The sequence below is a fragment of the Enterobacter sp. fkY84-1 genome, from assembly GCF_052974705.1.
Window position 1 is genome coordinate 3,195,806 of record NZ_CP169393.1, and the last position, 57,671, is coordinate 3,253,476.

Genomic DNA, 57,671 nt, shown 5'->3' on the forward strand with positions numbered 1-57,671 from the left:
TCCTGATGGGCATTGTGCAGGGAGTCGATATGCAAAACTCCCATCTCCTCGCAGCTCCGCGATTTTACGAGCCAGGTAGTCGTACGCAATTGCCTGTGAATTCATACTTACAGTGATAGCCTTAATTCCTGCCCCCCATCCCCAAACACCTCGGTGCAATTTATCAGCACTCATAAGTTCTTCGCCTCCCTGCACAGGAAGCGTACCGAGCATAAATAACTGAATCGGACGCTCAATCTCTCCTCTTTTTTGAAGGATTTCATGAGCTTCTATCATTCCCACCGCTCCCGGATTATTTGCCCAAAGCCCCCCATCAACATAATCAACAGTTGCTCCGCCACCTGGTTCAGATAAACGAGCGATTGATCTCAGGATAGGGGCGGCACTAGTTGCCATACAGGCATCGACCAATAGTCGGTCGTTGTCGCGTCCATTAAGACGATTCATATGAGGGGTTTTGAAAACTGTGGCAGCATGGCGATTAAGATCCACTGCTGTGATGGCTAACCCAATTCCACGACGAATATAGACCTGCCCCATGGTTTCGGTGCCAAAGGAGTCTGAAAGGATTGCTCGCAAGGCTTGATCCCCAGATGCAAGGCCAGAAAAAAGGGCACGAACACACTTCCCCAGTACAGGTAAAGCACGTAATCGTTGCCGAGGGAAAATTTTTCCACCATGCACTTGATAAAGATCAACAACCTTATCAAGTGAGACCCCCGCAGCAAGAGCGCAGGCAACTATCCCGCCCGTACTGGTTCCTACAATTAAATCGAACGCTCTGCCTGGATCTATGGCTCCTTTGCCAGATTTATGCAAACGCTGCGCGAATGTATTGAGATACGTCGCTTGATAAACCCCACGCATACCACCGCCATCTAAACAAAGGACACGAAATGGTTTGACTTCCATTGTATATACCAAAAATTGACTCGACCTTTACAAGATATAGTATCTTATTTCCCGAATTCAAGTAGTTATCCAACTGTAAGCAAAATCAATATGATGTTCTTTGGAGCCTCAGGTCTGTTGTTACTTTTCTCCAGTTGTACAAGTTATCTTTAGAAGAGTGGAATATATATTCATCAGCAGTTCAGAAGGCAGATTAATAATGTAAATGTTTTCGGCCTTCTCTGAGCTCGAGAAGTCATGATTACCGAACGAACAAAAGAAGATGAGGAACGAGCAAAACACAACGCGAAGAAATTAGTTCGCCCCTTCGCAACTTGTATCCGTGAACTAGAACAGAAAGCCAATGCGAAAGTGTTGAGCCAGCCGAAGACTGTATCCTCTTTGAAACTAGGGATCGCAACAGCGGAACGATAAAGGAAAACAAGTATGTAAGACCTATAAAGGTCTTAATCCATGAATGAAGAACAATAAAGTTTCGAAAAAATACAATGAACGTTTGATCAGTTCATCTTCTTTTACTGTAACAAATCAACTGTTCTTAAGTATGATCAACGAGTCGCGTAGCGACGAAGTTTCACGAGGCGAAGCCGAAGTGACAGACAACATTTTTTGAATTTAAAATGTAAGACCATCACTTGTTCGCTTCGCTCACTCCGTGATACTTCGTCGCTACGCGACTCGTAGTATTGATATTGTGTTGTGTTGTGTTGTGTTGTGTTGTTAAAAGATCTGATCATATTGATCCCTGTCATCCGTTCGCTACGCTCACGTCTGAACTCGCTTCGCTCGAACTCTTCCAGAATTATTGCTTGGGTATGATTTCAACGAGGCGCAGCCGAAGTTGCTATATATTATAGACCAAAATTAAAACATTACAAATCAATAAGTTATATAATTATATGTCTTTTCCATGTCTCTTTTAAGGAGATTTGATGTAAAAAATAATCTATATATATCAATATGTTAAAAATTCATGTCTTTACATGTCGTGTTTTTTGGGACATACAAAATTTGATTGTCTGCGGAAGATGATAAATAATGGCATCAACAACGATTCCAAGTAGACGAAACCATGAATTTACACTTTACAATCTTTCCTAAAAGAACACAAAAAGAACCCTATTTCCTTCGCGAATCCACAGTAAAACTTAACCGGGTGGGCAATAACCGAGTAAAATCGCAATTCATTTTTAAGCCTTCTTTCAACCATATAGCCCTCATTCTGGGCCTTGATAAAAGTGAAGTAGACCGGGTCAGAAAAATAAAACAACGGCTTCCTGATCATAAATTGATAGGTATTGCTCGCTGGAGCATTGCACCTATTGAAAGCAGCCAATCTGCTTTATGTTATCTTTTCGTCTGTGAAGACAATGTAGCGTACCTATCTGCACCTGAGATGGTTTTTACTAATGACACCATGTCCATAGACTCAACGACCAGACGTTCCGTCTATAAAACAACTTACAATTTGACAAGCCCCAATACGAAATATGCGTATATAAATCTTCGATTTCATTCTGAATACAAATTGGTTACAAAAAGACGTGGTCCGTCAAAAATTAAAATATTATCCGAAGGTGAACCATCTTCTGACTATGCATCTTTATTGGCTGAGAATGAAGCCTTACGCAAGGAAATAGAGCGGTTAAAAAAACAAAATAATGCCGAATAAAATTCTTAATGGTAACTATTCTCAAACGAAAGGTGCTGTTTCTTCCTCTAATTGAATAAGATAAATAATTGCCTCTTCACGGTTCGTAGCACACATATCTATCGACGGTTGTAGACTGCCGCATACTTTAGGGCGCAGGGGTGAGCCAAAGATGCCACATAAGTTATCTTCTGATAACTGAACGCATCTTACATTGGCCGGTTTACCCTGTGGCATCCCTGGGATTGGAGATGAGATGGAAGGAGCAATACAACAAGCCCCACAATCGCTACGACAGTCCATTTAGCCTTCTGAATCAAACTTTAGCTCAATCGTCAACAATAACAGAAAGACACTTCAACAGACAGATCACTGTTTAGAGGCAACTCAATCAAAATGGAAAATACTTACTAACCAATTGAAAAATATAAAAATACACAGTGCTGTCTTTAAGACATCTAGCCTCATCATTTTTCTGATGTAGAATTTGTGAGGATTTTCGCTGACCCACATTCTCATGCTACCTATTACATGGAGTTACTATGGGCATTTACGTTAGGAAAAGCATTCGCGTTGGACCAATGAGATTTAACCTATCCAAATCAGGAGTCGGTGCATCCATTGGAATGAAAGGACTGAGGTTTGGTACTGGCCCAAGAGGAAATTACATCCACATCGGTGCTGGCGGAGTCTATTATCGTGCTTCGCTTTCACCAAGCCTGGCCCCACAGAACAGAAATAAGGTTCAACATGTATCAGACGAATTCCAAATAGTACATGACACTACACATGCACCTTTGGAGGAAATCGAGTCATCACATATCTCACAAATCGTTGATTCAAGTTCCCGAGAACTGCTTGAAGAGTTGAACAACAAACGTAAAAAGTTACAAATATGGCCCTTGGTCATGTGCCTTTCGATTGCGCTGTTACTTTACGGTTTTTCACAGGCATGGCCTGAGTGGTGCCTCGCTATAGGATTTATCGTAGGGGTAGCAATCTCTGTTTTTGCTTACATGTACGATCAGTTAAGAAAGACTACCGTTCTTTTTTATGACTTTGATGATCAAATGATGACATGTTACCAGCAACTTCATGACAGTGGAGCCAAGCTCGCAAGCTGCTCAAAAGTATGGCATATAGAAGCTTCTGGAGCCGTTTATGACCCCAAGTATCATGCCGGGGCTGGTAACTTACTACGCAGAAAAGTAACCTCTATCAGCAAATCAAAGCCTCCCTTTGTTAAGACAAATATTGAGACAATTGCTATCAATGTCGGTCGCCAAACATTACATTTTTTTCCAGATAGAGTACTCGTTTATGACCGTGAAGGTGTAGGCGCTGTTGGTTATAACCAGCTATTCGTTAATGTTGGTGATAGTCGATTCATTGAAACCGAAGGTGTACCTGGAGATGCCATAGTCGTTGGCAGGACATGGAAGTATGTGAACAAGTCTGGAGGCCCAGACAGAAGATTTAAAGACAATTCAGAACTGCCTATATGTCTGTATGAAAACCTTTCGTTTACAAGTCATTCCGGACTCAATGAGTTATTACAACTGTCTAAAACTGGCTATGGAGAAAGCTTTTCACATGCAATTGAAACACTTAGCAAAAAAGTCATTTCTGCTTAGCGATGTCATTTTTATACTGCGAATAATTGACTATTAGGCTTGCCCTCGGGCATTCCTGGAATGGGGCTTGAAATGGACGGTGCAGTACAGCACGCGCCACAATCGGGACGGCAATCCATAAATGCTCTCTTTCGCTGGCGGATGCCCGTACGGTCGGGTATCGCGCGCACAGTAACACCTTTTGCGTATTGATAGCAAAAGCCACGAATTCCTCTTGCCTGAAAGGCCGCGCGCGAGTAATTTGGCGCGATATTTTTTACCTCCCGTAAACAGGATTACTGCAATGCCAAGAGCGAACGAAATTAAGAAAGGTATGGTACTGAATTACAACGGCAAACTGCTGATTGTGAAAGATATCGATATTCAGGCACCAAGCGCCCGTGGTGCAGCTACGCTGTACAAAATGCGTTTCGCCGATGTGCGTACCGGCCTGAAGGTGGAAGAGCGCTTTAAAGGTGACGATATCGTCGATACCGTGACCCTGACCCGTCGCTATGTTGATTTCTCCTACATCGACGGCAACGAATATGTGTTCATGGACAAAGAAGATTACACCCCGTATATCTTCACCAAAGACCAGATTGAAGAAGAGCTGCTGTTCATCCCGGAAGGCGGTATGCCTGATATGCAGGTTCTGACCTGGGACGGCGTGCTGTTGGCGCTGGAACTGCCTCAGACCGTCGATCTGGAAATCGTTGAAACCGCACCAGGCATCAAAGGCGCATCCGCCAGTGCCCGCAACAAACCGGCTACCCTGACCACCGGCCTGGTTGTGCAGGTGCCGGAATACCTTTCTGCTGGCGAGAAAATCCGCATCCATATCGAAGAAAAACGCTATATGGGTCGCGCTGACTGATTGCGGCGTTTGTCGGGTGGCGCTACGCTTACCCGACCTACGAAAAAACCGGCCCAGAAGCCGGTTTTTGTGTTTTTGTAGGCCGGGTAAGGCGAAGCCGCCACCCGGCAATTCCGGTTACAGCAGCTCCGGATACTTCGTCATCTTCAGCGCCAGCTCAACGCCGCGCACTTCCGCCATCCCTTTAAGACGGCCAATCGCCGAATAGCCCGGGTTAGTTTTCTTACGCAGATCGTCCAGCATCTGGTGGCCGTGGTCAGGACGGAACGGAATAGGACGCACATCGCCTGCCTGCTTACGACGCGCCTCTTCCGCCAGAATAGCGTCCACCACCGCGACCATATTCACATCGCCGCCCAGGTGCGCCGCCTCGTGGAAGGTTTTTGGGTTCTCTTCACGGCAGGTCGCACGCAGATGCGTAAAGTGAATGCGATCGCCGAAGGTTTTAATCATCCGCACCAGATCGTTATCGGCCCGCACGCCGTAGGAGCCGGTACACATGGTAAAGCCGTTGTGGATGCTGTCGACCGTCTTTTTCAGCCACTGCATATCTTCAATTGTAGACACGATACGCGGCAGGCCGAGGATAGGACGCGGTGGATCGTCCGGATGTACCGCCAGGCGAACCCCCACCTCTTCCGCGACCGGCACAATTGCGCGCAGGAAATACGCCATGTTTTCACGCAGCTGCTGCTTATCAATATTGCCGTACTCCGCCAGGCGGGCGCGGAACTGATCCAGCGTATACCCCTCTTCGGCACCCGGCAGGCCCGCAATAATATTACGGGTCAGCTTTTCGATGTCCGCGTCGCTGGCGGCATTGAACCATTGGAGCGCCTGCTGCTGCTCTTCAGCGGTGTAATCCGCTTCTGCGCCAGGGCGTTTCAGAATGTGCAGTTCGAATGCCGCAAAGGCAATCTGATCGAAACGCAGCGCTTTTGAGCCGTCCGGCATTTGATATTCGAGGTCTGTACGCGTCCAGTCCAGAATGGGCATGAAGTTGTAGCAAACGGTATCAATACCGCAGGCCGCGAGGTTACGGATGCTCTGCTGATAGTTGGCAATCCAGGTCTGATACTCGCCGGAATGGGTTTTGATGTCTTCGTGAACCGGAATGCTTTCCACTACAGACCAGGTTAATCCCTTTTCCGCCAGCAGCGCCTGACGCGTCTGGATTTCCTCTACCGGCCAGACCTGACCGTTAGGAATATGATGCAGCGCCGTGACGACACCCGTTGCGCCAGCCTGACGCACATCATCAAGAGAAACCGGATCGTTCGGCCCGTACCAACGCCAGGTTTGTTCCATTGCCTCACCCTCTTAAGTTGTTATACCAATATGCGTTACTACAATGACGACTACCATACATGTTTACCGCAAAGGGTCAATACACCGCCACACATTGATTGATCAAACTCACATAACGGGGATATTTACGGCTCACCAATTTTATTTGCTGTCATATAACTTTACACTGGCATTGTTAATTAATGGTTAATCAGGTGTGTATCTCATGAAGACAATTGCCTCCACCACCCTTCCTGCCCGGGTTCAGCAACCTCGCTACGATCGCCAGTCATTACGCTCCCGCATCGTCCACTTTGGCTTTGGCGCGTTTCACCGTGCGCACCAGGCCTTGTTAACAAATCGGGTGCTTAATGAAAAAGGCGGCGACTGGGGGATTTGTGAGATTAGCCTCTTCAGCGGCGATGTGCTGATGAGCCAGCTGCGCGCGCAGGATCATCTGTTCACCGTGCTGGAAAAAGGGGCTGAAGGAAATGAGGCCATTATCGTCGGTGCCGTCCATGAATGCCTGAACGCAAAGCAGGACTCCCTGCCCGCCATTATTGAGAAATTTTGCGAGCCTCAGGTTGCGATTGTCTCGCTCACCATCACAGAGAAAGGCTATTGCATCGATCCCGCGACCGGAAAACTCGATCTGAATAACCCCCGGATCGTCCACGACCTTGAAAACCCCTCCGAGCCACATTCGGCCCCTGGGATCCTGGTCGAAGCCCTCCACCGCCGCCGCGAGCGCGGCCTGCCCGCCTTTACCGTGCTCTCCTGCGACAATATCCCGGACAACGGGCACGTGGTGAAAAACGCCGTGCTGGGCATGGCGCAAAAACGTTCCGCAGGGTTATCTGAATGGATCGATACCCACGTAAGCTTCCCCGGAACGATGGTCGACAGGATTGTTCCCGCCGCGACGGAGGCCTCGCTGGCGGAAATCACCGACGCGCTCGGCGTGGAAGATCCGTGCGCCATCAGCTGCGAGCCGTTCATTCAGTGGGTAATAGAAGATAATTTTGTCGCCGGCCGTCCCGAGTGGGAAGTGGCGGGTGTCCAGATGGTGCAGGATGTTCTGCCGTGGGAGCAGATGAAATTACGCATGCTCAACGGCAGCCACTCTTTCCTGGCGTATCTCGGGTATCTTGCTGGCTACGCGCATATTAATGAATGCATGGAGGATGCAGCGTTCCGGGAAGCCGCCCGTCGGCTGATGCTGAACGAGCAGGCCCCCACGTTACGGATTAAGGATGTCGACCTCACCGCGTATGCCGATAGCCTGCTCGAACGCTTTGCCAACCCGGCCCTCCAGCATCGGACCTGGCAAATCGCGATGGACGGTAGCCAGAAGCTTCCGCAAAGAATGCTGGACGGGATCCGCGTTCATCTTGAGCGAAACACGCCGTGGTCGCTGCTGGCCCTGGGCGTGGCCGGCTGGATACGCTACGTCAGCGGCACCGACGAGCGCGGCAACGCGATTGACGTTCGCGATCCCCTCAGCGATAAAATCCGCACGATCGTCAACGCCAGCAGCGACATCGACCGCGTCCCCGCGCTGCTGGGGCTGAGCGAAGTGTTTGGTCACGATCTCGCGCACAATCGTGTTTTTGTTGAGGCCGTTAGCCAGGCCTATCAGCGCATCACCCGTCACGGCGCACGTCAGGCTGTTATCGAAACGTTAAATATTTAACGATTGTTGCGCTTAACGCGAACGGATAAAGCCTCCGTTCGCCCTTCCCCTTCTCACAGGTCACGTTTTTCGCCAGGATAGAGAACAGTGTTATCGCATCATCATTCTCATCCGGAGCGCACGTGACCAAAACCAACCTCATCACCGGTTTTCTCGGCAGCGGTAAAACCACCTCAATTCTCCACCTGCTGGCGAATAAAGATCCGGCCGAGAAGTGGGCCGTGCTGGTCAATGAATTTGGCGAGGTGGGCATTGACGGCGCGTTACTGTCATCCAGCGGCGCGATGATTAAAGAGATCCCCGGCGGATGCATGTGCTGCGTCAATGGCCTGCCGATGCAGGTGGGGCTCAATACCCTGCTGCGTCAGGGCAAACCCGACCGCCTGCTGATTGAGCCGACCGGGCTGGGCCACCCGAAGCAGATCCTCGATTTACTGACCGCCCCGGTTTACGAGCCGTGGATCGATCTGCGCGCCACACTGTGCCTGCTCGATCCGCGTCAGCTTCTGGATGACAAGGCGGTGGCCAACGAGAACTTCCGCGATCAGCTCGCCTCGGCGGACGTTATCGTCGCCAACAAGGAAGATCGCGCCACGCCTGAAAGCCAGGCCGCGCTGGAGGCGTGGTGGCAACATTTTGGCGGCAATCGCACGCGGGTGCAGACCACCCAGGGGAATATTGATAGCACCCTGCTTGACCTGCCTCGTCTGAACCTCACCGAGCTGCCTGCCAGCGCGGATCATGCGCACAGCCATCCGGTTAAGCAGGGTCTGGCAGCCCTGAGCCTGCCGGAGCACCAGCGCTGGCGTCGTAACCTGAACAGCGGCCAGGGATACCAGGCCTGCGGATGGATTTTCGATGCTGAGACCGTTTTCGATACTATCGGGATTCTGGAGTGGGCCCGCCTTGCGCCCGTCGATCGCGTGAAAGGGATCATGCGCACGCCGGACGGACTGGTGCGGATCAACCGCCAGGGCGACGATTTCTTCATTGAAACGCAGAACGTGGCGCCGCCTGACAGCCGAATAGAGTTAATTAGTGCGGTTAACGCCGACTGGAATGCCCTCCAGTCCAGCCTGTTGAGGATTCGTTTAAGTTCGGGCGGCTAACGTTGCCCCAGTTTTCACTCTATGCAGAACGTTATGACAACTCGATTTCCCTTGATATTACTGCTTAATGTCGCCGGTCTGGCGCTTTTCTTCTCCTGGTATATCCCGGCGAATCATGGTTTCTGGTTCCCCCTGGATTCTGGCATCTTTCACTTCTTCAACCAGGCGCTGGTGAAGAGCGACGCATTCCTGTGGCTGGTGGCCATCACCAACAACCGCGCCTTCGACGGCTTCTCGCTGCTGGCCATGGGCTGCCTGATGCTCTCTTTCTGGCTTAAAGAGGATAAAGCGGGACGTCGGCGTATTCTGATTATCGGTCTGGTAATGCTGCTGTTTGCTGTCGTCATTAATCAGCTGGCTACCGCGATTATTCCGGTTAAGCGTTCCAGCCCTACGCTCTTTTTCACCGATATTTATCGCGTCAGTGAGCTGCTGCATATTCCAACAAAAGATGCGTCGAAGGACAGTTTCCCCGGCGATCACGGCATGATGCTGCTCATTTTTTCCGCAGTCATGCTTCGCTATTTCGGCCGAAAAGCGTTTGCCATAGCCCTGATTATTTTTGTGGTTTTTGCCTTCCCGCGCGTAATGATTGGCGCTCACTGGTTCACCGATATTGCTGTCGGTTCGCTCTCCGTTGCGCTGATTGCGCTGCCGTGGTGTTTAATGACCCCGCTGAGCGACAGGATAATAGCGTTGTTCGATCGCTATCTTCCCGGTAGAGCGCAACAACAATTAAACAAATAACTAACCTAAATTAACGTGAGCTATCAGGGATCGACATGATCCCCGATAGCCTTCCCGCCACGATCTTTTCCCTCTGTCATATTCTTGTCATCACATTCATGATAAAAATTAAGCAATTGCGCGATCACGCGTCGGATCTGACCGCATTTTAAGCAATTACGGATTTTTACTTTCTGTATCACATTTTCTTATAAAAAAAAGGCTTTTTTTACTCGCAATACCCCTGGCAATCGGTTAATCTCGAACTCGTTTTGCCCCATAGGGATAATTATTTCGATGGTGAATAATTTTGTGCGCTATGCCACAAATGTGACCAGAAAGAATTGTCTCGATGTGAACAGATAATTAGTCTCGTCACGTTTGGCATTTTTATAACGATATTTGTCGTTAAGGACTTCAAGGGAAAATAAACAAAATGGTCAAATCTCAACCGTTTCTGAGATATATCTTGCGGGGGATCCCGGCGATAGCAGTCGCGGTACTGTTATCTGCATGTAGTACATCGAACACCGCGAAGAATATGCATCCTGAGACGCGTGTTGTGGGAATGGAAGATTCCTCTTCACTGCAAGCCTCTCAGGATGAATTTGAAAATATGGTACGTAATCTGGACGTGAAGTCCCGCATTATGGACCAGTATGCTGACTGGAAAGGTGTGCGTTATCGTCTTGGCGGCAGCACGAAAACAGGTATTGATTGTTCCGGTTTTGTACAGCGTACGTTCCGCGAGCAATTTGGGTTAGATCTTCCGCGTTCAACCTATGAACAGCAGGAGATGGGCAAGTCGATTTCACGTACCAAACTGCGCACCGGCGATTTAGTTCTGTTCCGCGCGGGGTCTACAGGTCGACATGTTGGCATCTACATTGGTAATGACCAGTTCGTACATGCCTCCACCAGCAGCGGTGTGACCATTTCCAGCATGAACGAACCGTACTGGAAGAAGCGTTATAACGAAGCGCGCCGCGTACTGACCCGCAGTTAATATAACTATTGTATCGTTGGTTATCCCTTGGCTGGCGATATGATGAAAAAAAGCACTGCTTCGGCAGTGTTTTTTTTTGCCCGTTACACTGAATACATCAAGCGGCTTTTCAGGAATCACGACGTCTATGCTCACCCGCTACTTCTCCAGTAATCGTAAAATACTGATCCTCAGTATTATCACGGGTCTCATCACCGCCTTGCTCCTGGGTTCCCTGCAATTTTCGTGGAGTTACCACAAGCGGGAAGTCAAATTCGACACCCTGGTGAATGATGTGAGCGCCTACATGGGGAGCTATTTCGAAGACCTAAAAAAAGCGGTCAATGTCCTCCAGCCTCTCACGCTGAACACGTGCCAGGACGTCAACCAGGAACTCACCTCACGCGCGGCCTTCAGCATTAACGTTCGCGCCTTCCTGCTGGTCCGGGACCAGATGGCATTCTGCTCCTCGGCAACAGGCCCGATGAATGCCCCGATGGAGACGCTCATACCTGAGCTGAACATCAATAAACAGATCGATATGGCGTTGCTTCCGGGTACCCCCATGCTGCCTGATGAACCTGCGATTGCGATCTGGTACCGCAACCCATTAGTGAAGGACGGCGGGGTGTTCACTTCTGTGAATATTAATCTGACGCCTTATCTGCTCTATACTGAGCGCCAGGACGAGTTCGCGGGTATCGCTATCATTATCGGCGATAACGCCTTGTCGACGCGGTCCAGCACGCTGGTTCATACCCGCGACTTGCATGACATCCCGGTCCGCACGGCGACGCTGAAAGACCTCCCCCTGACCATCAACCTGTATGCGGACGCATGGACCAGCGATGAAATTCTCTACGCGCTGTTCTTCGGGCTGGTATGCGGGATTTGTGCCGGATCGCTTAACTACTACATCCTCAGCATTCGGCTCAACCCGGGTAAAGAAATTTTAAGCGCTATAAAGCGCGGTCAGTTTTATGTGGTTTATCAGCCCGTCGTCGATGCCAAATCGCTCAGGATGACCGGGCTTGAAGTCCTGATGCGCTGGAAACACCCGACAATGGGGGAAATTCCGCCGGACGCGTTTATCAATTTTGCCGAAGCACAGAAGCTGATTGTCCCGCTGACGCTGCATCTGTTTGACCTTATCATTCATGATGCTCCCGTGTTACAAACGCTGTTACCTCCGGGCGCAAAGGTGGGTATTAACATTGCACCGGGGCATCTGCATGCGGAAAGCTTCAAGGACGATATGCGCACCTTCAAAGCCCTGCTGCCGCCGGATTACTTCCAGATCGTGCTGGAAATTACCGAGCGCGATATGCTCAACCATCGGGAAGCCAACACCCTTTTCGAATGGCTGCATAACGAAGGGTTTGAAATCGCCATTGATGATTTTGGTACCGGCCACAGCGCGCTGATTTACCTTGAGCATTTCACCATGGACTACCTCAAAATCGACCGTGGTTTTGTTAATGCGATCGGTACCGAGACCGTGACGTCGCCGGTGCTGGATGCCGTTCTGACGCTGGCAAGACGACTGAATATGTCGACCGTCGCCGAAGGGGTAGAGACGCCGGAACAGGCGGCCTGGCTGCGCGAACACGGCGTTAACTTCCTGCAGGGATACTGGATTAGCCGCCCGATGCCGCTGGCGCAGTTCCGCGAATGGCGGCCTGATATTTCGCCCGAAGGCGATTAATTTCACATTGCCCGTGACGTCACTTATTATTCAGCTTAACCGAACCGGTCTGTAGAGAGGGAGCTGCCGCGAGATGCTTATGCGCTTTATGTTGCTGATGTTGGCATTCACGAGCCTGTCCAGCCAGGCGCAAACCATCAAAGAGAATATCGCCTTCGCGGTGATTGGCGAGCCGAAATACGCGGTCAATTTTACGCACTTCGATTACGTCAACCCAGCCGCGCCAAAAGGCGGTAAGGTCACGCTTTCCGCCACGGGAACCTTCGACAACTTCAACCGCTACGCCCTGCGCGGCGTGGCGGCCGCGCGAACGGAATCGCTTTACGATACGCTCTTTGTCACCTCCGATGACGAGCCCGGCAGCTACTATCCGCTGATTGCCGAGAACGTGCGTTACGCCGATAACTTCGCCTGGGCGGAAATCTCGCTGAACCCGCGGGCACGTTTTCACGATGGCACGCCGGTGAAGGCCAGCGACGTTGCGTTCACCTTCCATAAATTCATGACCGAAGGCGTCCCCCAGTTCCGCATCGTATATAAAGGCGCGTCGGTCAGAGCCATCGCGCCGCTCACCGTGCGCATTGAGCTGAGCGAACCGAACAAAGAGAATATGCTCAGCCTGTTCTCGCTGCCGGTGATGCCGGAATCGTTCTGGAAAAATCATAAGCTGAGCGACCCGCTTTCAACGCCTCCTCTGGCTGGCGGCCCCTACCGCATTACCGACTGGCGCATGGGGCAATATGTCGTCTATTCCCGTGTCAAAGACTATTGGGCGGCCAATCTGCCGGTCAACCGCGGACGCTGGAACTTCGACACCCTTCGCTATGATTACTACCTCGACGATAACGTGGCGTTTGAAGCGTTCAAAGCCGGGGCATTCGATTTGCGCGTCGAGAGCAGCGCCAAAAACTGGGCGACCCGCTATATCGGCAAAAATTTCGCCAAAGGCTATATCGTCAAAGACGAACACAAAAATGAATCTGCCCAGGACACCCGCTGGCTGGCGTTTAATATTCAGCGTCCGGTATTTAATGACCGCCGGGTGCGGGAAGCCATCTCCCTGGCCTTTGATTTTGAGTGGATGAACAAAGCGCTGTTTTACGGGGCTTATAGCCGCGCCAACAGCTATTTTCAGAATACCGAATACGCCGCGCGCGATTATCCGAAAGCCGACGAACTGGTTCTGCTGGCCCCCCTTAAAGCAGAGGTACCGCCAGAGGTGTTTACAACGGTGTTTCAGCCGCCCGCATCGAAGGGTGACGGTTACGACCGCGACAACCTGCTCAAAGCCAGCAAGCTGCTGGATGACGCAGGCTGGCACCTGAAGAACCAAAAACGTGTGGATGCCAAAACGGGCAAGCCACTCAGCTTTGAGCTGCTGCTCTCGTCCGGGGGCAACGACCAGTGGGTGCTGCCGTTTAAGCACAACCTTGAGCGGCTGGGCGTGACCATGAACATTCGCCAGGTCGATAACGCGCAGATCACCAGCCGCATGCGCAGCCGTGATTACGACATGATGCAGCGCCTGTGGCCCGCGCAGCCGTGGCCTAGCTCGGACCTGCAAATCTCCTGGGCCTCCAGCTACATCGACTCCTCGTACAATGCGCCGGGGGTAAAAAGCCCGGCGATTGATGCGCTGATTGCGAAAATCGTGGCGGCGCAGGGGGATAAAGACAAGCTCGTGCCGCTCGGGCGCGCCCTCGACAGGGTCTTAACCTGGAACTACTACATGCTGCCGATGTGGTATATGGGCGAAGATCGCCTTGCGCGCTGGGATAAGTTCTCCGTGCCTGCCGTGCGCCCGGTCTATTCTCTGGGCTTTGACACCTGGTGGTATGACGTTAACAAAGCCGCCAGACTTCCCGCTGAGCGGCGATAAGGAATTATCATGGGTGCCTATCTTCTCCGCCGTCTGCTGCTGGTCATCCCCACCCTGTGGGCCATCATCACGATTAACTTTTTTATTGTGCAAATCGCTCCTGGCGGGCCGGTCGATCAGGCCATTGCCGCTATTGAATTTGGCAACAGCGGCGGCATGCCGGGCGGCGGCGGCGAAGGGATGGGCGCCAGCCATGCGCGAACTGGCGTAGGGAATATCAGCGAAAGCCATTACCGCGGGGGACGCGGGCTGGATCCGGAGGTGATCGCCGAGATCACCCACCGCTACGGCTTTGATAAACCGATTCACGAGCGCTATTTCAAAATGCTCTGGGATTACATCCGCTTTGATTTTGGCGATAGCCTGTTCCGCAGTGCGTCAGTGCTGACGCTGATCAAGCAAAGCCTGCCGGTTTCGATCACGCTCGGGCTGTGGGGTACGCTGATCATCTATCTGGTCTCTATACCGCTTGGGATCCGCAAAGCGGTGTACAACGGCAGCCGGTTCGATATCTGGAGCAGCACGTTCATCATTATCGGCTATGCCATCCCGGCGTTTCTGTTCGCCGTTCTGCTGATCGTCTTTTTTGCCGGGGGCAGTTATTTTGATCTCTTCCCGCTGCGGGGCCTCGTCTCCGCCGATTTCAGCTCCCTGCCGTGGTACCAGAAAATCACCGACTACCTCTGGCATATCACGCTGCCGGTTCTGGCCACGGTCATTGGCGGGTTTGCGGCCCTGACCATGTTGACCAAAAACGCCTTTCTCGATGAAATTCGTAAACAGTACGTCGTTACGGCCCGTGCTAAAGGCGTGAGCGAGAAGCAGATCATGTGGAAGCACGTGTTCCGCAACGCCATGCTGCTGGTGATCGCCGGATTTCCGGCCACGTTCATCAGTATGTTTTTTACCGGCTCGCTGCTGATAGAGGTGATGTTCTCGCTTAACGGTCTGGGCCTGCTGGGCTATGAGGCCACCGTGTCGCGTGATTATCCGGTAATGTTCGGCACGCTCTATATTTTCACCCTGATTGGCCTGCTGCTGAATATCATCAGCGATATCAGCTATACGCTGGTCGATCCCCGAATCGATTTTGAGGGCCGATGATGCCGCGTTTAAGCCCCGTCAACCAGGCCCGCTGGGCCCGCTTTCGCCACAACCGCCGCGGCTACTGGTCTCTGTGGATTTTTGCCGTGCTGTTTGTCTTAAGCCTGTTTTCAGAACTGATCGCTAACGATAAACCGCTGCTGGTGCATTTTAACGATCGCTGGTACGTGCCGGTCATCGCCAATTACAACGAAAGCGACTTTGGCGGCCCGTTTGCGACGCCGGCAGAGTATCAGGACCCGTGGCTTCGCCAGCAGATTGAGCAGCACGGCTGGGCGCTCTGGGCGCCGGTGCGTTTTGGCGCAAACAGCATTAACTTCGCCACCACGACCCCCTTCCCTTCCCCGCCCTCCGCGCAAAACTGGCTGGGAACGGATGCTAACGGCGGTGACGTGCTGGCGCGCATCCTGTATGGCACGCGTATTTCGCTTCTCTTTGGGCTGATGCTGACGATCTTCTCCAGCGTGATGGGCGTCGTGGCGGGCGCCATTCAGGGCTACTACGGCGGGAAAATTGACCTCTGGGGCCAGCGGGTGATTGAGGTCTGGTCAGGCATGCCGACGCTGTTTCTGATCATCCTGCTTTCCAGCGTCGTACAGCCCAACTTCTGGTGGTTATTAGGCATTACCGTCCTGTTCGGCTGGATGGCGCTGGTCGGTGTGGTCAGGGCCGAGTTTCTGCGCACCCGTAATTTCGACTATATTCGCGCCGCGCAGGCGCTTGGCGTGAGCGACCGCGGGATCATCTTCCGCCATATGCTGCCCAACGCCGTGGTGGCAACGCTCACCTTCCTGCCGTTTATTCTGTGCAGCTCCATCACCACCCTCACCTCACTGGATTTTCTCGGTTTCGGGCTACCGTTGGGTTCCCCGTCGCTCGGCGAACTGCTGCTGCAGGGCAAGAACAACCTTCAGGCGCCGTGGTTAGGCATCGCCGCCTTTCTTTCCGTGGCCGTGCTGCTGTCGCTGCTGATTTTTATTGGCGAAGCCGTGCGCGATGCCTTTGATCCGAACAAGGCGGTTTAAAATGACCCAGCCCCTGCTCCGTATTGATAACCTGTCGATTGCCTTTTCAAAACAGGACGAGACGCGCACCGTGGTCAGCGACCTGACGCTGCAGATCCAGCGCGGTGAAACGCTGGCCCTGGTGGGTGAGTCGGGTTCAGGCAAGAGCGTTTCGGCGCTCTCCATCCTGCGGCTGCTGCCTTCTCCGCCGGTGAGCTACCCGCAAGGGGATATCCTTTTTCACGACCGTTCGCTGCTGCACGCCGACGAACAGACCCTGCGCGGCATTCGCGGCAACAAAATCGCGATGATCTTCCAGGAGCCGATGGTGTCGCTTAACCCGCTGCACAGCCTGGAAAAACAGCTCTATGAAGTGCTCTCCCTGCACCGTGGGATGCGCAAAGAGGCCGCGCGGGGAGAAATTCTGGATTGTCTTGAACGCACAGGCATACGCAATGCGGCCAAACGGCTGAATGATTTTCCGCATCAGCTCTCCGGCGGCGAACGCCAGCGCGTGATGATCGCCATGGCCCTGCTGACGCGCCCCGAGCTGTTGATTGCCGACGAACCCACAACGGCGCTGGACGTGACGGTACAGGCGCAAATACTGACGCTGCTGCGGGACCTGCGTGACGAGCTAAACATGAGCCTGCTGTTTATCACGCACAACCTGAGCATTGTGAGAAAGCTGGCCGACAGCGTCGCGGTGATGCAAAACGGCCGCTGTGTTGAACAGAATGCGGCGTCCACGCTGCTGAGCGCGCCGCAACACCCCTATACGCAGCGCCTGCTCGACAGCGAACCCGCCGGCGACCCGGTTCCCCTCGACGCTGACAGCACGCCGCTGCTGCGCGTTGAGGATCTGTCCGTCTCGTTCCCGATCCGCAAAGGTATTTTGCGACGCATTGTCGATCGCAACCCGGTGTTAAAAAATATCCGCTTCTCGCTGCGCCCGGGCGAATCCCTCGGGCTGGTGGGCGAATCCGGCTCGGGTAAAAGCACCACCGGTCTGGCGCTGCTGCGCTTAATTGCCTCACAGGGCGAAATCCTGTTTGACGGCATGCCGCTGCACCGCTGGAACCGGCGGCAGATGCTGCCCGTGCGGCCCCGCATGCAGGTGGTCTTTCAGGATCCCAACTCCTCGCTTAACCCGCGGCTCAGCGTGTTACAGATTGTCGAAGAGGGCCTGCGCGTCCATCAGCCCGGCCTGAGCGCGCAGCAGCGCGAGCAGGAGGTCATGCGGGTCATGGCCGAAGTGGGTCTAGATCCCGAGACGCGCCACCGCTATCCTGCGGAATTTTCCGGCGGGCAGCGCCAGCGTATCGCCATTGCCCGCGCGCTGATCCTGAAACCAGAGCTAATTATTCTGGATGAACCGACGTCGTCTCTGGACAGGACCGTACAGGCGCAGATCCTGGCGCTGCTGAAAGGGCTACAGGAAAAGCACCGGCTGGCCTATATCTTTATCAGCCATGATTTGCAGGTGGTGCGGGCGCTATGCCATCAGGTGATTGTGTTGCGACAGGGAGAGGTGGTCGAGCAGGGAGAGTGCCAGCGCGTATTTAGCGCGCCAACGCAGCGCTACACGCGCCAGCTGTTGTCGTCAGACTAGCGCTCAGAATGGATACTGGCCGGAGAAAGGCTCTGCAATAGCAACGCCAAAATTTTTCAGACGGCAGGTGGCAGCAAACTCGTCCTGGCTTTTCACAAACAGGCACGGCTCCCCTTCGCATTCCAGCACGGAGCTGTCCACTTCGATATCCGTCAGGGCCTGACTGAGACGCTCCATCACCCGCCATGCATTTTCATCGCTCGGGCTCAGCAGCTTGAGCGCCACCAGGCAGTTTTCACAGCCCGCGACGTTTTGCGGAATCGGTTCAACTTTCGAACCAGCAAAACCCGCCGACCAGCGATAGCTCTGGGGCAAGCGATGGACAATAGAAAGTTGTAATGTATTCACGTTCGTTCCCCGGAAGCAAAATTTACTTCACAATTTATTTACATTTATAGTAACACATCATCGCCAGCCTGCACTATTCAGCACTTTTTTATCGGTATTCAGGCTCGCGTCGGCGCTATATGTACCCGTTTCTGCGATCTAACTCAACCTTTTTGAATACAATGATGTGACTTTTTACACAAATAGATTTTACATAAAATAAACAAACACGGCATAAACGAACGGGGGTTTGGTTGATATGCATCAACAAAAAAGGCCCTGCCGGGCCTTCTCTGTGTTTTAGTGGGCCGCTTTTCGCGGTCGACTGGCGTAAAGATAGAAGAGTATCGAGCTGGTTGCGCAAAAAGCCATGGCCCACAGCATCGGCCATGCCGTCGTAAAGGTGGCCATCGAAAGCAACGCCCCCACGATAGCGCCGATGCCGAAGCGGAACGTCCCCGCCAGGGAAGAGGCGGTCCCCGCCATGTGCGGGAACTCATCCAGGATCACCGCCATCGCATTGGACGACACCATCGACACGCAGCCGACAAAGGCCGCTACGCCGACCACCAGCGCCCAGAAGCCCACGCCCAGAAACGCGCTCACCACCAGCCAGATCGCCATCGCAAACTGGATCCACAGCCCCGCGCGAAACATGTTCAGCGCCCCCACCCGCCGGACAAAGCGGCTGTTGATGATGGTCATGATGAACAGGAAGACGATGTTAAGCGCAAAGTAATAGCCGAAGTGCTGCGGCGACACGTGGTTAAGCTCGATGTAGACAAACGGCCCGGCGCTCAGGAAAGAGAACATTCCGGCAAAGCTGAACCCGCTTGCCAGCATATAGCTGAGCACGCGCTTGTGGCGAAACAGCGAGGCAAAGTTGCCGATGGTGGTACGGATGTGAAACTTCTGGCGGCGCTCGACGGGAAGCGTTTCATCTATAAAGAAGAAGATCATTGCCGAGGCCAGCAGCGCGGCCAGGGCCAGGATCCAGAAAATCACATGCCAGCTGAACCACACCAGCACCGCACCACCCGCCATTGGCGCCACCAGCGGCGCAATCGTCGTCACCAGCATCACGAACGACATCATGCGGGAGAACTCTTCCTTCGGGTAGATATCGCGCATCAGGGCATTAATCACCACGCTTGCCGCTGCCGCCGCCAGACCGTGGAAGAAGCGCATGATAATCAGATGATCGATGGTCTGGGCCAGCGCACAGGCAACCGCTGCGGCCGCAAAGACCAGCGTCCCGCCCAGAATGACGGGCTTGCGTCCAAGGCTGTCCGCCATCGGGCCATAAAACAGCTGGCCAAGGGCAAAGCCGAGAATATAGGTGCTGAGCGTCATCTGCGCGCTGCCCGCCGGGACGCCAAACTGCGCGGAAATGACCGGCAGCGCGGGCAGGTACATATCAATAGACAGCGGCATCAGCATGGCCAGCAGGCCAAGAATGAAGACGATTTTGAACGACGAGTGTGGCCTGATGGTCACAGGGTTCTCCTGAAATTAGTGCGAAGGCAGACCGACGCTGGCGATCTCTTCTTCCGTTAACGGACGGTATTCGCCTGGCGCAAGGTCGGGATCGAGTTCAATCGCACCAATCCGTTCGCGATGCAGGCCAACAACGTGATTCCCCACCGCGGCAAACATACGTTTCACCTGATGGTAGCGCCCTTCGCTGATGGTCAGACGGACCTCCGTCGGGGTGATGACTTCAAGCACCGCCGGCTTAGTCAGATCTTTTTCATTATGCAGCTGCACGCCTTTCGCGAAGTGCTCAGCCGTGTCATCCGACACCGGTGACTCCAGCGTGACCAGATAGGTTTTCTCGCAGTGGTGGCGTGGAGAGGTGATGCGATGCGACCACTGACCGTCGTCGGTCATCAGCACCAGACCGGTGGTGTCGATATCGAGGCGGCCTGCGGCATGCAGCTTGTGCGCCACCGGTTCGTCGAGGAAATAGAGCACCGTCGGGTGATCCGGATCGTCCGTTGAGCAGACGTAGCCTTCCGGCTTATTGAGCATAAAGTAGCGAGGACCGTGCTGCTGGGTCAGCGGATTGCCGTCATACTCCACCTGATGGTCAGGTTGCAGTTTGAACGCGCTGTCTCTCACAATGTCGCCATCCACGGTAACGCGGCTGGCGCGAATTTCGCGCCCGGCAATAGCGCGGCTTACGCCGAGTTGCTGAGCGATAAACTTATCAAGTCGCATGAAATCTTTTTAGCCTTAATGGTGCAGGAAGTCGGACAACAGGTCCGAAAATAGAAGCAGTCTGGAACGGTTCAGTATAATGGTCTGGTTGCGCCACTCAAGGGAAAAAGTTTCGTGGCATACTATGTGCGGAATAACGAAACCGAGACCCCATGACTTTTACACTTCGTCCCTATCAGCAGGAAGCCGTTGACGCCACCCTCGCCTGGTTCCGTAAACATCGCGAGCCGGCGGCGATTGTGCTCCCGACCGGTGCAGGCAAAAGCCTGGTCATTGCCGAACTGGCGCGTCTGGCCCGTGGCCGCGTGCTGGTGCTGGCGCACGTTAAAGAGCTCGTCGCGCAAAACCATGCCAAGTATTGTGCACTTGGACTGGAAGCCGACATTTTCGCCGCCGGTCTAAAGCGTAAAGAGAGCCACGGCAAGGTGGTGTTTGGCAGCGTGCAGTCGGTGGCCCGCAATCTGGATCTGTTTCGCAGCGAATTTTCGCTGCTGATTGTCGACGAGTGTCACCGCATCAGCGATGACGACGACAGCCAGTATCAGCAAATCCTGACGCACCTGAAAGACGTGAACCCTCACCTGCGCCTGCTGGGCCTGACGGCGACCCCGTTTCGTCTGGGTAAAGGCTGGATCTATCGTTACCATTATCACGGCATGGTGCGCGGCGATGACAAGGCCCTGTTTAGCGACTGCATCTACGAGCTTCCGCTGCGCTACATGATTAAACATGGCTACCTGACGCCGCCTGAACGGCTGGATATGCCGGTGGTGCAGTACGACTTCAGCCGCCTGCAGGCGCAGAGCAACGGGTTATTCAGCGAAGCGGATCTTAACCAGGAGCTGAAAAAGCAAAAGCGCATTACGCCGCATATCATCAGCCAGATTGAGGAGTTCGCCGCGACGCGCAAAGGGGTGATGATCTTTGCCGCCACCGTTGAGCACGCGCGGGAAATCACCGGGTTACTGCCTTCCGGCGACGCGGCGCTCATCACCGGCGAGACGCCCGGCCCCGAGCGCGACGGCCTGATCGACGCGTTTAAGGCCCAGCGGTTCCGCTATCTGGTTAACGTGTCGGTATTGACCACCGGCTTTGACGCCCCGCACGTCGACCTGATCGCTATCTTGCGCCCGACCGAATCGGTCAGTCTGTATCAGCAAATTGTTGGCCGCGGCCTGCGTCTGGCACCGGGGAAAACCGACTGCCTGATTCTGGATTATGCCGGTAACCCGCACGATCTCTATACGCCTGAGGTCGGCGCGCCAAAAGGAAAAAGCGACAACGTGCCCGTGCAGGTCTTTTGCCCTGCCTGCGGGTTTGCCAACACCTTCTGGGGCAAAACCACCGCCGACGGTACGCTGATCGAACATTTTGGCCGCCGCTGTCAGGGCTGGTTTGAAGATGATGAAGGGCATCGCGAGCAGTGCGATTTTCGTTTCCGCTTCAAAAACTGCCCGCAGTGCAACGCCGAAAATGACATAGCCGCTCGCCGCTGTCGGGAGTGCGACACGGTGCTGGTTGACCCGGACGACATGCTGAAAGCGGCGCTAAAGCTGAAAGATGCGCTGGTGCTGCGCTGTTCCGGCATGGCGCTGCAGCCCGGCGCGGATGAAAAAGGCGAATGGCTGAAAATCACCTATTACGACGAGGACGGGGCGGACGTCAGCGAGCGCTTCCGGGTCCAGACGCCTGCCCAGCGAACGGCCTTCGAACAGCTGTTTATTCGCCCGCACACCCGCACCCCGGGCGTGCCCCTGCGCTGGATCACCGTGGCCGATATCGTGCGCCAGCAGGTGCTGTTGCGCCATCCGGATTTTGTCGTCGCCCGTAAGAAAGGCCAGTACTGGCAGGTGCGCGAGAAGCTCTTTGACTTCGAAGGTCGCTTCCGTCGCGCCAACGAATTGCGCGGTTAGCGGGACTTTTCATTGATGTGAGGGGCATTTGAGTATAAAATGCCGCCCGCTTCACATCCGTGAGGCAGAACACTCACCTGCTGCTGGGTCGCCTGTAGTAGGGTTTTAAATACAGAGAGAAATCAATGTTCACTATCGAAGCAGAAGTACGTAACGTGCAGGGTAAGGGTGCGAGCCGCCGCCTGCGTACCGCTAACAAGTTCCCGGCTATCGTTTACGGTGGCGAAGCTGCTCCAGTTGCAATCGAACTGGATCACGACAAACTGTGGAACCTGCAGACCAAAGCTGAATTCTACAGCGAAGTTCTGACCATCGTTGTTGGCGGTAAAGAAGAAAAAGTGAAAGTTCAGGCTGTTCAGCGTCACGCGTTCAAGCCAAAACTGACTCACATCGACTTCGTTCGCGCGTAATCGCAAACCTGTCGAAAAAAACCCCGCTTCTGCGGGGTTTTTTGTGCCTGTTATTTACCGCCCGAGGTGCGGCGCTGAAGCTGATCGCGCAGATTCGGTGGCGTACCTTTAATGGTCAGCGTATCGGTGGCCGGATCCCAGAAGATACGTTCCCCCAGCAGCATCGCATCAAAGTTGATGGTTAACCCGCCGCCGCTGCCGGCAAACTTGGTTAACTGACGCAGCGTGCTGCGATCCGCCGGGAAGCTCTCTTCAAGCTCATAGCCCTTCTCTGCGGTAAATTCCTGGAAGCTGACTTCGCTGACGCCCGCCAGCTCTTTTGACAGCGACTCCAGCTCAATCTCTTCCCCAGCCTGCAGCTGTTCGTTGCAATAGCTGTAAACCTGCTGGCGCACCGTCTGGCGCTCAGATTTATCAAGCTGCGCTTCGGCTGTGAAATCGTCAACCGCCTGGAGCAGCCCTTTGTTCTGCGCTTTGGCGTTAAGCCCTTCACTGGCACCGAGGAAATCCATAAAGAAATCCGCCACTTTGCGGCCCACGCGTCCCTTCAGGAAAGTCAGGTAGCGGGTCGACTCCGGGTTGGTTTCCCACTCGGTCAAATCAATACGCGCCACGATATCCGCATGGTTGATATCCAGATAATGCGTCGAGCTGATATCCAGCTGCTCGTTCACGCGCATGCTGCTTAAGTTATTCAGCACGGTAACCAGCAGGTACTCGACCGCCAGATAGCGGTAGTGGCAGAACAGCACGATCCCGCCGTCGGCGAACGGATATTTCGCCAGCTCATCGCGCAGACGCCCGGTTGCCGCACGGCTAAACGCCAGGAAATCCTCTTCACCCTGGCGCTGCAGGCGCAGGCTATCGGCCAGTTCACTCTCTTCGCTGAACAGCCCATAGGCTTTATTTTTGGCGCTGTAGACACGATGCAGCTCTGCCATCATCTCCACAACGGTCGCCGTAGGTTCCAGTAACGAATCGCGTAGCACCACTTCAAGGGTTTGCTCATCGCGCTTGATAAGCTGGTGCAGGGCAATCTGGTTGATTTCCAGACTCATGATAAACTCTCCTTTTAGACCGGGCGGTATTCAACCACCACCAGGACATGTGTGCAACAACAGATAAAAAAGGGGAAAAAAAGCTGTTGCTACGGTAATATGTTGCCCTTTCATCAACAAACTGATTTTGATTTATGCCACAACATTCCCGCTACAGTGATGAACACGTTGAACAACTGCTCAGTGAGCTGGTCAACGTACTGGAAAAACATAAAACGCCGACCGATCTCTCCCTGATGGTTTTGGGAAATATGGTCACCAACCTGATTAACACCAGCGTTGCTCCGGCTCAGCGTCAGGCGATCGCAAAATCTTTCGCCCAGGCTTTACAGTCGTCCGTCAGCAACGACCCGGCCCATTAAGGGATACGAACAACAGTTTATGGTGACGAATCGTCAGCGCTACCGTGAAAAAGTCTCCCAGATGGTCAGCTGGGGGCACTGGTTTGCCCTGTTCAACATTCTGCTGGCGACGGTCATTGGCTGTCGTTATCTGTTTGTCGCAGACTGGCCAACAACGCTCACCGGGCGTATCTACTCCTGGATAAGCGTTGTCGGTCACTTTAGCTTTTTGGTTTTCGCCACCTATCTGCTGATCCTGTTCCCCCTGACGTTTATCGTCATGTCGCAGCGTCTGATGCGATTCTTGTCCGCCATCCTTGCGACGGTGGGGATGACGCTGCTGCTTATCGACAGTGAAGTGTTCACCCGCTTCCACCTGCATCTCAACCCCATCGTCTGGGAGCTGGTGATTAACCCCGACCAGAACGAAACGGCCCGCGACTGGCAGCTGATGTTTATCAGCGTCCCGGTGATCCTGTTGATTGAGATGCTGTTTGCCACCTGGAGCTGGCAAAAACTGCGTAGCCTGACCCGCCGACGCCACTACGCGAAGCCCGTCGCCGCGCTCTTCTTCGTCTCCTTTATCAGTTCGCACATCATGTATATCTGGGCGGATGCGAACTTCTATCGTCCTATTACTATGCAGCGCGCGAACCTGCCGCTCTCGTACCCGATGACGGCCCGTCGCTTCCTCGAGAAACATGGCCTGCTTGATGCGCAGGAATACCAGCGCCGCCTTATCGAGCAGGGTAACCCGGAAGCCGTCAGCGTGCAGTATCCTCTGAGCGACCTGCGCTATCGCGATATGGGCCGCGGGCAAAACGTCCTGCTCATCACCGTCGACGGCCTGAACTATTCCCGTTATGAGAAGCAGATGCCAGCTCTGGCCAATTTCGCGAGTCAAAACGTCACGTTTACTCAGCACATGAGCTCCGGTAACACAACCGACGCGGGCATCTTTGGCCTCTTCTATGGCATTTCAGCCGGATATATGGACGGCGTACTCTCTACCCGCACGCCTGCGGCGCTGATCACCGGGCTGAATCAGCAGGGCTATCAGTTAGGGTTGTTCTCATCCGATGGCTTTAACAGCCCGCTCTACCGCCAGGCGCTGCTGTCTGATTTCTCACTGCCGGCGGCACAGAATCAGTCCGATGCGCAGACCGCCAGCCAATGGATAAACTGGCTGCAGCGCTATGCCCAGGAAGATAACCGCTGGTTCTCATGGGTTGCCTTTAACGGTACAACGCTTGCTAACAGCAACAAGAGTGATTTCGCGCGCCGCTACGGCCGCGCGGCGGGTGATGTTGATGCGCAGATTGCCCGCGTGCTTGACGCGCTACGTGAGTCCGGCAAGCTGGACAACACCGTGGTGATCGTGACGGCAGGCCATGGCGTCCCGTTAGGTGACGAGACGAAGAGCATGAGCTGGTCACGCCCTAACCTGCAGGTTCCGCTGGTCATCCACTGGCCGGGCACCCCGGCGCAGCGCATCACTATGCTTACCGAGCATAAAGATGTGATGACCACCCTGATGCAACGCCTGCTGCACGTCAGCACGCCGGCAAACGAGTATTCGCAGGGCCAGGATCTCTTCAGCGCCGTGCGCCGCCATAACTGGGTTACGGCAGCAGGGAATAATACGCTGGTGGTGACCACGCCGAAGCTGACGCTGGTGCTGAACAGCAACGGGAATTATCAGACGTATAACCTGCAGGGTGAGCGGCTGAAAGACCAGAAACCGCAGCTGAGCCTGCTGCTGCAGGTCCTGACGGATGAGAAGCGTTTTGTCGCTAACTGATTAATAATAAACCAGTTAGCGACGGATTTCCTTGCATTCAAAACGGAATCGAGTAGTATTCTTTCTATGCGTCGGCACGTAGCGCAGCCTGGTAGCGCACCGTCATGGGGTGTCGGGGGTCGGAGGTTCAAATCCTCTCGTGCCGACCAAAAACACATTGAAAACCAGCCTTTTATGGCTGGTTTTTTATTTCGCCTCGTCCGGCGTTTTGCGCAGGTATACAAGCGTTACCAGACAAATCACCGCCCCGGCATAAAACGTATATTCCGCCCCAAACGTTTCCCAGATGGCTCCTGCCCCCAGGCTGGCGACTAACAATCCCACGCCGCTGACCAGACTAAAAATGCCGTAGGCGGTACCGCGCAGATCCGCAGGCGCCGTTTTTGCGATCATTGCCGCCAGCAGCCCCTGCGTCATCCCCATATGCACTCCCCAAAGCGCAACGCCCAGAAGCATTCCAGCCCAGTGGGTGCTCAGCGCCAGCACAATATCTGCTCCAATCAGCATCACCAGACCCCACTGCAGTAGCCGGGTGTGGCTCATCCGGTCCGATAACTTGCCAAACGGATAGGCAGAGAGGAAATAGAGCAGATTCATGGCCACCATCACCAGCGGGATCAGCGCCAGCGGCACCCCCGACTGCTGTGCGCGCAGGACAAGAAAGGCTTCACTGAAGCGTGCGAGCGTGAAGATGGCCCCCAGACCAATAACCCACCAGCATCCTTTCCCGAGACGCCTGAGGTTCTCTTTTTTGATGGGGTTCGTGCGTTTATGTTCGACGGGCGTTTTCGGCTCATGCAGGCCGAAGAAAAGCAGCGCCACGGCGAGCACGCCGGGGATCACCGCGATCCAGAAAATCGTGCGGAAATCATCGTTCCACAGCAGCATCAATCCTACTGCCAGCAGCGGCCCGAGAAATGCGCCGATGGTGTCCATCGACTGACGCAGCCCAAAGGCCGCGCCGCGAAGTTCCGGCGGCGTAACGTCAGCAACCAGCGCATCGCGCGGCGCTCCCCGGATCCCCTTCCCGACCCGGTCGATTAAGCGTGCCCCCAGAATCATGCCGGAAGAAGAGGCGATAGCGAACAACGGTTTACTCAACGCGCCAAGACCGTAGCCCAGAACCGCCAGTCCTTTACGCTTGCCCAGATAGTCACTGATGGCGCCGGAAAACACCTTGATAAACAGCGCAGTGGCCTCAGCCAGGCCTTCAATCAAACCAATGAAAATCACGCTGGCGCCCAGCGTCGTGACCATAAACAATGGCAGCAGGCTGTGAATGATCTCCGAAGAGATATCCATTAACATACTTACTCCACCGACCACCCAGACACCTTTTGGGATCTGGCGGAGCGTGGCAAACCGGGATTGCATTAAGCCTCTCCTGCTTTCTGTAAACAAAGGTGCTCTCAACAGAATATCCTGGAAAGGCGAATAAAAATTATCAGGCATAAAAAAAGCCACCCCGCAGGATGGCTTAGTTATCGCAAATCGGCGTCTAGTGTTTATCACGTCCGCCCAGGAAAAAAATACCCAGCGGTATAGCCAGCAGAACGGTGAATACCAGACTGTAGACAAAGATCATCGCCGACTGCAGGACGTACATGCTGGTTGTCCAGGCAGAGAGAGGAATGTTGTACTGTTCGATGACGCCAACAATCGTGGCACGCCCCACGCACGCGGCAGCAATCATAAACACAACCAGCAGCGCCAGGAGGAACTTGCGGCCTTCAGGCGTTTTCAGTTTTGCACGAACCATCTCTCTTCCCTTTTACAGATGAATAACATTATAGAGGGTCTAAAATAACACAAACGCCTGCCGGACTCCACGACAGGATAAATCTCTACTTAAATGGCAAACATGTGGTTTATTACGCTATTCATATTGAAAATGTAAGTAAATAACACCAATCATTCATAGTTGATATGTTAACCTGTGCAGGATCGTTTTGACATAAAGGAATAACAATGAAAAACGCACCTAAATTTGCTATCGCACTCATCGCTGCCGCGTGTGTCAGCACCAGCGCTTTCGCCAGCGAAACACCTAAAGCGCAGCCGCTGGAAAAAGTCGCCCCGTATCCGAAAGCGGATAAAGGGATGAAGCGTCAGGTGATTCAGCTTCCGGTTCAGCAGGATGAAGCGAACTACAAAGTGGAGCTGTTAATTGGCAAGACGCTGGAAGTGGACTGCAACCAGCATCGTCTGGGTGGTCAGCTGGAAAGCAAAACGCTGGAAGGCTGGGGTTACGACTATTACGTCTTTGATAAAGTCACCTCTCCAGTCTCCACCATGATGGCCTGCCCGGATGGCAAGAAAGAGAAGAAATTTGTGACCGCCTATCTGGGCGACAACAGCCTGCTGCGCTACAACAGCAAGTTGCCGATCGTGGTCTATACGCCTGAAAATGTGGAAGTGAAGTATCGCGTGTGGAAGGCTGAAGAGAAGATTGAGCAGGCTGTCGTACGTTGAAATTAAGTCGGGTGGCGGCTTCGCCTTACCCGACCTACAAAACAACACCGACCATAGGCCGGGTAGGCGTCAGCGCCACCCGGCTTTTTTACCTTACAGCGCGATATCCGCAACCGGTTTGTTTTCCGGCTGAGGCTTCAGCTCCGCTTTTGGCGCAGCATCCGCAGCCTGCGGTTTGATGTACTGCAGCTGCAGTACGCGGCTGGTGTATTCCAGCTCCTGCTCCGTCGCGCTCACGTTACCGTTCAGCTTCGTGCCGTAGGATGGAATAATGGTCTTCAGCTTCGCCTGCCATTCCGGACTGGCGACTTTATCTTTAAACACTTTTTCCATCAGGTGCAGCATGATTGGCGCAGCGGTAGACGCACCCGGTGACGCACCCAGCAGCGCGGCGATGGTGCCGTCCTTATCGCTCACCACTTCGGTGCCCAGACGCAGCACGCCACCCTCTTTCGGATCGCGCTTGATGATCTGCACGCGCTGACCCGCCTGCCACAGACGCCAGTCTTCTTTCTTCGCCTCAGGATAGTACTCTTTCAGCGCTTCGAAACGGTCGTCGTCAGAGAGCATCACCTGGCTAATCAGGTATTTCACCAGATCGAAGTTATCCAGCCCCACGTCCATCATCGGCTTGACGTTAGAGGTGGTGGTTGCGCTCAGCAGATCCCACAGGGAGCCGTTTTTCAGGAATTTAGTGGAGAAGGTCGCGAACGGGCCAAACAGCACCACGCGTTTGCCGTCAAGCATACGGGTATCGATGTGCGGAACAGACATTGGCGGCGCGCCCACGGAAGCCTGACCGTACACTTTTGCCAGATGACGATTCACCACTTCCGGGTTATCGGACACCAGGAACTGACCGCCCACCGGGAAGCCCGCGTAGTCATCCGCTTCCGGAATACCGGACTCCTGCAGCAGTTTCAGCGCGGCACCGCCCGCACCGATAAAGACAAACTTCGCCTTGATGACGTGCTCGGCTTCGTTGTTTTTCAGATCGGCAACGGTCACGCTCCAGCTGTTATCCACGTTGCGCTTGAAACCGCGCACTTCGGTGCTGAGCTGCAGGTTGAAGTTCTCTTTTTTCTTCAGAGACGTCACCAGCTGACGGGTAATTTCACCGTAGTTGACGTCGGTACCAATTTCGGTACGGGTCGCCGCCACTTTCTGGTTCGGGTCACGACCTTCCATGACCAGCGGAGCCCACTCTTTAATCTGCGCGTGGTCTTCAGAGTATTTCATTCCGCGGAACAGCGTGCTCTGCTGCAGTGCGGCGTAGCGCGCGCGCAGGAAGTTGACGTTCTGCTCGCCCCACACAAAGCTCATGTGCGGTACGGTGTTGATGAAAGAGTGCGGGTCGTGCAGTACGCCGCTGTTGACCTGGTGAGACCAGAACTGGCGAGAAACCTGGAACGCCTCGTTGATCTCTACCGCCTTCTCGATACTAATGGAACCGTCCTTTTTCTGCGGCGTATAGTTCAGTTCCATGAGTGCCGAATGGCCGGTACCGGCGTTGTTCCAGCCGTTCGAACTCTCCTGCGCCACGCCATCAAGGCGCTCGACCATGGTCATTGACCAGTCCGGCTGCAGTTCTTGCAGATAGGTTCCCAGCGTGGCGCTCATGATACCGCCACCGATTAAAAGGACGTCCGTTTCCTGCTCTTTTGGTGCGTCAGCTTTCGCCGCCATGGAGACGGTGTTAAGCCCCACGGCCAGAGAAAAGAGCATGGCAGTCATTTTTTTCATAATTTATGCCTTAGTGTAAAAGTGCTTGATGCGTGGAAATTGCAGGTGAAACAAGCTGCGGGGGCACGGTAACAACTTTTAAATATTGTTTAAAGGTTACGAAATTATTGTAATTGTGAAATTTAATGATGGATTGTTTGTGAGGAATTATCGAAGCGTCTGGTAAAGCGCGGTTTAACTGGCTAGTATGTTGCGTTTTGTGATCGCGCGCACGGAAGCCTGCCCTAACCAGCGAAACGTTATGTCCCTACCCCATTCTGCTGTCTCTCCCGAAAACCGTGTCGCAAGCGTGCTGCGTTCCCCTAAACAGCTGACGCGTGAAACGCTGGCTGGCGTGATTACCGCCCTGGCGCTGATCCCCGAGGTCATCTCATTTTCGGTGGTGGCGGGCGTTGACCCGAAGGTCAGCCTGATCGCCTCCGTTGTGCTCTGTCTTGCCCTGTCCGTGCTGGGCGGTCGTCCGGCGATGGTCACGGCCGCGGCCGGTTCCGTGGCGCTGGTTATTGGGCCCATGGTGCATCAGCACGGCGTACAGTACATTCTTCCCGCCGTGCTCATGGCTGGCGTAATTCAGATTCTGTTTGGCGTGCTGGGCATGGCAAGGCTGATGCGCTTTATTCCCCAGTCGGTCATGACCGGGTTTGTTAACGCCCTCGGGATATTGATTTTCTTTGCGCAGGTTCCGCATTTCTGGAGCCGAAGCCCGCTGATTGTAGGCCTGTTCGTGCTGACGGTACTGATCGTGCTGTGGGTGCCGCGCTATTTCAAAAGCATCCCTTCCCCACTGATTGCGATTGTGCTGTTAACCTTGTTTACCGTTTCAACCGGGCAAAGCCTGCCGACCGTGGGCGATGAAGGCGCCATGAGCGGCGGCTTGCCGGGTCTTAGCGAACTTCTGGTCCCCCTCAATTTACAGACGCTGAGCATAATCTGGCCGTGCGCGTTGAGCATCGCGTTTGTCGGCCTGCTGGAATCCCTGCTGACCGCAAAGCTGGTGGATGAGCTGACCGCGACGCCGTCAAGTAAACGCCGCGAAAGCATTGGATTAGGCGTCGGCAATATCCTGGCCGGATTTTACGGTGGTATTGCGGGCTGCGCGATGATCGGACAAACCATCGTTAACGTAGAGATGGGGAAAGGCCGAAGCCGAATTTCAACCTTCGCTGCGGGCATCGTGCTGCTGATCCTGGTGACGGCGCTCAGCGACGTGATGGCCAACATCCCGATGGCGGTGCTGGCGGGCATTATGGCCATCGTCGCCGTTAAAACCTTCAGCTGGTACAGCCTTCAGCCGGCCACGCTGAAAACGGCCCCGATTGCAGAAACGGTCGTCATGCTGGTGACCGTTGCCGCCACGGTATCAACCGGCAATCTGGCGATTGGCGTGCTGGGCGGGATTATCGTCATGGTGCTGCTTCCCGCCCGCATTAAGCGTCGGCTTAAAGCAGAAAAATCGTCGCCAGCCCAAGAAAAATAAAGAAACCGCCGGTATCGGTGATGGCGGTGATCATCACGCTCGACCCCACCGCGGGGTCGCGCCTCAGTTTGGTCATGGTCAGCGGGATAATAACGCCCATCATCGATGCCACGAGCAGATTCAGCACCATCGCCAGCATCATCACGCCGCCTAACGCCATATCGTCATACAGCCACCAGGTGATGCCGCCCATAATGCCGCCCCACACCAGGCCGTTGATCAGCGCTACGCCCATCTCTCTGAAGATCAGAAAGGCGAAGTTGCCGGGCTGAATATTTTCCAGCGCCAGCGCGCGGACGATCATGGTAATGGTCTGGTTTCCGGTGTTGCCGCCAATCCCGGCCACAATCGGCATCAGCGAGGCCAGCGCCACCAGCTGCGAAATGGTGTGTTCAAAGCCGTCAATCACGCGGGAAGCGATGAACGCGGTACACAGGTTAATGGCCAGCCACGCCCAGCGCGTTTTCACCGCCTTGCCGACGGAAGCATGGACGTCATCTTCCGCGCTGATCCCCCCCAGCGCACGCAGATCGTTATCGGTTTCTTCATAAACCACGTCAACGATCTCGTCGATGGTCAGACGCCCCATCAGTTTGCCGACGGAGTCCACGACGGCGGCACTCACGAGGTCATCACGTTCGAAGGTACGCGCCGCTTTTTCCGCATCGTCCTCCGGGGAGAAGACCATCGGCTCGTTTTCCATCACCTCGCTCACCTTCCGCTGGGTGCTGTTGAGCAGGATGGTTTTCAGCTCCAGTTCGCCGAGGAGGGTTTTATCCCGGGAGGTGACAAACAGCTTATCGGTGTTATCCGGCATTTTGCCCAGGCGGCGCAAATAGCGCTGCACGGTGCCGAGCGTCACGTCCGGGCGCACCGTGATAACGCCGAACTCCATAATCGCGCCGACGCTGTTTTTCTCGTAATGCATCACCTGGCGCACGCGCGCGCGTTCATCGGCAGGCAGTGACGCCAGCAGGCGGCCGGTCAGGTTTCGCGGCAGGTGTTGAACCAGGTAAATCTGTTCGTCGATATCCAGGGTTTGCAGAGCGTCGAGAATATCCCGGTCGCTCATCTCGTCGATCAGGTCGTCCCAGACGTTTTCGGAGGCCTCAAGCAGCACCTGCCCGCGCTCGTGATCCTGCACCAGCCGCCACAGGGCGTGACGTTCTTCCGAGGGAAGCGCTTCCAGGGTGTCCGCCAGATCCGGCGGCGGGAGATGAGCAACCAGCGCACCTACCTCAGCAATATCGTCGGCTAACGTGCCGACATCATATTGCTCAGCCAGGGTCAGTTTGCCTAATAGCGTAGACGTGACCGCTTTATCGGTCGTAAGAAGCCAGATCAGTCGCGCACGTTCCTGGTCACGCTGTCTGGCGCTGTTTTTCTTTAATACCGACATCAATCATAAATCCATGAAATAAGTTGGTATTAAGCATAGCGCGAGGATATGTAAATAAGAATAAACAACGGGGCGGGATGGAGAAAAAAGCAGCATTACGGCCACGATTATCCCCTCTCCCTGTGGGAGAGGGTTAGGGTGAGGGCATCAGGCCGTACGCGCCACCGCGTCACGCGAGGCTGCATCGCGCGCTTCACCGGTCAGCTCGCTCAGCCTGCCGTCGCGCATCTCCAGCAGACGGTCGGCATGAATAAAGTAATGATCGTCGTGGCTGATAGCGAAAATGGTTTTGCCCATCTCCTGCATCAGCGGCAGCAGCACCTGATAAAACTCGCGGCGGAAGTGCGGGTCCTGATCCGCCGCCCACTCGTCGAGCAGAATGATGTCACGCTCTTCCGCCAGCGCCAGCAGCAGCGCCACGCGTTTTTTCTGCCCTTTGGAGAGTTTGAGGTTAAGGATCTTGCCGTCCTGAAGTTCCAGCTTGTGCGACATCTGCAGGTGCGCCAGCCATTTTTCCACCAGCGCAGGATTGGCCTGCTGCCCTTCCGGACCCAGCAGTTGCTCAAACAACCAGACGTCGGTGAACACCGCCGAGAAAAGCTTGCGGTAATCCTCGGGCTTCTCCGCGCTCAGCGCCGTGCCATCCAGTAAAATCTCGCCCGACTGCGGCTGATAAAGCCCGGTGAGCAGCATCGCCAGCGTCGATTTACCGCTGCCGTTGCCGCCAATCAGGAACAGCAGCTCGCCGCGGCGGATCGTCAGATTGAGCGGCCCCACGGAGAAGGCGCTGTCCTGATAGCGGAACGTGACGTTACGCAGCTCGAGCGTCTGCCAGTTCGGGAAGGCCTGCGGGCGCGGGAATTCGGGCTTAAACGGCGCGAGATCGAATTTTTTGAGTTTATTAAAGGCCACCTGCGCACTCAGCAAGGTGGGCAATGCGCCCACCGCCGAGAGCAGCGGCGTGCGCAAAAACAGCAGCGTCAGTGAGTAGGTTGCCGCGACGTTGGTATCCGCCCAGCCCAGGCTGTTCGCCATCCAGAACACCAGGCCAATGGCGCCCAGCATCATAATGTTTGACCAGTTCACCGCGCTCAGGTGGAAGGTATCGGCGCGAATGATATGGTGCCGGTATTCGCGCGCGTCCGGAATATAGAGATGGTTAAAGATATACTCGGCGCGCTCGCGGTTCAGGGTGAGTTCTTTGCGCCCTTCCAGTACCGTCTGGTAATCGTTATAGAGCTTATCTTCAGTTTCGCGCAGGACCGCCATGTGTTTATAGACGCGGGACACCAGCACAAAACCGCCCCAGATGGTGATGGCAATCCACAGCGCAGTCACCGCCAGCATTTTGCTGGAGAGCCAGGCGAGATAGGCCGCCGAGCCGAAGGTCAGAATGATCCCCTGCACCAGCTCCGGCAGACGAACGAACGCGATAGTAATGGCGCGAACGTCGCTGGTCAGCCCCGCCAGCAGGGAGGCGCTGCCGAGCTGCTCGACGCGCTCGACCTGAGTGTCCAGGATGCGCTTGATAAACTCGCTGCGCAAGCGAAAAACGAAATGGTGGCCGAGCGCGGTCAGCGCCAGCTGGGAGCCGAGCGTAACCGCCATCAACAAAAGCAGCAGGCCAAGAAACTCCGGCAATACGGAGAGCGAGGTGTCGACCATTTCAATCAACCGCACGTTAATAAACGCGATCAGGCCAATACCCAGCGCGGCGCTGGCCAGGCTTAATGCCATGACGGCGACGAAGGGCCAGCGGTACTGACGCCAGACGAGGAGAAGTAGTTGCATGCAGGCAATCCGGACAATAAAAATCAGCGAGCAGTGTAAACTGCCCTGCGCGGACATCAAGAATAATTCTTATTTTAGTTTACTGTACCCCGCCTGACGGAAGGTCAGATTAAAGCGGTACTCGCCCGTGAGGGGGTGAACGCCGGGTTTCAGCGGCTGAATGCCGTGATAGTAAAGCCGCGATTCCCTGCCCCACACCACCACATCGCCATGTTCCAGCATGATGCGTTTGAGCGGATCGTTGCGGCGTAATCCCCCAAACTGAAAGACGGCGGGCAGGCCTAACGATACCGAAACGATAGGCGCGCGCAGATCGGGCTCATCCTTGTCCTGATGCAGCGAGAGCTTCGCACCGACAGCGTAGCGGTTGATCAGACAGGCGTCAGGACGGAAGTCAGGATAATCCGCCGCCACGGCAGCCTCGTGACAAAGTGCCTGGAAAACCGCAGGCATGGGAGGCCACGGCCGACCTGTCGTGGGATCGTTCGGAGCATACACATACCCACGTTCGTTTGTCGCCCAGCCCAGTTCGCCGCAGTTGGCCATGGCCACCGACATGGTGTAGCCGCCCGGCGTCACCATATGGCGAAACGGTGAAGCCGCTGTGACCTCTTCAATACCGGCAAGCAACGCCTCCGCACGGGAGAGAGCAAAGCGACGCAGGATAACCGCCCCCGGCGCAAGCGGCTCCTGCCAGGGTTCAGCATCCGCAAAAAGATCGAGCATTATCCCTCCCGGCGTTTCGCCTCACGTTTTAACAATAGCGCTTTTCGCGCCGCCCCCCAGCGATAGCCCGACAGTGCGCCGTCGTTGCGAACCACGCGATGACAGGGGATCACAATCGCCAGCGTGTTGGCCGCACAGGCTCCGGCGACGGCGCGTACCGCACCGGGTTGACCAATCGCCTGCGCCACCTGCTGGTAACTTGCCGTTTCACCGCAGGGAATTGCGCGAAGGGCCTGCCAGACGCGCTGCTGGAACGCGGTACCGCGAATATCCAGCGGCAGCGCAAGCGGTACGTCGCGGTTATCAATACTGGCAATGACCTGATGGATCCGCTGTACGAAGGCGTCGTCCCGCGGCGCGTGCGTCGCTTTTGGAAATTGCGTGGCAAGCTCTGCGGTTAATTCAGCATCGGTGTCACCCAGCAGAATCGCGCAGATCCCCCGCTCGCTTTCGGCGACCAGACAGCGTCCTAACGAACAGTCATCGATGGCATACCGAACGGCCACCTCTCCTTTACGGTACTGCTTCGCCGTCATGCCCAACGCATCGTTGGCTTTACGATAATAACTGCTGCTGTCGGGAAATCCCGCTGCCAGCACGGCATCGGTAATTTTGTCTCCCTGCGCAAGCGCGGTGCGCAGACGCTGACCCCGCGCCGCCTGCTGCCAGGCTTTTGGCGTCATGCCGGTCACGGATTTAAACAGGCGGTGGAAATGGAAAGGACTCATGGCAACCTGCTCCGCCAGCCTCTCCAGAGTTAGCGCAGGATCCTGCTCCAGAAGCCGGCAGGCGTGTTCCACTTTTGCCAGCTTTTGCGCCTGCGGGTCGCGCTTGTCCGGCATGCAGCGCTTGCACGGACGAAAGCCCGCCTGAGCGGCGTGCCGGGCATCGGGATAAAAGCGGACATTTTTACGCAGCGCGTGGCGGGCGCGGCATGACGGACGGCAGAAAATACCGGTCGTCTGCACGGCGAAGACAAACTGATCGTCAGCGAGCGGATCGCGGGCCAGCACGGCCTGCCAGCGATCCTCATCGGTAGTGAAGGTTGGGTTTTTCATGATCGGCTCCTCGTATAAGCATACATAGAGCGTGCCTGAGCGCCACCGATAAAAAACCCGCAACCTTGCTTTTTAATTTTTGTCGCTGACCAGGAAACTGTTGAACTGCGGCGAGCTCCAGGTTTTAAACCCGTCGCCCTCTTTGGTGATCATATAAACCGCCAGCCCTTCCTGACGAACCACCTCTTTGGCTTTCTCCGGGCCAAGAACCATTAATCCGGTATCCCAGGCATCCGCTTCCAGCGCGGTGGGGGCAATGACCGTTACCGAGACCAGGTTATGCGTGATGGGGCGGCCGGTCTGCGGATCAATCACGTGCGAAATACGCTTCCCGTCAAGCTCGTAATAGTTGCGATAGCTTCCGGAGGTGCTGATGCCATGTCCGTTGATATCCACTATCGCCTGCACGGCATTTTGCCGATCCGTCGGTTTTTGAATCGCCACGCGCCACGGCTTATCGCTGGCGTTCATGCCCCGACTGACCAACGCGCCGCCCACGGAGACCAGATAACGGGAAATCCCCTCCTGCGCCATCAGTGCAGCAAGATGATCCGCCGCATAGCCTTCCCCGACCGTCGACAGATCGACAAACAGATCGGGAATATCTTTCTGCAGGTACTGCTGCCCGTACTGGTTGATCACGGTCAAATGCTGTAGCCCTGTCCGGGCGCGGGCGTCATCAATGACCGCCTGTTCGGGCGTCTTCACCGGCTGTTTATTCGGGCCAAATCCCCAGAGGTTCACCAGAGGGCCGACGGTGACATCCATCGCCCCGTTGGTTTTATAACCTACGCGCATTGCCTCGGTCACGATATCGGCCATCGCCTCGCTCACCGGCCACAGAGAGGTGCTGGTTGAGAGGTTAAAGCGCATCAGCGCCGAGTCATTTTTATAGGTCGACAGCAGCTGATCGTCGGCGTCCAGCTGTGCCTGGATTTTGCCGCGAAGCTCATCCGTGCGCGTTTTATCGAGGTTCATCACGCTGACGCGCCAGAAGGTGCCCATCGTTTTGCCTTCGAGCACCGTCGCGGCAGGTGCGTCGGTTTTCGCCACGGGCGCGGGATCGTTACACGCGGTCAGGAAAAAAAGCATAGCCAGAAAGCTGGCGCGTAAAAAAGTCATGTCCATTCATTATTATCCTCATGCCAGGGCGGCAAGAGTACACCAAAACGGGTGAGTTGTGAGAATCAGAGAGGCACAAAAAAAGGGGCCATCAGGCCCCTTACGTCACACGATGGCGCGATTAGAACTGGTAAACCAGGCCCAGCGCGACGATATCGTCAGTACCGATACCCGCCTGACGGGTGAATTCATTTTCATCAACCAGGTTGATTTTGTAATCCACGTAGGTGGACATGTTTTTGTTGAAGTAGTAAGTCGCACCCACATCAACATATTTCAGCAGATCCTGATCGCCGTAACCTTCGATGTCTTTGCCTTTAGACTGCAGGTAAGCCACGGATGGACGCAGGCCGAAGTCGAACTGGTACTGAGCAACCACTTCGAAGTTCTGCGCTTTGTTAGCCCAACCCAGATCGCCTGCGCGAGTCGCGTTGTAGGTTTGGGTATACTGAGCAGCCAGGTAGATGTTGTTCGCGTCGTATTTCAGACCACCGGTGTAGGTTTCAGCACGGTCGCCAGTACCGAAGCCCATGTCGTTCTGGGAACTGGTGCGCTTAGAGCTGGACACGGCAGTACCAATACCGAAGCCTTCGCCCAGGTTATAAGTGATAGAACCGCCAACGCCATCACCGTTCTGACGCAGTGCTTCACGACCGTTGTTAGTCTGATCTTCACCGCTTACGCTACCGTTTTTACCTTGATACTGAACAGCGAAGTTCAGGCCATCAACCAGGCCGAAGAAATCGCTGTTACGGTAGGTCGCAAAGCCGTTACCACGCTGCTGCATGAAGTTGTCAGAACCGTAGGTGTCGCCGCCGAATTCTGGCAGAACGTCGGTCCAGGAAGTTACATCGTAAACCACACCGTAGTTACGACCGTAGTCGAAAGAACCCGCGTCACCAAATTTCAGACCGGCAAACGCCACACGGGTCCAGGCGTTGTTTTCGTTCTCACCTGAGTTACCCTGAATCTGGTATTCCCACTGGCCGTAACCGGTCAGCTGATCGTTAACCTGAGTTTCGCCTTTAAAGCCAAGACGCATGTAGGTCTGGTCGCCATCTGCGCTATCGTCATCGGAGAAATAGTGCAGACCATCGACTTTGCCGTACAGATCTAATTTGTTGCCATCTTTGTTATAAATTTCGGCCGCATTTGCTGCGCCTGCCACCAGGAGTGCTGGTACCAGGAGGGACAGTACTTTAACTTTCATTTTATTAACCCTCTGTTATATGCCTTATAATTGCCACTGCTTACTGGTTAACCCTCATTAACCAGTCGGCAATTTCATTCTCCGCAAAATTACAGAATAATCCAATGCGAATATGATACGAAAACTTTGAAGATGTTTCATTTGTCCATCAAGATGTTTCAAAATGTAAATATCAAGGAACTTTTACAAAGCACAAATAGCTTATAAATTTAGCATTTATAATCAAAAGAAAAATCATACATATAGTAATCAATAACTTATAATAGAAATCGTTACAGCACTGAATGACAAAACAAGATCGCGGCTAATCTCTAAAATATCTCTCGCTATCATCATTAACTTTATTTATTACCGTCATTCAGTTTTGAATGTCTGTTTATCCCTAATTGAGCCGGATGCTTCGCATTCGGTTTTTTTTTACCTTTCTTTACGCAACGCCTCAATTTTTTGTGCTACCGCACCGAAATTGTAACGACTATTAACTAAATTCTCCCCAGCGATCGTTCGCTAACACACAATTGATGTAAAACTTAATTTCTTGTTAATTCGTGCTATTTGCTGGCCAGCCGCACTTTTTATTTGTACGCGCAGGACGAGTTTGTACATGTTTACCGCGCCACCCGCCGCCGGTATTGTCCGTTGAAAAAGTCGCCTGTTCCCGGACGGTGGCGCTGGAAATTCAGTTATTACCCTTTATACTGCCCTATCGCCACAGAGCATGACCATGACGGGTTAAAGATATCAATGAGTCAGACTGAAACCACCGCCCCGAGCAAATTCTCCCTCCTCCCCGGGAGCATCACCCGTTTCTTTCTTCTTTTGATCGTTGTGCTGTTAGTGACCATGGGGGTGATGGTACAAAGCGCGGTTAACGCCTGGCTGAAGGATAAGAGCTATCAGGTCGTCGATATCACCCACGCCGTGCATAAGCGCATCGATACCTGGCGCTACGCCACCTGGCAGATTTACGACAATATTGCAGCCGCCCCGGCCTCCTCATCCGGAGATGGACTTCAGGAGACGCGGCTTAAGCAGGATGTCTATTACCTCGAAAAACCGCAGCGTAAGACTGAGGCGCTCATTTTTGGCTCTCACGACAGCGCAACGCTCGAGATGACACAGCGTATTTCGACCTATCTGGATACCCTCTGGGGGGCCGAAACGGTGCCGTGGTCGATGTACTATCTGAACGGTCAGGATAACAGCATGATCCTGATCTCAACCCTGCCGTTAAAAGATCTCTCTTCCGGGTTTAAAGAGACTACCGTGGGCAGCATCGTCGACTCCCGCCGGGCAGAGATGCTGCAGCAGGCGAATGCCCTTGATGAACGTGAGAGCTTCTCTTCCCTGCGTCGTCTGGCCTGGCAAAACGGTCATTATTTTACTCTGCGCACCACCTTCAACCAGCCAGGACATCTGGCGACGGTTGTGGCCTTCGATTTACCGATTAACGATTTAATCCCGCCGGACATGCCGCTCGACAGCTTCCGTCTGGAGCCCGACAACAGCACCCAGAACATGCGTGCGGCATCTGACAAAGAGGCCGCAGAGAGCGTCTCGATCTCCTTTAACGGCTCAAAAATCGAAATTGCCTCATCCCTGAACTCGACCGGTATGCGTCTGGTGTGGCAGGTGCCGTTTGGCACGCTGCTACTCGACACGCTGCAAAATATCCTGCTGCCTCTGCTGCTGAATATCGGTCTGCTGGCGCTGGCGCTGTTTGGCTACAGCACCTTCCGTTTCCAGCCGGGGCGTCAGAGCGACGCCTCTGCGGTCCCGGCAGGCACCAGCAATGAACTGCGCGTGTTACGTGCGCTAAATGAAGAGATTATTTCCGTGCTGCCGCTTGGGGTCTTAGTTCACGATCAGGAAGCGAATCGTACGGTAATGAGCAATAAAATTGCCGACCATCTGCTGCCGCATCTTAACCTGCAGAACATCACCACCATGGCGGATCAGCACCAGGGGGTGATCCAGGCCACCATCAACAATGAGCTGTACGAGATCCGTCAGTTCCGCAGCCAGGTCGCCTCCCGCACGCAAATTTTCATCATTCGCGATCAGGATCGCGAGGTGCTGGTGAATAAAAAGCTCAAGCAGGCGCAAAGACTGTATGAGAAAAACCAGCAGGGGCGCGCCGCATTTATGCAGAATATTGGCGATGCCTTCAAGCAGCCGTTAAAAACGCTGGCGACCCAGGCGGCGGCGTTAAATACGTCAGAAAGCCACCAGCTTGCCTGTCAGGCCGACTCGCTGGTCAGAATGGTTGACGAGATCCAGCTGGCGAACATGCTGGAGAATGATTTCTGGAAAGGAACACCAACCCTCTTCTCTATTCAGGATCTGATCGATGAAGTGGTTCCGGAAGTCCTGCCCGTGATTAAGCGTAAAGGGTTGCAGCTGCTGATCAATAACAATCTTCCGGCAAATGACGAGCGCCACGGCGATCGTGAAGCGCTGCGCCGCATACTGTTGATGATTATTCAGTACGCGGTGACGACCACGCAGATCGGCAAGATCACCCTCGAAGTCAGTACGGAGGAGTCGGCAGAAGACCGCCTGACGTTCCGCATCCTCGACACCGGGGAAGGCGTCACCACGAGTGAAATTGATAATCTCCACTTCCCGTTCCTGAACGACACGCAAAGCGATCGCTACGGCAAGGCCAATGCCCTCACCTTCTGGCTGTGCGATCAGCTGGCGCGTAAGCTCGGCGGCCATCTGAATATCAAAGCCCGTGAATCCCTCGGCACCCGCTATTCTCTGCACGTGAAAATGGCGGCCAACCCGCAGGAAGAAGATGAAGAGCGTCTGCTGGATGATGTCGTGGTGATGGTCGATGTGACCTCGAACGAGATCCGCAATATTGTCGTTCGTCAGTTAGAAAACTGGGGAGCCGCCTGCATCACGCCGGATGAAAGACTTGCAAGTCAAGAATTTGATCTGTTTTTAACTGATAATCCGTCTAATCTTACTGCCTCCGGCTTGCTTTTAAGCGATGATGAGTCAGGCGTGCGGAAAATCGGCCCTGGCCAGCTGCGCGTCAACTTTAATATAAGCAATGCGATGCAGGAAGCTGTACTACAACTAATAGAAGAGCAGCTGGCGCAGGAAGAGATAGCGGAATCCCCGCTTGGCGGTAATGAAAATGCCGAGCTTCACGCCAGCGGATACTATTCACTCTTTGTTGATACAGTACCAGATGATGTTAAGCGGTTGTATACTGAGTCCGCTGCGAATGATTTTGCAGCGCTGGCACAGACAGCACACCGGCTTAAAGGGGTGTTTGCCATGCTTAATCTGGTTCCCGGCAAGCAGTTATGTGAAACGCTGGAACATCTAATTCGTGAGAAAGATGCCTCTGGCATTGAAAAATACATCAGCGACATTGACGCCTACGTCAAAAGCTTGCTGTAGCAAGGTAGCCTTATACATGAACAATATGAACGTAATTATTGCCGATGACCATCCGATTGTACTGTTCGGTATTCGCAAATCACTTGAACAGATCGAGTGGGTGAATGTAGTCGGTGAATTTGAAGACTCTACAGCACTGATCAATAACCTCCCAAAGCTTGATGCACACGTGCTCATTACCGATCTCTCCATGCCCGGAGACAAATACGGTGATGGGATCACGCTCATCAAATATATTAAACGTCACTTCCCGGATATCTCGATCATTGTTCTGACCATGAACAACAACCCGGCGATCCTGAGCGCGGTACTGGATCTGGATATCGAAGGGATTGTGCTGAAACAGGGCGCACCGACCGATCTGCCTAAAGCGCTTGCGGCGCTGCAGAAAGGCAAGAAGTTCACGCCTGAAAGCGTTTCTCGTCTGCTGGAAAAAATCAGCGCGGGTGGCTACGGTGACAAACGTCTGTCGCCGAAAGAGAGTGAAGTTCTGCGCCTGTTCGCAGAAGGTTTCCTGGTGACCGAGATTGCCAAGAAGCTGAACCGCAGTATTAAAACCATCAGCAGCCAGAAGAAATCAGCGATGATGAAGCTGGGTGTGGACAACGATATTGCTCTGCTGAACTATCTCTCCTCCGTCACGCTGAGTGCAACTGACAAAGATTGATCTCCGCTGTCTATGCCGGGTGGCGCTCACGCTTACCCGGCCTACAGACCCCGCAGGCCCGCGCAAGCGCAGCGTCGCCGGGCAAGTAAAAGACCACCTTCTTAGAAGGTGGCTTTCTAGAATGCCCCCTGTAAGGGGGGCTATTGTTTCCTTCCTGTTTCTACTCTAGCAATTCCATCTGCTGTTCGTGCGTTTGTTCCGTTTTCTCCTGATGCCGCACATATCGTCTGATGATCTCTTCGTTTACCCCTACCGTATCGACAAAGTAGCCGCGTGACCAAAAATGGTTTCCCCATAACTTCTTCCTGATATGTGGAAAACGATTGTAGAGTCTGATGGCACTGCGACCTTTAAGATGCCCCATCAACGTTGATATGGAAATTTTAGGCGGCACGATAACCACCAGATGTACATGATCTGGTTGAACATTTAACTCCAGAACTTCACAACCTTTTATTCCGCAGAGGATGTAGATTGTCCTGTAAAGTTCCTTGCCCAGCTTATCTTTGAGGATCCTGAATCGATATTTTGGCGTCCAAACTATGTGGTATTTGCAACGCCAATATACATGTGATGAACTCCTGTAAAGCCCCATGTCAGTCTGTCTCCTTTTACTTGTGGTGAGTAAGAAGAGATATTCCGGCATGGGCATTCTTCAGGCTATAGCCTTACAGGATCAATCACCACCTCCCCAGGAGGTGGTTTAGGGATGACAATAAAAAAAGGCCCTTCCGGGCCTTTTTTATATTCTCGTTTTTCTCACGCGCTCTGCGTAAATCGACAATGTCTGCTTCAGCACGTCCAGCGTCACCGGTTTCGACAGACAGCTGTCCATGCCTGACTCCAGACAGCGCTGCTTCTCTTCCGCCAGCGCGTTCGCCGTTACGCCCACCACCGGCAGCGTCAGGCCAAGCTGCCGGATGCGCTGCGTCAGACGGTAGCCGTCCATGTTAGGCATGTTGACGTCGCTCAGCACGATATCAATATGATTCTTACTCAGTACGTTCAGCGCATCCACGCCGTCATTGGCGGTTTTGCACTGGTAGCCCAGCGATCCAAGCTGGTCAGCCAGCAGGCGGCGGTTAATCGGATGGTCATCCACCACCAGAATCATCATATCGTCATTCACCGACGCCAGAGACTCCGGTGACGGCAATCCGCCCGCGCCGTCGCGCTCTTCCAGCTCCACTTTGTAGATGCGTGCCAGCAGGCTCAACAGCTCGTGCGGCGTCGCAACACTGTGTACCCATTCCCCAGGCGCGCGCTCGACGGGAATGCCGATGTGGCGACGGCAGAAGAGCACCGACCCTCTCCCCTGCCACGGCTGCTCCTGCATCTCGTCGGCGATCAGCACATCGTCAACGTCCGGTGTTTGACCTTCATAGCGGCACACCCTCACGCCGCAGTGGGTCAGCAGCGCCGTCAGATAGTCATTCAGCGAGGCGTTATGCACCGCCAGCCAGCAGCGCTTATCGCTCAGGCCATCTACCGTGGCTTTTGCCGGATATTGCGCAGAATAGAGCGGAATGCGGATGGTGAACTGGCTGCCCATGCCGGGCTCGGTATCCACGGAGATATCGCCGTCCATCATGCTGACGAGCTTCTCACAAATCGCCAGCCCCAGTCCGGTGCCCTGGAAGTTACGCTGCACGCCGGTACCGACCTGGAAGAACGGATCGAACAGGCGAACCACCTCCTTCGCCGGGATGCCAACCCCCGTGTCGCGCACGCGAATGCTCAGGTAATCCCCTGCCCGGCAGACGTGCAACACAATACAGCCGGTATCGGTAAATTTGATGGCGTTGCTGAGCAGGTTAGAGATGACCTGCTGCAGGCGCATCGGATCGCCGTGCAGCGTCAGCGGCACGTCCGGTTCGATAAAGCAGTAGAGCCCCAGCTGTTTACGCACCACCAGCGGCAGATAGTTGGCGCTAATGTGGTTCATCACCTCGCGCGGTGAAAACTCGCGCGGCTCGATTTTCAGCTGCTCGGACTCAATTTTAGAGAAGTCGAGAATATCGCTGATGATTTTCAGCAGCAGGCTGGAGGAGTTGTTCATCGCCGTCACCAGCCGGTCGACGCCTTTCGGCAATTCCTTCGTCTGCAACAGATCGAGGTTACCGATAATCCCGTACAGCGGCGTACGCAGCTCGTGGCTGACGGTCGCAAGGAACATGGATTTTGACTGGCTGGCCTGCTCCGCCGCCTGCGCCATCTCCTGCAACGACTCTTCCATCTTCACGCGCGCGGAGACATCCACCAGCACGCAAATCGCCACGTTTTCATTGCGATAGCGGGAATGGACAAAGCTTATCTGCAGGTTGGTGTGCGTACTGGTGAGCACGTCAACGAAGTTAACCTGCTGACCGCAGATAATCTGCGTCAGCCTCTGCCGGTCTTCGTGCGTCAGCATGTTCAGGTAGTTATGCGCCAGTTCGTTACTCAGGATGTTGGTCCCGTCCTGGGTACGCAGGATACAGATCCCCACCGGCGCCGAGGCAACAATCTTGCGGTTAAACTGCTCGTGTTCCTCCAGGCGCTGGGCGTCGCTTTCGGCGGGAATAAAGATTTTCCGCTCATACATGCGCGCCAGCGTAAACAGCGCGCCCCCCGCCAGCAGGTTGAGCAGAATCGCATTCATGATAAGAATGCGTATCCGCTCAAGTACCATATCCACCGGCAGCGAATAGACGATACTCAGCGACGAAGGCGGCAGACTCTTCTTCAGCACCAGCTCGCGGAAGCCCGAGGTATAGCCAAACCACGACCGCTCCTGCATCCAGTGCGGTTCGACGTTCAGCCGGTTATCGGGCCCGGCAAGCGAGATCAGCTGATGGCCGTTTTCATCCAGAATGGTCACCCCCATGGGCAGGCTGCCAGGGGTGAAGAAGTTTTCCATGCGGATGGTCTGCTCAATCCCCATCAGCGCCTGCAGGCGATTACCGAGATAAACCGGCGTCAGGGCATAGAAATAGCCCACGCCGGGGCGCGGGCCCTGGCTCACCCAGAAGATGTTATTCCCGCGCTCGTCCTGTGGTGCATTGCGGTATTTCACAATACGTTCATGCAGGCTTTTCAGCGCATTGTCACGTTCAACGGGCACGTCGCGCAGGCCAAAGTCAGCCATGCAGAGATTTTCGCTGCCAATCAGGAAGACGCGGTTCAGGTCATAGGCGGCGGAGAAGTTGTCGCGCCAGTAGCGCATAAACCAGGCTAGCGATTCCAGCGACCCGCGCCAGGTATTGCTCATGGTGGAGCAATCGGAATCCGGGAACAGCGGCTGGAAGTCCGGAACTTCGGTTTTGTCGTTACGCCCGCGGAGCGCAAGAATACCGTTTTCCGCCGTCAGACGATTCTCGGCAATATACTTCAGCTCCTTCATGACGTCAGACGTTCGCTGAATGTAGCGCTGGGCCTGGTCGGAGCTTAAGTTAAACTCCTGGCGGATCTCCGCTTCTTTCTGATGCAGCGCATTAACGATGTAAAACACCGAGAACAAGGCCACCAGCAGCCAAAGCAGGAGCGCCAGCGCTCTAAACAGATAGCGAGAGACTTTCAGCGTAGTACGAAAGGAGACGAGGTATTTCAAGGGGGCGAGGCTCCGCCGTCGGGGTCAAAAGAATGTGGTTAAGGTAGCGGTAAACGCGCCAGGTCGCAACGTTGACTTATCTGCTTCTGCAAAAGAAAAGGGCCGGAATCCGGCCCTTTTTTGCATCAGGAGACATTACTCGTCAGCGTCATCCGCTACGTCATCGTCGGTGTCGGCTTCTGGCGCGATGTCCTCATCGCCTTCCGCGACGCTACCGTCGATGGAGTCGAGCTCTTCGTCATCCACCGGCTCGGCAACGCGCTGCAGACCCACCACGTTTTCATCTTCCGCTGTACGGATGAGGATCACGCCCTGAGTATTACGGCCCACCACGCTGATCTCAGACACGCGGGTACGCACCAGCGTACCGGCATCGGTGATCATCATGATCTGGTCGGCATCGTCTACCTGCACCGCGCCGACAACGGAACCGTTGCGCTCGGTCACCTTGATGGAGATAACGCCCTGCGTGCCGCGAGACTTGGTTGGGTATTCCCCTTCCGCCGTACGTTTACCGTAACCATTCTGCGTGACGGTCAGGATAGCCCCTTCACCGCGCGGAATAATCAGAGAAACAACGCTGTCTTCGCCAGCCAGCTTGATACCACGAACGCCCGTCGCGGTACGGCCCATTGCACGGACGGCGTCTTCTTTGAAGCGCACCACTTTACCGGCCGCAGAGAAGAGCATGACTTCATCAGAGCCCGAGGTCAGATCCACGCCAATCAGCTCGTCGCCTTCGTTCAGGTTCACGGCGATAATACCGGCAGAACGCGGGCGGCTGAATTCGGTCAGCGCGGTTTTCTTCACGGTACCGCTGGCGGTCGCCATAAAGACGTTCACGCCCTCTTCGTACTCGCGTACCGGCAGAATGGCGGTGATGCGTTCGTTCGCTTCCAGCGGCAGCAGGTTAACGATTGGACGACCACGTGCGCCACGGCTTGCTTCCGGCAGCTGATAGACTTTCATCCAGTACAGACGACCGCGGCTGGAGAAGCAGAGGATCGTGTCATGGGTGTTCGCCACCAGCAGGCGGTCAATAAAGTCTTCTTCTTTAATACGTGCTGCAGATTTACCTTTACCGCCACGACGCTGTGCTTCGTAGTCCGTTAACGGCTGATACTTCACGTAGCCCTGGTGAGACAGGGTCACCACAACGTCTTCCTGGTTGATCAGGTCTTCGATGTTGATGTCCGCGCTGTTGGCGGTGATTTCGGTGCGGCGCTCGTCGCCGAACTGATCGCGGACCAGCTCCAGCTCTTCGCGAATCACTTCCATCAGGCGCTCTGCGCTGCCCAGGATATGCAGCAGCTCAGCAATCTGTTCCAGCAGCTCTTTGTATTCGTCGAGCAGTTTTTCATGCTCAAGGCCGGTCAGTTTCTGCAGACGCAGATCCAGAATCGCCTGGGCCTGCTGTTCAGTCAGGTAGTATTGACCGTCACGCACGCCGAACTCAGGTTCCAGCCATTCAGGACGCGCCGCGTCATCGCCCGCACGTTCCAGCATCGCGGCGACGTTGCCCAGATCCCACGGACGGGAAACCAGCGCGGTTTTCGCTTCCGCCGGGGTTGGCGCACGACGGATCAGCTCGATGATCGGGTCGATGTTGGCCAGCGCAACCGCCAGCGCTTCAAGGATGTGCGCACGGTCGCGCGCTTTGCGCAGTTCGAAGATGGTACGACGGGTCACCACTTCACGGCGGTGACGGACGAACGCGCTCAGGATCTCTTTCAGGTTCATGATCTTCGGCTGACCATGGTGCAGCGCAACCATGTTGATACCGAAGGAGACCTGAAGCTGCGTCTGGGAGTACAGGTTATTCAGGACAACCTCACCCACCGCGTCGCGTTTGATCTCAATCACGATGCGCATACCGTCTTTATCAGACTCGTCACGCAGCGCGCTGATGCCTTCAACGCGTTTTTCTTTTACCAGCTCGGCGATTTTTTCAATCAGACGCGCTTTGTTCACCTGATACGGGATCTCGTGAACAATAATGGTTTCACGGCCGGTTTTGGCGTCCGCTTCTACTTCAGCGCGGGCACGGATGTAAATCTTGCCGCGGCCGGTACGGTACGCTTCTTCAATGCCGCGACGACCGTTGATGATCGCCGCCGTCGGGAAGTCCGGGCCCGGGATGTGTGCCATCAGCCCTTCAATGCTGATATCTTCATCGTCGATATAAGCCAGACAGCCGTTGATCACCTCGGTGATATTGTGCGGCGGAATGTTGGTTGCCATACCGACCGCGATACCGGACGAACCGTTCACTAACAGGTTCGGGATCTTGGTGGGCATCACATCTGGGATGCGCTCGGTGCCGTCGTAGTTATCGACGAAATCAACGGTCTCTTTTTCCAGGTCGGCCATCAGCTCATGAGCGATTTTCGACATACGGATTTCCGTATAACGCATCGCCGCAGCGGAGTCGCCGTCGACTGAACCAAAGTTACCCTGACCATCTACCAGCATGTAGCGCAAGGAGAATGGCTGCGCCATACGAACGATGGTGTCATAAACGGCGGTATCACCATGCGGGTGATATTTACCGATGACGTCACCGACGACGCGGGCAGATTTTTTATAGGCTTTATTCCAGTCATTGCCCAATACGTTCATGGCGTATAGTACGCGACGGTGTACCGGCTTAAGGCCATCGCGGACGTCCGGCAGCGCACGGCCAACAATGACCGACATCGCATAGTCCAGATAGGAGCTCTTCAGCTCTTCCTCGATGTTAACCGGTGTAATTTCTCTCGCAAGGTCGCTCATCTAACCGCTATCCCTCTACTGTATCCCGGATTCAAAGGTCGCAAATTATAACACAGCCGAGATGATTGAGGTAAACCTATACGCTTTATTCACAGGGATTGCCTGATATACTCATTCGTCTTGCTAAATAAGGAGTAAAAGCGCCCATGAATGCCGAAAAATCCCCGGTGGCTCACAACGTTGACCACGAAGAGATTGCCAAATTTGAAGCGGTGGCGTCCCGCTGGTGGGATCTCGAAGGCGAGTTCAAACCGCTGCACCGTATTAACCCGCTGCGTCTGGGCTATATCGCGGAGCGCTCCGGCGGTCTGTTCGGTAAAAAAGTGCTCGATGTCGGCTGCGGTGGCGGTATCCTGGCGGAAAGCATGGCGCGCGAAGGGGCGAACGTCACGGGCCTGGATATGGGCTTTGAACCGCTGCAGGTTGCTCGTCTTCATGCGCTGGAGTCTGGCATACAGGTGGACTACGTGCAGGAAACCGTGGAAGAACACGCGGCAAAACATGCCCATCAGTACGATGTGGTGACCTGCATGGAGATGCTGGAGCACGTTCCCGATCCGCAGTCCGTGGTGCACGCCTGTGCAAAACTGGTGAAACCGGGTGGACAGGTCTTCTTCTCGACCATCAACCGCAACGGTAAAGCCTGGCTGATGGCCGTCGTTGGCGCGGAGTATGTGCTGCGCATGGTGCCGAAAGGCACGCATGACGTGAAGAAATTCATCAAGCCTGCCGAACTGTTAGGCTGGGTCGACCAGACGTGGCTCAAGGAGCAGCACATCACCGGTCTGCACTACAATCCGCTGACCAATAAATTCAAACTCGCACCGGGCGTTGATGTTAACTATATGTTGCATACAACCGCCAAAAACGACTAACGTCATTCGTTATTCTTATAAAGATTGCGCGACATCATGTTGCGCAATTCTGACCGCCCGTTGAAGAAATCAGCACTCGATCAAATTTTGAATTTTTTTTCTTAATTATTGACATGTCTTCCAGGCCTTACAGCACGAGGACTTAGCCTTTTTTACCCTTTCACAACCTCAATTTAACGTCAAAATCAACCCTTGTACTGAAAAGAATCCTTACTAGAATACTCACCATATAGCGTTTTTCTTATCGCAAACCCCCTATATGTAGTATTTATCCACAGAGTTAGTCACAAGACGGTTCTGTGGATAAGCGGGGGATATTTTTTTATTTCACGGACAGGTAAACCCCACATGAATCAGAGTCTGCTGGTGACAAAGCGCGACGGTACTACCGAGCGTATCAATCTGGACAAAATCCATCGAGTTCTCGACTGGGCAGCAGAAGGACTGAACAACGTATCTATCTCCCAGGTTGAACTGCGTTCACACATCCAGTTCTACGACGGCATCAAAACGTCTGATATCCACGAAACGATCATTAAAGCGGCGGCGGACCTCATCTCCCGCGAAGCACCGGATTATCAGTACCTCGCTGCACGTCTGGCGATTTTCCACCTGCGTAAAAAAGCCTACGGCCAGTTTGAGCCGCCGAAGCTTTACGATCACGTGGTGAAAATGGTTGAGCTGGGCAAATACGACACGCATCTGCTGGAAGACTATACGGAAGAAGAGTTCGAGCAGATGAACGGGTTTATCGATCACTGGCGCGACATGAACTTCTCCTACGCGGCGGTGAAGCAGCTCGAAGGCAAATACCTGGTTCAGAACCGTGTAACCGGTGAGATCTACGAAAGCGCCCAGTTCCTCTATATTCTGGTGGCCGCCTGCCTGTTCTCTAACTATCCGCGTGACACCCGTCTGGATTACGTGAAGCGTTTCTACGATGCGGTATCGACGTTCAAGATTTCTCTGCCTACGCCAATCATGTCTGGCGTGCGCACCCCAACCCGTCAGTTCAGCTCCTGCGTACTGATCGAGTGTGGTGACAGCCTGGATTCCATCAACGCCACGTCCAGCGCCATCGTGAAATACGTTTCCCAGCGTGCCGGTATCGGCATCAACGCCGGTCGCATCCGTGCGCTGGGCAGCCCGATTCGCGGCGGTGAAGCATTCCACACCGGCTGTATCCCGTTCTATAAGCACTTCCAGACGGCGGTAAAATCCTGCTCTCAGGGCGGCGTGCGCGGCGGTGCTGCGACCCTGTTCTACCCTATGTGGCACCTGGAAGTGGAAAGCCTGCTGGTCCTGAAAAACAACCGTGGTGTTGAAGGCAACCGCGTGCGTCACATGGACTACGGCGTGCAGATCAACAAGCTGATGTACACCCGCCTGCTGAAGGGCGAAGAGATCACCCTGTTCAGCCCGTCCGACGTCCCGGGCCTGTACGACGCGTTCTTCGCCGATCAGGACGAATTCGAGCGTTTGTACACCAAATACGAAAAAGACGACAGCATCCGCAAGCAGCGCGTGAAGGCGGTGGACCTGTTCTCCCTGATGATGCAGGAACGTGCCTCTACCGGCCGTATCTACATCCAGAACGTTGACCATTGCAACACCCACAGCCCGTTTGATCCGGTGGTTGCACCAGTGCGCCAGTCTAACCTGTGCCTGGAGATCGCCCTGCCGACCAAACCGCTGGAAGACGTGAACGACGAAAACGGTGAAATTGCGCTGTGTACGCTGTCCGCGTTCAACCTGGGTGCCATCAAGAGCCTGGACGAGCTGGAAGAGCTGGCCGTGCTGGCGGTTCGTGCGCTCGACGCCCTGCTGGACTACCAGGATTACCCAATCCCGGCCGCGAAACGCGGTGCGATGGGACGTCGTACCCTGGGTATCGGCGTGATCAACTTCGCCTACTGGCTGGCGAAAAACGGCAAGCGTTACTCCGACGGCAGCGCCAACAACCTGACGCACCAGACGTTCGAAGCGATTCAGTACTACCTGATGAAAGCGTCCAACGAGCTGGCGAAAGAGCAAGGCGCGTGCCCGTGGTTCAACGAAACCACCTACGCGAAAGGCATTCTGCCAATCGACACTTACAAGAAAGACCTGGATGCGATCGTCAGCGAGCCGCTGCACCTCGACTGGGAAGGCCTGCGCGAGTCCATCAAGACTCACGGCCTGCGTAACTCCACGCTCTCTGCCCTGATGCCGTCCGAGACCTCTTCGCAGATCTCTAACGCCACCAACGGTATTGAGCCGCCGCGCGGCCACGTCAGCATCAAAGCCTCGAAAGACGGCGTGCTGCGTCAGGTGGTACCGGATTACGAGACGCTGGGTGACAACTACGAGCTGCTGTGGGAAATGCCAAACAACGACGGCTACCTGCAGCTGGTGGGTATCATGCAGAAGTTTATCGACCAGTCGATCTCTGCCAATACCAACTATGACCCGACGCGCTTCCCGTCCGGCAAGGTTCCGATGCAGCAATTGCTGAAAGACCTGCTCACCGCCTACAAGTTTGGCGTGAAAACGCTGTACTATCACAACACCCGTGACGGTGCGGAAGACGCGCAGGATGACCTGGTTCCGTCAATTCAGGACGATGGCTGCGAAAGCGGCGCATGTAAGATCTAATGTAAATGCCGGGTGGCGCTACGCTTACCCGGCCTACGTTTTTAGGACACACTCATGGCATATACCACCTTTTCACAGACGAAAAACGACCAGCTCAAAGAGCCGATGTTCTTCGGCCAGCCGGTCAACGTGGCACGCTACGATCAGCAAAAATATGACATCTTCGAAAAGCTGATTGAAAAGCAACTCTCCTTCTTCTGGCGTCCGGAAGAAGTGGACGTCTCCCGCGACCGTATTGACTACCAGTCGCTGCCGGATCACGAAAAACATATCTTCATCAGCAACCTGAAGTACCAGACGCTGCTGGACTCCATCCAGGGCCGTAGCCCGAACGTGGCGCTGCTGCCGCTGATCTCGATTCCTGAGCTGGAAACCTGGGTGGAAACCTGGGCGTTCTCTGAGACGATCCACTCCCGCTCTTACACCCACATCATTCGCAACATCGTGAACGATCCGGCGGTGGTATTTGACGATATCGTCACCAACGAGCAGATCCAGAAGCGCGCGGAAGGCATTGCCCATTACTATGATGAGCTGATCGAGATGACCAGCTACTGGCACCTGCTGGGCGAAGGCACTCACCATGTGAACGGTAAAACCATCACCGTGAACCTGCGCGCGCTGAAAAAACAGCTGTACCTGTGTCTGATGAGCGTTAACGCGCTGGAAGCGATCCGCTTCTACGTCAGCTTCGCCTGCTCCTTCGCCTTTGCCGAGCGCAAGCTGATGGAAGGCAACGCCAAAATCATCCGTCTGATTGCCCGCGATGAAGCCCTGCACCTGACCGGTACCCAGCACATGCTGAACCTGCTGCGCAGCGGCACGGACGATCCGGAGATGGCGGAAATCGCCGAAGAGTGCAAGCAGGAGTGCTACGACCTGTTCGTGCTGGCGGCTCAGCAGGAGAAAGAGTGGGCAGACTACCTGTTCCGCGACGGCTCCATGATTGGCCTGAACAAAGACATCCTGTGCCAGTACGTTGAGTACATCACCAACATCCGCATGCAGGCGGTCGGTCTCGACCTGCCGTTCCAGACGCGCTCTAACCCTATCCCGTGGATCAACACCTGGCTGGTGTCCGATAACGTGCAGGTTGCGCCGCAGGAAGTGGAAGTGAGTTCTTATCTGGTCGGTCAGATTGATTCTGAAGTCAACACCGACGACCTGAGCGACTTCCAGCTCTGATGTCACGCGTCACGTTAAGTCTTTCCGGCACTGAGGTACTGTGTCGGGAAGAGCACCCTTCTCTGCTGGTGGCGCTTGAAGCGCATCAGGTGGAGGTCGAGTACCAGTGTCGTGAAGGCTATTGCGGCTCGTGCCGCTGCCGTCTGGTCGCCGGCCAGGTGGACTGGCTGACCGAACCGCTGGCCTTTATCAACGAAGGGGAAATTTTGCCCTGCTGCTGCCGGGCAAAAGGCGATATCGAGATCGAGATGTGATGGTGTCGGGTGGCGCTTCGCTTACCCGACCTACAAAACCGCAGTTCGTAGGCCGGGTAAGGCGCAGCCGCCACCCGGCAATTTCAGCGTTAATCCTTCAGGAAGCTGACCGCTTTATCCGGGAAATCCGTAAACAGTCCGTCCACGCCCGCCTGGTTATACAACACCTCATAAAGCTGATTCACATCCGTGGCATACGGCGGCAGCTGGTCTGCACGCACGGTGTACGGATGCACCTGCATCTTGCTGGCATGCGCCTCTTTCACCATCGCCGTCAGCTTCACGTGGCCCGGCGTTGAGCCTTCCGCCACCAGCATGTGGTAATCCGGCCCGATGCCGTCGGCGTACTGCGCAATCTGCTTCATCGCGCCCGGCTTAAACATCCAGTCGTAGCTGTAGTTCACCCACTTGCCGTCCGGCTGCTTCTCCTGGGTTTCATTCCAGTCGGTATAGGCGATCAGCTGCACCAGATTGAGGTTCATGCCCATCTTCGGCTCCAGCTCGGTTTTGATGCGCTTCAGCTCGGCGGCGTCAAAACACTGCAGGTAGACTTTGTCCTGCTTGCTGGTGTAGCCGTACTGTTTGAGCACCTCCAGCGTCTTCGCGGCAATGTCTTTCCCTTCCTGATGGTGGAACCATGGGGCTTTGATTTCCGGGTAGATGCCGATGTTTTTACCGGTGGAGTGGTTCAGTCCCTGAACAAACTCAATCTCTTCCTGGAAGGTATGGATCCGGAAGTCAGATTTGCCCATCGGGAAACGTCCCGGATAGACCTGCACCTTCTTGCCGTTTTCAATCTCGAAGCCTTCGGTGAACTTCAGGGAGCGGATCTCCGCCAGCGTGAAGTCAATGGCGTAGAAGCGGCCATCTTTGCGGGCGCGATCCGGGAAACGCTCTGCCACGTCCGTCACGCGGTCAAGATAATGGTCGTGCAGGACGACCAGCTGGTCGTCCTTCGTCATCACCAGATCCTGCTCCAGGTAATCCGCCCCCTGCGCATAGGCCATCGCTTTTGCCGGCAGCGTATGCTCTGGCAGATAGCCGCTCGCACCTCGGTGGGCAATAACGATTTTATCCGCCGCCAGCGCGGAGCCTGTCATCAGGCCCGCCAGCAGCAGGCCGGTTGCTAACTGAGTTAATTTCATCGCAAAGCTCCTTATTGACGACGCGCCAGCACTTCCGCGTGGTGACGTTTTTCACCGATCATCACAACAACCAGCAGCAGTACCGCCAGCACGCTGCCGCCGATCATCACCATAAAGCCGCCGTCCCAGCCGAAGAAGTCAACGGTATAGCCCACGATGGCGCTCGCCGCGACCGAACCGCCGAGGTAGCCGAACAGGCCGGTAAAGCCCGCCGCCGTGCCTGCCGCTTTCTTCGGCGCCAGCTCCAGGGCGTGCAGACCGATCAGCATCACCGGACCGTAAATCAGGAAGCCGATGACGATCATACAGGCCATATCCACACCCGGATTTCCCGGCGGGTTGAGCCAGTACACTACCGTCGCGATGGTCACCAGGGTCATAAAGAACACGCCCGTCGCGCCGCGGTTGCCTTTAAACACCTTATCTGACATCCAGCCGCAAAGCAGCGTGCCTGGGATCCCGGCATATTCATACAGGAAATAGGCCCAGGAGGACTTATCCAGCGCGAAGTGCTTCACCTCTTTCAGGTAGGTCGGGGACCAGTCGAGGATGCCGTAGCGAAGCAGGTAAACGAACACGTTGGCGACCGCGATGTACCACAGCAGCTTGTTCGGCAGGACGTACTTCATGAAGATCTGTTTTGCGGTCAGCTCTTCTTCGTGCTCCTTGCTGTAATCATCCGGATAGTCGTTTTTGTACTCTTCAATCGGCGGCAGGCCGCAGGACTGCGGCGTATCGCGCATCAGGGCGAAGGCAATAATCGCCACCAGAATGGCACCAAAGGCAGGCATGTAGAGCGCCGCGTGCCAGTCGTTGAACCAGGCCATCCCCAGCAGGAACAGCAGCGGCGGAATACCGCCGCCCACGTTATGGGCGCAGTTCCATACCGACACGATGCCGCCGCGCTCTTTCTGCGACCACCAGTGCACCATGGTGCGTCCGCACGGCGGCCACCCCATTCCCTGGAACCAGCCGCAGAGGAACAGCAGCACGAACATGATGGCAATGCTGGAGGTTGCCCATGGCACAAAGCCCATAAACAGCATCACCGCTGCCGCCAGGATCAGACCGGCAGGCAGGAACACGCGCGGATTCGAGCGATCCGACACGGAACCCATGATGAATTTGGAAAAACCGTAGGCGATGGATATCCCCGACAGCGCGAACCCCAGATCGCCGCGGGAGAAGCCCTGCTCTACCAGATACGGCATGGCGAGCGCGAAGTTTTTACGTACAAGGTAGTACGCCGCGTACCCGAAGAAGATCCCCAGGAAGATTTGCCAACGCAGACGGCGATAGAGCGGATCTATTTCTGCCTCTGGCAGACGCGCCCTGTGGGGCGCAGGTTTGAAGATACTGAGCATAACAGCCTCCGTGGCCTTGAAATGAATGAGCAGGTGGCTCGCACCTGAATTCCAGAGGCGGGGATGTTAAGAAATCACGGTGATTGTTACTGTGAATCAACGCACAGATTGTTACAGAAATATGACAGAATGCGCAAAAAAGCGCATGGAATCACGTTTCACTTTCGAATTCCGCGCGTTTATGTTCGAAATCAAACAAACCACAAAATTACTATGGCTAAATGATAAAAAACGAACATAGAGGGTAAACAATGACCAGTCACGATCCTCGTTATAGTGATGTGATAATCATTGGTGGTGGCGCAACCGGCGCCGGGATCGCGCGCGATTGCGCCCTTCGCGGCTTAAGCGTTACGCTTCTGGAACGCCATGATATCGCCACGGGCGCAACCGGACGGAACCACGGCCTGCTGCACAGCGGTGCCCGGTATGCGGTCACCGACGCGGAATCCGCGCGCGAATGTATTGCTGAAAACCAGATCCTCAAGCGTATCGCACGCCACTGCATTGAGCCGACCGACGGCCTCTTTATTACCCTTCCCGA

At 54.7% G+C, this 57,671-nt stretch carries 46 protein-coding genes, 1 tRNA gene and 1 pseudogene (2 of these 48 running past the window's edge); 26 read left to right on the forward strand and 22 right to left on the reverse strand.

Going from position 1 to position 57,671, the window contains the following annotated elements; translation table 11 throughout:
* Window positions 1-912, reverse strand: the 5' portion of a protein-coding gene (locus ACEPLT_RS15300) for a patatin-like phospholipase family protein (RefSeq protein WP_447088280.1). It extends 174 nt beyond the left edge of the window; the window shows 912 of its 1,086 coding nt (coding positions 1-912); it begins with the start codon at window positions 910-912; the stop codon falls past the left edge of the window.
* A gap of 1,072 nt (window positions 913-1,984) precedes the next feature.
* Between ACEPLT_RS15300 and ACEPLT_RS15305 the strand changes: the two genes are divergently transcribed.
* On the forward strand, window positions 1,985-2,584 hold the full coding sequence (locus tag ACEPLT_RS15305) for a hypothetical protein (RefSeq protein ID WP_447088281.1): 600 nt from the start codon (window positions 1,985-1,987) through the stop codon (window positions 2,582-2,584).
* Between the two features lie 21 nt (window positions 2,585-2,605).
* On the opposite strand, the gene ACEPLT_RS15310 is transcribed toward ACEPLT_RS15305, so the two are convergent.
* Window positions 2,606-2,866 (reverse strand): YkgJ family cysteine cluster protein, encoded by a 261-nt coding sequence (locus ACEPLT_RS15310; protein ID WP_447088282.1) that lies wholly within the window; start codon window positions 2,864-2,866, stop codon window positions 2,606-2,608.
* Between the two features lie 239 nt (window positions 2,867-3,105).
* Between ACEPLT_RS15310 and ACEPLT_RS15315 the strand changes: the two genes are divergently transcribed.
* Complete coding sequence (locus ACEPLT_RS15315; protein ID WP_447088283.1) at window positions 3,106-4,197, forward strand: DUF4236 domain-containing protein; 1,092 nt, start codon at window positions 3,106-3,108, stop codon at window positions 4,195-4,197.
* A 35-nt stretch (window positions 4,198-4,232) separates the two neighbouring features.
* Here the strand turns inward: ACEPLT_RS15315 and ACEPLT_RS15320 are convergent.
* Window positions 4,233-4,316, reverse strand: a pseudogene (locus tag ACEPLT_RS15320) (YkgJ family cysteine cluster protein); the annotation flags it as partial.
* Window positions 4,317-4,480: 164 nt separating this feature from the next.
* Between ACEPLT_RS15320 and yeiP the strand changes: the two are divergent.
* Window positions 4,481-5,053, forward strand: coding sequence for an elongation factor P-like protein YeiP (gene yeiP / locus ACEPLT_RS15325; RefSeq protein ID WP_008500940.1), 573 nt, complete (start codon window positions 4,481-4,483; stop codon window positions 5,051-5,053).
* A gap of 117 nt (window positions 5,054-5,170) precedes the next feature.
* On the opposite strand, the gene uxuA is transcribed toward yeiP, so the two are convergent.
* Complete coding sequence (gene uxuA / locus ACEPLT_RS15330) at window positions 5,171-6,361, reverse strand: mannonate dehydratase (RefSeq protein WP_032675210.1); 1,191 nt, start codon at window positions 6,359-6,361, stop codon at window positions 5,171-5,173.
* 205 nt (window positions 6,362-6,566) lie between these two features.
* On the opposite strand from uxuA, the gene ACEPLT_RS15335 reads away from it, so the two are divergent.
* From ACEPLT_RS15335 to yejF, 9 genes are all read left to right on the forward strand, one after another.
* A complete protein-coding gene (locus ACEPLT_RS15335) occupies window positions 6,567-8,033 on the forward strand; it encodes a mannitol dehydrogenase family protein (RefSeq protein ID WP_447088284.1) in 1,467 nt (488 codons plus the stop codon).
* Window positions 8,034-8,155: 122 nt separating this feature from the next.
* Window positions 8,156-9,142 carry a CobW family GTP-binding protein gene (locus tag ACEPLT_RS15340; RefSeq protein WP_008500943.1) on the forward strand — a complete coding sequence of 329 codons (987 nt, stop codon included), beginning with the start codon at window positions 8,156-8,158 and terminating at the stop codon, window positions 9,140-9,142.
* 33 nt (window positions 9,143-9,175) lie between these two features.
* Window positions 9,176-9,889: a phosphatase PAP2 family protein gene (locus ACEPLT_RS15345; RefSeq protein WP_023618663.1), complete on the forward strand. Its 714-nt coding sequence runs from the start codon at window positions 9,176-9,178 to the stop codon at window positions 9,887-9,889.
* Window positions 9,890-10,304: 415 nt separating this feature from the next.
* Window positions 10,305-10,874: a bifunctional murein DD-endopeptidase/murein LD-carboxypeptidase gene (gene mepS, locus ACEPLT_RS15350; protein WP_008500946.1), complete on the forward strand. Its 570-nt coding sequence runs from the start codon at window positions 10,305-10,307 to the stop codon at window positions 10,872-10,874.
* Between the two features lie 127 nt (window positions 10,875-11,001).
* Entirely contained in the window at window positions 11,002-12,558 is a 1,557-nt protein-coding gene (locus ACEPLT_RS15355; protein WP_044597893.1) for a cyclic di-GMP phosphodiesterase, read from the forward strand.
* A gap of 73 nt (window positions 12,559-12,631) precedes the next feature.
* On the forward strand, window positions 12,632-14,437 hold the full coding sequence (locus ACEPLT_RS15360) for an extracellular solute-binding protein (protein ID WP_008500948.1): 1,806 nt from the start codon (window positions 12,632-12,634) through the stop codon (window positions 14,435-14,437).
* Window positions 14,438-14,446: 9 nt separating this feature from the next.
* A complete protein-coding gene (locus ACEPLT_RS15365) occupies window positions 14,447-15,541 on the forward strand; it encodes a microcin C ABC transporter permease YejB (RefSeq protein ID WP_008500949.1) in 1,095 nt (364 codons plus the stop codon).
* A complete protein-coding gene (locus ACEPLT_RS15370; RefSeq protein WP_008500950.1) occupies window positions 15,541-16,566 on the forward strand; it encodes an ABC transporter permease in 1,026 nt (341 codons plus the stop codon). The genes ACEPLT_RS15365 and ACEPLT_RS15370 overlap by 1 nt, the downstream gene beginning before the upstream one ends.
* Before the next feature lies 1 nt (window position 16,567).
* Window positions 16,568-18,157: a microcin C ABC transporter ATP-binding protein YejF gene (yejF, locus tag ACEPLT_RS15375; RefSeq protein WP_232928746.1), complete on the forward strand. Its 1,590-nt coding sequence runs from the start codon at window positions 16,568-16,570 to the stop codon at window positions 18,155-18,157.
* A gap of 3 nt (window positions 18,158-18,160) precedes the next feature.
* Here the strand turns inward: yejF and ACEPLT_RS15380 are convergent, their stop codons facing one another.
* From ACEPLT_RS15380 to rsuA, 3 genes are all read right to left on the reverse strand, one after another.
* Window positions 18,161-18,505: a YejG family protein gene (locus ACEPLT_RS15380; RefSeq protein WP_008500952.1), complete on the reverse strand. Its 345-nt coding sequence runs from the start codon at window positions 18,503-18,505 to the stop codon at window positions 18,161-18,163.
* Between the two features lie 279 nt (window positions 18,506-18,784).
* Window positions 18,785-19,981 carry a Bcr/CflA family multidrug efflux MFS transporter gene (locus ACEPLT_RS15385; protein WP_232928748.1) on the reverse strand — a complete coding sequence of 399 codons (1,197 nt, stop codon included), beginning with the start codon at window positions 19,979-19,981 and terminating at the stop codon, window positions 18,785-18,787.
* Between the two features lie 15 nt (window positions 19,982-19,996).
* The gene (gene rsuA, locus ACEPLT_RS15390) at window positions 19,997-20,704 is read right to left on the reverse strand and encodes a 16S rRNA pseudouridine(516) synthase RsuA (RefSeq protein ID WP_021241522.1); all 708 of its coding nucleotides are present in this window, start codon (window positions 20,702-20,704) and stop codon (window positions 19,997-19,999) included.
* A gap of 152 nt (window positions 20,705-20,856) precedes the next feature.
* Between rsuA and ACEPLT_RS15395 the strand changes: the two genes are divergently transcribed.
* Window positions 20,857-22,617 carry a DEAD/DEAH box helicase gene (locus ACEPLT_RS15395; protein WP_232928750.1) on the forward strand — a complete coding sequence of 587 codons (1,761 nt, stop codon included), beginning with the start codon at window positions 20,857-20,859 and terminating at the stop codon, window positions 22,615-22,617.
* Window positions 22,618-22,742: 125 nt separating this feature from the next.
* A complete protein-coding gene (gene rplY, locus ACEPLT_RS15400) occupies window positions 22,743-23,027 on the forward strand; it encodes a 50S ribosomal protein L25 (protein ID WP_008500956.1) in 285 nt (94 codons plus the stop codon).
* Between the two features lie 50 nt (window positions 23,028-23,077).
* On the opposite strand, the gene yejK is transcribed toward rplY, so the two are convergent.
* Window positions 23,078-24,085 (reverse strand): nucleoid-associated protein YejK, encoded by a 1,008-nt coding sequence (gene yejK, locus ACEPLT_RS15405; RefSeq protein WP_008500957.1) that lies wholly within the window; start codon window positions 24,083-24,085, stop codon window positions 23,078-23,080.
* A 134-nt stretch (window positions 24,086-24,219) separates the two neighbouring features.
* Between yejK and ACEPLT_RS15410 the strand changes: the two genes are divergently transcribed.
* From ACEPLT_RS15410 to ACEPLT_RS15420, 3 genes are all read left to right on the forward strand, one after another.
* Window positions 24,220-24,447, forward strand: a complete 228-nt coding sequence (locus ACEPLT_RS15410) for a YejL family protein (protein ID WP_008500958.1) — start codon at window positions 24,220-24,222, stop codon at window positions 24,445-24,447.
* A 19-nt stretch (window positions 24,448-24,466) separates the two neighbouring features.
* Complete coding sequence (gene yejM / locus ACEPLT_RS15415; RefSeq protein WP_232928752.1) at window positions 24,467-26,227, forward strand: LPS biosynthesis-modulating metalloenzyme YejM; 1,761 nt, start codon at window positions 24,467-24,469, stop codon at window positions 26,225-26,227.
* Between the two features lie 72 nt (window positions 26,228-26,299).
* Window positions 26,300-26,376, forward strand: a tRNA-Pro gene (locus ACEPLT_RS15420).
* A gap of 37 nt (window positions 26,377-26,413) precedes the next feature.
* Here the strand turns inward: ACEPLT_RS15420 and ACEPLT_RS15425 are convergent.
* Window positions 26,414-27,601, reverse strand: a complete 1,188-nt coding sequence (locus ACEPLT_RS15425; RefSeq protein WP_023294093.1) for an MFS transporter — start codon at window positions 27,599-27,601, stop codon at window positions 26,414-26,416.
* Between the two features lie 124 nt (window positions 27,602-27,725).
* Entirely contained in the window at window positions 27,726-27,986 is a 261-nt protein-coding gene (locus tag ACEPLT_RS15430) for a DUF2534 family protein (protein WP_010433451.1), read from the reverse strand.
* Window positions 27,987-28,195: 209 nt separating this feature from the next.
* Here ACEPLT_RS15430 and eco point away from each other — a divergent pair, with 209 nt between their 5' ends.
* Window positions 28,196-28,699: a serine protease inhibitor ecotin gene (eco, locus tag ACEPLT_RS15435; protein ID WP_008500963.1), complete on the forward strand. Its 504-nt coding sequence runs from the start codon at window positions 28,196-28,198 to the stop codon at window positions 28,697-28,699.
* 93 nt (window positions 28,700-28,792) lie between these two features.
* Here eco and mqo read toward each other — a convergent pair whose 3' ends face one another.
* On the reverse strand, window positions 28,793-30,442 hold the full coding sequence (gene mqo / locus ACEPLT_RS15440) for a malate dehydrogenase (quinone) (RefSeq protein ID WP_232928754.1): 1,650 nt from the start codon (window positions 30,440-30,442) through the stop codon (window positions 28,793-28,795).
* Between the two features lie 187 nt (window positions 30,443-30,629).
* Between mqo and ACEPLT_RS15445 the strand changes: the two genes are divergently transcribed.
* Window positions 30,630-31,919, forward strand: coding sequence for a SulP family inorganic anion transporter (locus tag ACEPLT_RS15445; RefSeq protein ID WP_447088285.1), 1,290 nt, complete (start codon window positions 30,630-30,632; stop codon window positions 31,917-31,919).
* On the opposite strand, the gene mgtE is transcribed toward ACEPLT_RS15445, so the two are convergent.
* From mgtE to ACEPLT_RS15475, 6 genes are all read right to left on the reverse strand, one after another.
* Entirely contained in the window at window positions 31,882-33,318 is a 1,437-nt protein-coding gene (mgtE, locus tag ACEPLT_RS15450) for a magnesium transporter (RefSeq protein WP_232928758.1), read from the reverse strand. The two genes, ACEPLT_RS15445 and mgtE, sit on opposite strands and share 38 nt — an antisense overlap.
* 147 nt (window positions 33,319-33,465) lie before the next feature.
* Complete coding sequence (locus ACEPLT_RS15455) at window positions 33,466-35,109, reverse strand: multidrug ABC transporter permease/ATP-binding protein (protein WP_021241531.1); 1,644 nt, start codon at window positions 35,107-35,109, stop codon at window positions 33,466-33,468.
* A gap of 69 nt (window positions 35,110-35,178) precedes the next feature.
* Window positions 35,179-35,835: a DNA oxidative demethylase AlkB gene (gene alkB / locus ACEPLT_RS15460; protein ID WP_023294098.1), complete on the reverse strand. Its 657-nt coding sequence runs from the start codon at window positions 35,833-35,835 to the stop codon at window positions 35,179-35,181.
* Complete coding sequence (gene ada, locus ACEPLT_RS15465) at window positions 35,835-36,893, reverse strand: bifunctional DNA-binding transcriptional regulator/O6-methylguanine-DNA methyltransferase Ada (protein WP_023294099.1); 1,059 nt, start codon at window positions 36,891-36,893, stop codon at window positions 35,835-35,837. The genes alkB and ada overlap by 1 nt, the downstream gene beginning before the upstream one ends.
* 72 nt (window positions 36,894-36,965) lie before the next feature.
* Entirely contained in the window at window positions 36,966-38,021 is a 1,056-nt protein-coding gene (gene apbE, locus ACEPLT_RS15470; RefSeq protein WP_063615903.1) for an FAD:protein FMN transferase ApbE, read from the reverse strand.
* A gap of 115 nt (window positions 38,022-38,136) precedes the next feature.
* On the reverse strand, window positions 38,137-39,225 hold the full coding sequence (locus ACEPLT_RS15475) for a porin OmpC (protein ID WP_055321559.1): 1,089 nt from the start codon (window positions 39,223-39,225) through the stop codon (window positions 38,137-38,139).
* A 744-nt stretch (window positions 39,226-39,969) separates the two neighbouring features.
* Here ACEPLT_RS15475 and rcsD point away from each other — a divergent pair.
* Window positions 39,970-42,642, forward strand: a complete 2,673-nt coding sequence (rcsD, locus tag ACEPLT_RS15480; protein ID WP_021241536.1) for a phosphotransferase RcsD — start codon at window positions 39,970-39,972, stop codon at window positions 42,640-42,642.
* 16 nt (window positions 42,643-42,658) lie between these two features.
* Window positions 42,659-43,309, forward strand: coding sequence for a response regulator transcription factor RcsB (rcsB, locus tag ACEPLT_RS15485; protein ID WP_003859405.1), 651 nt, complete (start codon window positions 42,659-42,661; stop codon window positions 43,307-43,309).
* Window positions 43,310-43,469: 160 nt separating this feature from the next.
* On the opposite strand, the gene tnpA is transcribed toward rcsB, so the two are convergent.
* The 3 genes from tnpA to gyrA form a co-directional block, all read right to left on the reverse strand.
* The gene (gene tnpA / locus ACEPLT_RS15490) at window positions 43,470-43,904 is read right to left on the reverse strand and encodes an IS200/IS605 family transposase (RefSeq protein WP_032651224.1); all 435 of its coding nucleotides are present in this window, start codon (window positions 43,902-43,904) and stop codon (window positions 43,470-43,472) included.
* A 147-nt stretch (window positions 43,905-44,051) separates the two neighbouring features.
* Window positions 44,052-46,898: a two-component system sensor histidine kinase RcsC gene (rcsC, locus tag ACEPLT_RS15495; RefSeq protein WP_008500240.1), complete on the reverse strand. Its 2,847-nt coding sequence runs from the start codon at window positions 46,896-46,898 to the stop codon at window positions 44,052-44,054.
* A gap of 135 nt (window positions 46,899-47,033) precedes the next feature.
* Window positions 47,034-49,670: a DNA topoisomerase (ATP-hydrolyzing) subunit A gene (gene gyrA / locus ACEPLT_RS15500; RefSeq protein WP_008500239.1), complete on the reverse strand. Its 2,637-nt coding sequence runs from the start codon at window positions 49,668-49,670 to the stop codon at window positions 47,034-47,036.
* 146 nt (window positions 49,671-49,816) lie between these two features.
* Here gyrA and ubiG point away from each other — a divergent pair, with 146 nt between their 5' ends.
* The 4 genes from ubiG to yfaE all read left to right on the forward strand — a co-directional run bounded on the left by ubiG (window position 49,817) and on the right by yfaE (window position 54,618).
* Complete coding sequence (gene ubiG, locus ACEPLT_RS15505; RefSeq protein ID WP_025913163.1) at window positions 49,817-50,545, forward strand: bifunctional 2-polyprenyl-6-hydroxyphenol methylase/3-demethylubiquinol 3-O-methyltransferase UbiG; 729 nt, start codon at window positions 49,817-49,819, stop codon at window positions 50,543-50,545.
* Between the two features lie 348 nt (window positions 50,546-50,893).
* Window positions 50,894-53,179: a class 1a ribonucleoside-diphosphate reductase subunit alpha gene (gene nrdA / locus ACEPLT_RS15510; RefSeq protein WP_008500237.1), complete on the forward strand. Its 2,286-nt coding sequence runs from the start codon at window positions 50,894-50,896 to the stop codon at window positions 53,177-53,179.
* 54 nt (window positions 53,180-53,233) lie between these two features.
* Window positions 53,234-54,364 carry a class Ia ribonucleoside-diphosphate reductase subunit beta gene (gene nrdB, locus ACEPLT_RS15515; protein ID WP_008500235.1) on the forward strand — a complete coding sequence of 377 codons (1,131 nt, stop codon included), beginning with the start codon at window positions 53,234-53,236 and terminating at the stop codon, window positions 54,362-54,364.
* Window positions 54,364-54,618: a class I ribonucleotide reductase maintenance protein YfaE gene (gene yfaE / locus ACEPLT_RS15520; RefSeq protein ID WP_023314568.1), complete on the forward strand. Its 255-nt coding sequence runs from the start codon at window positions 54,364-54,366 to the stop codon at window positions 54,616-54,618. Before nrdB ends, yfaE begins: the two co-directional genes overlap by 1 nt.
* Window positions 54,619-54,707: 89 nt before the next feature.
* Here the strand turns inward: yfaE and glpQ are convergent, their stop codons facing one another.
* A complete protein-coding gene (gene glpQ, locus ACEPLT_RS15525; RefSeq protein ID WP_032675223.1) occupies window positions 54,708-55,763 on the reverse strand; it encodes a glycerophosphodiester phosphodiesterase in 1,056 nt (351 codons plus the stop codon).
* A gap of 11 nt (window positions 55,764-55,774) precedes the next feature.
* Window positions 55,775-57,127: a glycerol-3-phosphate transporter gene (glpT, locus tag ACEPLT_RS15530; RefSeq protein ID WP_025913159.1), complete on the reverse strand. Its 1,353-nt coding sequence runs from the start codon at window positions 57,125-57,127 to the stop codon at window positions 55,775-55,777.
* A gap of 251 nt (window positions 57,128-57,378) precedes the next feature.
* Here glpT and glpA point away from each other — a divergent pair, with 251 nt between their 5' ends.
* Window positions 57,379-57,671, forward strand: partial view of an anaerobic glycerol-3-phosphate dehydrogenase subunit A gene (glpA, locus tag ACEPLT_RS15535; protein WP_032675224.1) — the beginning only. The gene runs 1,336 nt beyond the window's last position; the window shows 293 of its 1,629 coding nt (coding positions 1-293); the start codon lies at window positions 57,379-57,381; its stop codon lies off the right edge, out of view.

Bases quoted from the DNA above. Each gene is read 5' to 3' on its own strand.
- ACEPLT_RS15305 (WP_447088281.1), top strand. From the start codon at position 1,985: ATGAATTTACACTTTACAATCTTTCCTAAAAGAACACAAAAAGAACCC.
- ACEPLT_RS15310 (WP_447088282.1), bottom strand. From the start codon at position 2,866: ATGGACTGTCGTAGCGATTGTGGGGCTTGTTGTATTGCTCCTTCCATC.
- ACEPLT_RS15315 (WP_447088283.1), top strand. From the start codon at position 3,106: ATGGGCATTTACGTTAGGAAAAGCATTCGCGTTGGACCAATGAGATTT.
- yeiP (WP_008500940.1), top strand. From the start codon at position 4,481: ATGCCAAGAGCGAACGAAATTAAGAAAGGTATGGTACTGAATTACAAC.
- uxuA (WP_032675210.1), bottom strand. From the start codon at position 6,361: ATGGAACAAACCTGGCGTTGGTACGGGCCGAACGATCCGGTTTCTCTT.
- ACEPLT_RS15335 (WP_447088284.1), top strand. From the start codon at position 6,567: ATGAAGACAATTGCCTCCACCACCCTTCCTGCCCGGGTTCAGCAACCT.
- ACEPLT_RS15345 (WP_023618663.1), top strand. From the start codon at position 9,176: ATGACAACTCGATTTCCCTTGATATTACTGCTTAATGTCGCCGGTCTG.
- mepS (WP_008500946.1), top strand. From the start codon at position 10,305: ATGGTCAAATCTCAACCGTTTCTGAGATATATCTTGCGGGGGATCCCG.
- ACEPLT_RS15355 (WP_044597893.1), top strand. From the start codon at position 11,002: ATGCTCACCCGCTACTTCTCCAGTAATCGTAAAATACTGATCCTCAGT.
- ACEPLT_RS15360 (WP_008500948.1), top strand. From the start codon at position 12,632: ATGCTTATGCGCTTTATGTTGCTGATGTTGGCATTCACGAGCCTGTCC.
- ACEPLT_RS15365 (WP_008500949.1), top strand. From the start codon at position 14,447: ATGGGTGCCTATCTTCTCCGCCGTCTGCTGCTGGTCATCCCCACCCTG.
- ACEPLT_RS15370 (WP_008500950.1), top strand. From the start codon at position 15,541: ATGCCGCGTTTAAGCCCCGTCAACCAGGCCCGCTGGGCCCGCTTTCGC.
- yejF (WP_232928746.1), top strand. From the start codon at position 16,568: ATGACCCAGCCCCTGCTCCGTATTGATAACCTGTCGATTGCCTTTTCA.
- rsuA (WP_021241522.1), bottom strand. From the start codon at position 20,704: ATGCGACTTGATAAGTTTATCGCTCAGCAACTCGGCGTAAGCCGCGCT.
- ACEPLT_RS15395 (WP_232928750.1), top strand. From the start codon at position 20,857: ATGACTTTTACACTTCGTCCCTATCAGCAGGAAGCCGTTGACGCCACC.
- rplY (WP_008500956.1), top strand. From the start codon at position 22,743: ATGTTCACTATCGAAGCAGAAGTACGTAACGTGCAGGGTAAGGGTGCG.
- yejK (WP_008500957.1), bottom strand. From the start codon at position 24,085: ATGAGTCTGGAAATCAACCAGATTGCCCTGCACCAGCTTATCAAGCGC.
- ACEPLT_RS15410 (WP_008500958.1), top strand. From the start codon at position 24,220: ATGCCACAACATTCCCGCTACAGTGATGAACACGTTGAACAACTGCTC.
- yejM (WP_232928752.1), top strand. From the start codon at position 24,467: ATGGTGACGAATCGTCAGCGCTACCGTGAAAAAGTCTCCCAGATGGTC.
- ACEPLT_RS15425 (WP_023294093.1), bottom strand. From the start codon at position 27,601: ATGCAATCCCGGTTTGCCACGCTCCGCCAGATCCCAAAAGGTGTCTGG.
- ACEPLT_RS15430 (WP_010433451.1), bottom strand. From the start codon at position 27,986: ATGGTTCGTGCAAAACTGAAAACGCCTGAAGGCCGCAAGTTCCTCCTG.
- eco (WP_008500963.1), top strand. From the start codon at position 28,196: ATGAAAAACGCACCTAAATTTGCTATCGCACTCATCGCTGCCGCGTGT.
- mqo (WP_232928754.1), bottom strand. From the start codon at position 30,442: ATGAAAAAAATGACTGCCATGCTCTTTTCTCTGGCCGTGGGGCTTAAC.
- ACEPLT_RS15445 (WP_447088285.1), top strand. From the start codon at position 30,630: ATGTTGCGTTTTGTGATCGCGCGCACGGAAGCCTGCCCTAACCAGCGA.
- mgtE (WP_232928758.1), bottom strand. From the start codon at position 33,318: ATGTCGGTATTAAAGAAAAACAGCGCCAGACAGCGTGACCAGGAACGT.
- ACEPLT_RS15455 (WP_021241531.1), bottom strand. From the start codon at position 35,109: ATGCAACTACTTCTCCTCGTCTGGCGTCAGTACCGCTGGCCCTTCGTC.
- alkB (WP_023294098.1), bottom strand. From the start codon at position 35,835: ATGCTCGATCTTTTTGCGGATGCTGAACCCTGGCAGGAGCCGCTTGCG.
- ada (WP_023294099.1), bottom strand. From the start codon at position 36,893: ATGAAAAACCCAACCTTCACTACCGATGAGGATCGCTGGCAGGCCGTG.
- apbE (WP_063615903.1), bottom strand. From the start codon at position 38,021: ATGGACATGACTTTTTTACGCGCCAGCTTTCTGGCTATGCTTTTTTTC.
- ACEPLT_RS15475 (WP_055321559.1), bottom strand. From the start codon at position 39,225: ATGAAAGTTAAAGTACTGTCCCTCCTGGTACCAGCACTCCTGGTGGCA.
- rcsD (WP_021241536.1), top strand. From the start codon at position 39,970: ATGAGTCAGACTGAAACCACCGCCCCGAGCAAATTCTCCCTCCTCCCC.
- rcsB (WP_003859405.1), top strand. From the start codon at position 42,659: ATGAACAATATGAACGTAATTATTGCCGATGACCATCCGATTGTACTG.
- tnpA (WP_032651224.1), bottom strand. From the start codon at position 43,904: ATGGGGCTTTACAGGAGTTCATCACATGTATATTGGCGTTGCAAATAC.
- gyrA (WP_008500239.1), bottom strand. From the start codon at position 49,670: ATGAGCGACCTTGCGAGAGAAATTACACCGGTTAACATCGAGGAAGAG.
- ubiG (WP_025913163.1), top strand. From the start codon at position 49,817: ATGAATGCCGAAAAATCCCCGGTGGCTCACAACGTTGACCACGAAGAG.
- nrdA (WP_008500237.1), top strand. From the start codon at position 50,894: ATGAATCAGAGTCTGCTGGTGACAAAGCGCGACGGTACTACCGAGCGT.
- nrdB (WP_008500235.1), top strand. From the start codon at position 53,234: ATGGCATATACCACCTTTTCACAGACGAAAAACGACCAGCTCAAAGAG.
- yfaE (WP_023314568.1), top strand. From the start codon at position 54,364: ATGTCACGCGTCACGTTAAGTCTTTCCGGCACTGAGGTACTGTGTCGG.
- glpQ (WP_032675223.1), bottom strand. From the start codon at position 55,763: ATGAAATTAACTCAGTTAGCAACCGGCCTGCTGCTGGCGGGCCTGATG.
- glpT (WP_025913159.1), bottom strand. From the start codon at position 57,127: ATGCTCAGTATCTTCAAACCTGCGCCCCACAGGGCGCGTCTGCCAGAG.